Raw genomic sequence first — 55,746 nt, 5'->3', positions numbered from 1 at the left:
CCGCACGTCCAGGACCAGTTCCCCGCTCGCCCCGTAGGACCGCGCCTCCAAAGCCCGTACGACGTCCAGGATCCGCACCCACAGGAGGTCGGCCTGCGTCACGATGCGGGCGGCGCGCGGGTCCGGCAGCAGATGCGGCAGCAGGTCGTCGGGGGCGCGGTCGTCGGACCTGACCGCGGTGACCCAGTCGACCGAGCAGAGGTAGTGCCACAGCGCCCGCTCGGCGGCCGGGGTCACCCCGGTCAGCTTCAGCACGGTCGCCGTGTTCCCCGGCATCTTGGCGTCGCCCCAGTGGCCGTCGGACCGGTAGGCGACCAGCCCCTCGACCTCGCCGCGCGCGTTGCGGTACACCGCGTAGAAGGGCTCGGTCCAGGGGTCCTCGGGCGTCGGCCACAGGCCCGTCTCGTACTCCCACCAGAAGTCGTCCCGGGAGACGACACCGGCGACGCGGGCGCGCAGCCGCTCGTGCAGCGCGGGCCCGATCGCGCGCACCTCGGCGGCGTCGGCGGGGTCGATCCGCCCGCCGTCCCCGGGGCCGGACCAGCGCGGGTCGAGGCCGGCCCGCGCCACGTCGATCTCCCACCGCGTGGTGGTGGCCGCGGGCCCGAACCCGTAGCGCCCGTAGATCCGGTACTCGGCGGCGATCAGCGTCGCCGCGACGTCCCCGCGCTCCTTCGCCTCGGCGAGGTCGGCGGCCATCATGCGGCTGAGCAGGCCGCGGCGGCGGTGGGTGGGCGTGACGGTGACGTTGGTGATGGCGTCGGTGGGGACGGTGGCGCCACCGGGGACACTGAGGTCCTGCGCGAACGAGCGGAAGGTGGCGACCTGCCGTGTGCCGTCCCCACCGCCCGCCGGGGCGAAGGCGGCGCGGGTGCGGGCGAGGTCGAAGAACGCGAGCCGCTTGGCGACCGTCTCCGGCGACGCGATGGGAGGCCGCAGGAAACCGGTGTTGAGGGCACGGCACCACGCGGGCAGCTCGTCCTTGGTGATGGGCCGTACGTCGATGTCTTCGGTGGCACGGGAGATCATGCCGCCACGCTAAGCCGGGCCAGGCCGCGATGTCGCCCGGTTTGTCACCGCGGCCCGCGGCCCACGGCCCAGGCGCTCAGCCTCGGCCCACCAACAGGTCCTCGATCTGTGCCTCGCCCTCCCGGTACCGGCGCGCGATCTCCGCGCTGCAGTCGTCCGCCGTGCGCTGGAGGAGCTGGCGGCGCCGCGAGACCTGCTGCTCGTAGCGGACCAGGCGGCCCATCGCCGCGCGCAGTTCGTCGTCGGTGCGGGCCGCGAGGTCGGAGAGCTCGACCTCGGCCAGCATCTCGGCGGCCAGGCGCCGGAACTCCTCGCTGTGCGGGGTGCCGAGCGTGACGTGCCGGGCCGAGGAGCGCTGCTGTGTCGGCTGGTCGCGCAGGATCTCCGAGAGCCGGTCCACGACGGGCGACTCGGGATCGCGGCGCCGGCCCAGCTCGGCCCGCAGGATGTCGATACGCCCCTGGAGCAGCCGCCGTACGTAACTCAGGTCCGCCTCGTCCTGCTGCGACTCGCGGCGCACCCGGCGCAGCTCGGGCAGGCGCAGGCCCGACAGGTCGTGCTCGGGGACGGCCGGCAGTGCGGGGCTGTCGACGCGCTGCACGGGCGGCCGGGCCGGCGGGGCGACCCTGCCGGTGTGCGTCAGGGAGACAGGGCCCCCGGGCGGGCTCGTACTCGACGCGTGGCTCATGGCATGAGCATCCATGGTGTGCTTACCGTCCCCTCGACCGGACCGACGCCGCGCGCCACCGGCGCACCACGTGTGAGCATGGTGCCACTCCTGATGCCCGCTCTGTGCGCGAGTACCCCATATCGGCCCCGGATGGGGGGTTCGGGAGCACGGCATGATGGCCGTATGCGAGCAGTGGTACAGCGAGTGGACGGCGCGAGCGTCGTCGTGGACGAGGACGGCGAGCAGCGGACCGTCGGCGAGATCAAGGGCGAGGGCCTGTGCGTCCTCGTCGGCGTCACGCACGAGGACACCAAGGAGAAGGCGGCCCGACTGGCTCGCAAACTCTGGACGGTCCGGATGCTCACCGACGAGAGGTCGTGCAGCGACATCGACGCGCCGCTGCTCGTCGTCAGCCAGTTCACCCTCTACGGCGACGCCCGCAAGGGACGGCGCCCCACCTGGAACGCGGCGGCGCCCGGTGAGGTCGCCGAACCGCTGGTCGACGAGGTCGTGGCGCAGCTCCGCGCGCTCGGGGCGACCGTGGCGACGGGCCGGTTCGGGGCGCGGATGCGGGTGTCCCTGACGAACGACGGCCCGTTCACGGTGCTGCTGGAGATGTAGCCGCGAGGGCTACGGCTCGACGACGACCTCCTGCGCCGCCGCCGTGGACTCCGCCATCAGCTCGGCGTCGAGGGGCACGTTCCGCTTCACCAGGGCGAGGGCGATCGGCCCGAGCTCGTGGTGGCGTACGGAGGTCGTCACGAACCCGATCTTGCGGCCCTCGGGGCCGTCCGCCGCGAGCCGCACATCGGCGCCGTGCGGCGGCAGATGGACCTCGCTGCCGTCCAGGTGCAGGAAGACCAGGCGGCGCGGCGGCTTGCCCAGGTTCTGCACGCGGGCGACGGTCTCCTGCCCCCGGTAGCAGCCCTTCTGGAGGTGGACGGCCGTGTCGAGCCAGCCCAGCTCGTGCGGGATGGTGCGGTGGTCGGTCTCGAAGCCGAGGCGTGGCCGGTGCTGCTCCACCCGCAGGGCCTCCAGGGCGAGGAGCCCGATCGCCGGCCCGTTCTCCTTCGCGTACGCCTCCAGGTCGGCGCGCGGCAGGAACAGGTCGCGGCCGTACGCCGTCTCGCGCACGGCCACCCCGTCGGGCACCGGCGCGATCGACCCGGCCGGCAGGTGCACGACGGCGAACTCGCCCGTGCTGTCGGCCACTTCGACCCGGTAGAAGAACTTCATCGACTCCAGGTACGCGAGGAGGGCGCCCTGCGTGCCGGGCTCCACGTGCGCCCACGTCGTCGTGCCGTCGTCGACGAGGTACAGGGCGTGCTCGATGTGGCCGTTGGCGGAGAGGATCAGCGCCTCGGTCGCCTGCCCCGGGGGCAGCTCGGAGACGTGCTGGGTCAGCAGCAGGTGCAGCCAGCTCAGCCGGTCGTCGCCGGTGACCGTGATCACGCCGCGGTGCGACAGGTCCACGATGCCCGTCCCGTCGGCGAGGGAGCGCTGTTCTCGGAACAGGTCGCCGTAGTGCGCGGCGACGCCTTCGTCCACGCCTTCGCCGGGGACGGCACCGGGCAGGGTCAGCAGAGGGCTGCTCGTTGAATGTCGCTGCATGTTCACCAAGGTTACGACGAGCGGCCGGACCCGCTTATTCCTGCTGCTCGCGGGCGGCTTCGCGATCCTTGGTGCAGTTCTCGCAGCGGCCGAAGATCGCGAAGTGCTTCAGGTCGGTGTCGAAGCCGAAGCGCTCGCGCAGCTTGGCGGTGAACTCGGCGGCCACGTCGACATCGGCCTCGATCACGTTCGTGCAGTCCCTGCACACCATGTGGATGTGGTGGTGCCGGTCGGCGAGGTGGTACGTGGGCGCCCCGTGGCCGAGATGCGCGTGGCTGACGAGCCCGAGCTCCTCCAGGAGTTCGAGCGTGCGGTACACCGTGGAGATGTTGATCCCCGACGCCGTCCTGCGCACTTCGCTCAGGATGTCGTCGGGGGTCGCGTGCTCCAGGGTGTCCACGGCTTCGAGAACAAGCTGGCGCTGCGGCGTCAGCCGGTAGCCGCGCTGCCGCAGGTCGCTCTTCCAGTCGGTGTTCACCACACCGGCCAGTGTAGAAGCCATACCGCTCTCTCAAGGGCTCATGGGTAGACGCCCGGTCATCAAAAGGTCCGAGAGGGTCTCCCGCAGCTCGGCGGTCGCCCGCACGATCTCCGCGTGTGCCCTGATCTTCTCGTCGACCGCCTTGAGCGCGGCTCCGATCTCCCGTTGCCGGTCGAGCGGCGGCAGCGCCACAGGAAGCTCCAGCAGGGTACGCAGGGTGATCGACCGCATGCCGGTGGTCCCGGCCGCACGACGCACCAGCCATTCGGCGACCCGGCGGCTGGAAAGGAAGGCGCACAGATAGGGGGCGTCCGCCGGATCATGGGCCCGCACGCGCAGGAGATGGGTGTTGTACAACCAACCGCTCTCGTCGGCGGTGACAAGCGCCACCCGCCCCACCGTTCCCGTGCGGGACACCAGGATGTCGTGCGTGGCGATCCGGTATTTGCGCATGTCCCGCGCTTGGTCCGGACCGATGTGCACCATCGCGGACCCGGCCGAGATCCTCTGGTGACGCAGGTCAGCGGGGCGCACCAGCGGAACGCCCCTTTCCACGTGATCATTCCTGCGCACGGAAGGGCCGCCCGCCTGGACTTCACAGAGGTCACCGAGCGGGGCACGCCGCCAGTCCCTCGGCTGTCCGTCGATCTCCTCGTCGCTCACAGTCCGTACCTCCCCAGCAGCTCCGCCACCGCGGCATCCGCCTCCCGGGCCCGCTCGTCCAGCTCGGTGAGCTGTCCGGCCAGGGCCATCAGGTCAGCGGGGTCCGCGGCCCGGTTCTCGGACGGTTCTCCGCTCGGCACATAGAAGGCCGGGCTGAGGACGTAGTCCTTCTCCCTGATGGCCTCGACAGGAACCGCCCTGCTCAGACCCTCGGCCCCGGCGAACACACGGCCGGCCGCACGGGCAGCGGTCCAGGCGCGGTATGCGTCGAGGACACGCCGGGTCTCGTCCGGAGTCAGTTCCCGGCGAGTACGGGAGACGAGCGAGCCGAGACGACTGGCGTCGACGAAGAGGATGTCGTCGCACGCCCCTGTCGGATGCCGTAGCAGCCAGACCGACACACGGATGCCCGTCGTCGTGAACAACTGGGCGGGCAGCGCGATCACCGCTTCCACGGCGCCGTCCTCCACCATGGCCGCTCTGATCCTCCGCTCCGAGGGGTTCGCGGAGAACGCTGCGATGTCGGGCATGAGGACGGCCGCACGGCCGCCCTCCCGCAGCCGGGTCACCGCGTACTGGAGCCAGTCGAAATTCGCGTTGTGCAGCGGGGGTGAGCCGTATCGCCAGTGTCCTTCTTCGACGGGACGTTCGAGCCTCACGTTGAACGGGGGGTTCGTCACGATGCGGTCGAAGCTCTGCCGCTCCTGGTCGGTCCCGGCCGAGGGCGTCGTGCCTCCCGGCACGAGGTGGGCCGCGGACACACCGTGCAGGGCGAGGTTCATGGCGGCCAGCGCCAGCGGATGCTCGCCCACCCCCGCGCCACTCGCTCGCGGGGCAGTCCCTTGCGCCTGGGCCACGGCACCCCACGCGGCCGACAACAACTCACCTGCCCGGACGAAGGGGTCGTGCACGCTTGCGACGTCGTCACTGCCGTCGGCGACAAGCGTGGCGAGCACGTCGACGGCGGCCCGAGGCGTGAAGAAGTCACCCGCTCTTCTGCCCACGAGATCGCTGTACCGGCTCAGCAGTCTCTCGCCGGCCTGAGCGTGTTCCGCCCGGTCCACCGGTCCTGTGTCGTCCAGCAGTCGGACGATGTCACACACACGGGAGTCACCGAGGTTCTGGGAGAGAGCGAGAAGCAGGCGCTCGTGCGCGTCCCCCAGCTCTCGACCGACCGACCGCGCCAGTATCCGCACCAGCAGTTGGCCGGAGTGGGGAAACTGCGGCCGACGGGACTCGCTCAGGATCCTCTTCCACTCCTCGGGCAGGCAGGCGCGGACGTAGACGAGCGTGAGCAGCACGGTGAGGTAGTCGGCGTGGGACAGTCCTCCACGCCATCGCTCCGTCTGCGCGTCGCTCAGCCGGTCCACGGCCTTGAGCAGGGCACCGGTACTTGTTCCCCCGAGGGAGATCCGAAGCCGGTCACCGTAGGTGGTTCCCGCGGGCTCCTCGGCCCGTCTGGCGTTCGCCGGGACGACGCGCCGGTCGAGCCAGGCCAGCACCTCAGCCGCTGAGAAGACCTCCGGGTCCGCGGATCCTCCGGAGCGCGTACCGACAGGCCGGGGGAAGTCCGCGTGCCGACGCTCCCAGTTCGTCACCGCGGGCCGTTTCACTCCGGCCCCCCGGGCGATGTCCGCCCTTGCGACGAAGACTCCCTCGAATTCCCGCATCGTTCGCCCGCCCATCAGAATCGCGCGGGACGGGAACCACGCAGGGCTTCCCGCCTGCCGTCGAGAACGGCCGGGAATCGGTCCATGGCCTGGGCCTCCTTGGCCAGTTCGGCATTGACGTACCCGAGCACGCGGTAGACCTTGGCATGGTCCGCGGCGAGGTCACGGTGGTGGATCGGCTCGTGATGCATGATCCGGTTGCGCAGCAGCACCAGCGACCACAACTGGTCGTACAGCACGTCGCGACGGCCTGAGTAGTGCGGAAACGCCTTGTGCACGGCCGGCACCCAGAACAGGCGGTCGTAACCCGATCCCCCACTGACCAACGATGCCCAGAAACCGAAGGACAGCTCGGCCACCATGCTGTCGGCCGGCGCCGGCCGAAGGCCACGGCGCTCGCACTTGCCGCGTGCCTTGGCCACGAGCCGCTGCCCGTTCTGGTTGAGAGGGGCCGTTGCCCACCAGTCGTCCCGGCCGCCGTGGAGAGCGAGCTGATCGTGGATCGCGTTGCGCGCCGCGAGTTCCAGGCAGTGCAGAGAGCCGTAGAGCGCAGCCGAGGCCTCGACGTTCCACCAGTACAGTCGCTGCGCCACCGCGGCATCGCCGCGCGCCGCACGGACGTAGGGCGCCAGGCGCAGCGTCGAGAACGCTCGCCGCGCCCATTCCGGCACCATGTCGTTCATCAGGATCCCCCCCTCGTCCGGGCATGCGAGGGCCCGGCAGCACCTCGGTACAGGAACGAGCACCGGTGATACGGTGAGTAGTGAACGCCTTGGGCTCGCCTCTGCGTAGCACGCCACCCAAGGCACGGATGTACAGGCCCCCGGCGCCCTTCAGGGAATGCCGGGGGTTCCTGTTTTCTCGCGTCTCATTGCCGCACAGTGGCGGCACATCGGCGCCGCACCGTTGCCCCGACCGTAGCGACAGCCACCACCGCGGTGCAAGCGCAGTGCACTGCGCAAGCGATCTGTTAACCCCTACGAGGCTGCCGCTGATACGCGGAGTCGCCCGAAACGGCTGATGGCCCCGGCGCAATGCGCGGGGCCATCGGTGTGCCGTCCGTCCGTCCGTCCGTCCGAACGGTAGGGGCTACTTGAAGAAGGCGATGCCGTCGTCGGGCATGTCCGGGAGGTTGCGTGCCATCTCGGCGACCTCCTCCGGGGTGACGACCTTCTTGAGCTGGGCCGACATGTAGGGGCGCAGCGGGACCTCGGGGGTCTGCTTCTCGCCGACCCACATGAGGTCGCCCTTCACATAGCCGTAGAGACGCTTGCCGCCGCTGTACGGGCCGGAGGCCGCGGTGCGGGCGACCGCGTCGGTGGCCAGGTCGATCTGCGGCTTCTTGTCGGCCAGCTCGCCGTACCAGACCTCGACGACGCCGTCGTCGCGGGCCATGACGATCTCGACCTTGCGGTCCTTGTCGATCCGCCAGTAGCCGGACTCGGACTCCAGCGGCCGGACCTTGTTGCCGTCGCTGTCGAGGATCCAGCTGTGGGAGTGGTACTCCAGGAAGTCCCGCCCGTCATGGGTGAAGGAGATTTCCTGACCGAAGTTGGCCTTCTCGGCGCCCGGGAAGTCGGTGACGCCGGCGCCCGCCCAGTCGCCCAGGAGGAACGCGAGCGGGACGAGATCGGGGTGCAGGTCGGACGGAATCTGGATCATGAGCGGTTCAGACGTCTCTCGGTGGACTGTCGTACGGGGAGTACGGGGGTCAGCGCTGGCCCTGGTACAGCTTCTTCACGGTCAGACCGGCGAAGGCGAGGACGCCGACGCAGACCAGGACAAGGAGAGCGGAGAAGAAGGCCTCAAGCACGGGGTGCTCCTCGGTGCGCGGAAAACGTTTCGGGTTACATACAGAGCCGGACCCCACTCTAGTCGGGTGGGGCCCGGCCCTCTCGGTGAGGTCCGCCGCACGGGCGGCGGGGCTCAGCCGAGGAGCTGGTTCTGGAGGGCGACCGTCTGCCGGAAGGGTGTGCTCGGCGTGGCGCCCTTGCCGGACTGCACGACGAGGGCGACCAGGTCACCGGCCTGGATGTAGGCCTGCCGGACCTGCTCGGCGCCGTAGGGGCGCGTCTCCTCGTAGACGTTCAGCTTCGTGAACTGCACGGGGGTGCCGACCTCTCCGGTCCAGGAGAAGTCCTCCTCGGTGAGGGGGGCGCCGGTCAGCGCGGCGGCGTTGCCCGCCACGTGCGCGGCGTACTCGCGCGCGAAGGCTCCCGTCCCGAAACGCAGCACATAAATACGGGTGTGCGTGCCGTCCGGCATGGTCCAGCCGCGGGCCGCCACATGCCGCAGGCCGCCCTCGTCGAGGAACTGCGCGAGGTCGCCCCGCGCGTCCTTCTCGTAGGCCTTCAGGTAGGTCGCGGTGGGCAGCCAGCCGTCCTTGCCCGCGAGCCGCTTGTCCTCGCTCGCGCCCTTCGGCGCGGGCAGGACCAGCTTGCGCAGGTCGGCGAAGTGCTCCTCGCGGGTGTTCCGCTCGGCGAACGCGGCCGGAGCCCCCTTTGGCAGCGGCGGCTTCTCGAGCGCCGGGTACTCCCAGCGGCCGTCGCTCTCGGTGGCGAGACCCGGCAGGTCGCCGCGGGTCTGCTGCGTGACGCCGTACGCCGCCCCGGCGCCGAAGGCCGCGAACACGACGACGGCGGCGGTCCAGCGCAGCGCGGCCCGCAGCACGCGGCGGTCCTTCGATGCCCTGGCGGGCGCGGGCTCGGTCGCGGGCGGCAGCTCGGGCACCGGCCCGGGCTGCTCGGTCAACTGGGTCATACGAGTTCTCCCCGCGACGAGATGTGGTCGAGCTGTTGGCCGAGGAGCGTGGCGACGGCCTTGGCGTCGATCGCCTTGGTGCCGTACGCGGTCACGGTGACCAGGACGTCGTCCTCGTACGCGCTGCACAGCAGCAGGTCGAGCTTCGTCTCCTTGCCACGGGGCGCCAGGAAGCAGTCCGCGTTCTTGTGGCCCTTGATCTTCGGGCCCTTGGTGAAGCCGCCGAACGAGTGCAGGAACTCCGAGCGGAACGACTTGAGCTCGCGGCCCACCCGCCGGTTCTGCAACTCGGCGAGCTGGATCTCGACGACGGCGTAACCGGCGTCGTCATCGGCCCAGGAGTGGGAGAAGTCGCCTGCGGCGTAGCTGCGCACCGCCAGGCCCTTGAGCTTCAGCTTGTCGATGGCCTTGCGCTGGGCGTCGCGCTGGCGGGCGGGCAGATCGTCGGCGCCCCGCTTGAGACGGGCCACGGCCTCCGGACCGGTGATCGCCTTGTCGTTGCCGTATTCGTCGATGTCGGGCCCGGGGATGTATCCCTCGGGCATCGGCAGCAGGCGTCCCATGAGGTCGCCCTTCGCACCGGTCTCCCCGCCGGCCCGCTGCTCCTGCTGTTTCGGCGTGCCCCACACCGCGGTGGGTACGGTGCGGTCGGCGTCGTCGACCTTCGTCGCGGTGTAGCCGGTGCCGCCCGCGACGGCGAGCAGGACGGCGCAGGTGACCGCCACGGCGGGCCACCGTCTCCTCTTCGGCGCCGGGGGTGCCTCCGGGGCGTCCTCCGGAGCCGGGAACTGGTCGCTCACAGACGCTCCAACTGCTGTTCGGCGAGGTCCATCGCGGACTTCCTCGGGATGGGCTTGGTGTCGTAGAGCCAGATGTCCATGACGATGTCGCCGCGCGCGGCGAGCGCCCTCGCCTCGTACAGCGGCAGGTAGCCGGGTTCGGTGCGGGGGTGGTCGAAGACGTAGACGCGGCCCTCGGAGCTGCCGGGGAGCGGCTCGCCGTCGTTACCCGCCCACTTCGCCTCGCTCATGTAGTCCTGCTGGCCGGAGAGGAAGGTCCGGGAGCCGAGCTGTTCGGCGTCGCGGAACTGGATGAGGTGCACCTCGGTGGAGGCCTGGCCCTTCTTCCACGCGGTCACCGCGGCCCGGCGGAAGGAGCCGATGGACAGCTCGCGGAACATGTAGTCCGGCGACTTGTAGTCGTTCGCGTAGCCGTACAGGTTGCGCCAGCCCTGCGTGGAGTCCGCCTTCTGGGTGCCCGCGGGGCGCCGGACGAGGAGCTTGCGCAGATCCCCGTCGGTGCGGACCCGGGGGTCCCCGGTGGTGGCGAACGCCTGCGCCGCCGAGCCCTTGGCCTGCGCCACGGTCTGCGCGGCGAGCGGCGGCAGCGAGTCGGGGTCGCGTCCGGCCTGGACGACGTAGCCGGTGCAGACGCCCGCGACGACGCCGAGGGCCGCGGCGCAGGCGATCAGCAGGGTGGTGCGGCCACGTCCGCGGCGCTCGGGCCGGGACGGAGTTCGTGCGTGATCCAACAGGTCCCCCCACGGAACGAGAGGCGCGGATTCCGTATCCGCGCGCACAGGAGACCCACAGCGGCCGGTGCAGGTTGCACGGAGATCGATAACGAAAGGGCGACGCCGGTGCGGCTACGGCTCGCGGCGTCGTTTCTTGCCGTCCAGTTCGTCCCACCACTCGTCGGACCGGGCGTCACCGGAGGGGTCGTCCCACCAGCGGTCGTCGGGGCCGCGGCGGTTGGCGACGATGGCGGCGACCGGCGGGATCACCATGGCGACGACGCACATGGCGACGGCGGCGGGCACGGACCAGAGGCGCACCACGGCCCAGGCGAGGACGAAGAGCCCGACGCACAGGCCCATCATGGCGAAGTACAGATGCTTCCGCCGTGCGTACATGCCTCCAGCGTAGGCCCGCCCGAACGGCTCCGCGCAGACCGAAGGGCCGCACCCCGTACCAGTGGCGTCCAACCCCCGGGGGTGCGGCCCTTCAGCCGTTCGAAGCGCGTCGCGGCGCCGCCGTCACACGGCGATCGCGACCTCCGCGAGTCCGCCGGTCTGCGCGACGACCGTACGGTCCGCCGTGCCGCCCGGGACGAGCGCGCGCAGCGTCCACGTGCCCTCGGCCGCGTAGAAGCGGAACTGGCCCGTGGCCGAGGTGGGGACCTCGGCGGTGAACTCGCCGGTCGAGTCCAGGAGGCGGACGTAGCCCGTCACCGGCTCGCCGTCGCGGGTCACCTGGCCCTGGATCGTGGTCTCACCGGGCTTGATCGTCGAGGCGTCCGGACCGCCGGCCTTCGCTCCACACATACGTCACTCCTAGGCAGGAAAGGTCAGTTGGTTACTTGTTGGCGCCGAGCTCGATCGGCACGCCGACGAGGGAGCCGTACTCGGTCCACGAGCCGTCGTAGTTCTTGACGTTCTCGACACCGAGCAGCTCGTGGAGCACGAACCAGGTCAGCGCGGAACGCTCACCGATGCGGCAGTACGCGATGGAGTCCTTGGCGAGGTCGACCTGCTCGTCGGCGTACAGCTTCTTCAGCTCGTCGTCCGACTTGAAGGTGCCGTCGTCGTTGGCGTTCTTCGACCACGGGATGTTGCGCGCGGACGGGACGTGGCCCGGGCGCTGCGACTGCTCCTGCGGCAGGTGGGCCGGGGCGAGCAGCTTGCCGGAGAACTCGTCGGGCGAGCGCACGTCGACGAGGTTCTGGCTGCCGATCGCGTTCACGACGTCGTCGCGGAAGGCGCGGATCGAGGTGTCCTGCGGCTTGGCCTTGTACTGCGTGGCCGGGCGGCTGGGGACCTGGGAGCCGTCGACCAGGTCGCGGGAGTCCAGCTCCCACTTCTTGCGGCCACCGTCGAGGAGCTTCACGTCCTGGTGGCCGTAGAGCTTGAAGTACCAGTAGGCGTAGGAGGCGAACCAGTTGTTGTTGCCGCCGTAGAGGACGACGGTCGTGTCGTTGGCGATGCCCTTCTTCGACAGCAGCTCCTCGAAGCCGGCCTGGTCGATGAAGTCACGGCGGACCGGGTCCTGGAGGTCCTTGGTCCAGTCGATGCGGATCGCGTTCTTGATGTGGTTCTTGTCGTACGCCGACGTGTCCTCGTCGACCTCGACGATCGCCACGTTCTCGTTGTCGAGGTTGGCCTCGACCCAGTCGGCATCGACCAGGACGTCGCTGCGGCTCATGCTGTCTTCCTCCGGGGCAGTTGCGGCGGGGCATGCGGAAATCGGGTGCGCACGAAGAGCGCGGGGTGACCCCGAGTCGAGCTCAAGGGGTCCGGGGAAGGCGGGCGGTGGCCCGGTGGCCGGCTCCCGCTAGACCGTGCGACAGAGCATGGCGGCGACGCGGCACAGGTCTACTGCCCGCCGCTTCGTGAGGTCCGCCTGTCGCTTCATGCCCCCGATCGTAAGGACGCATCGGCGGCCGTGTCACCGCCATGTCGAATACTGAGACGTATTCATCCATATGCTGAGAACGATCGACGTTTCGAGTCGCGTCCGCCGGGCTCCCGGGCCGCGTACGGCCCGCCTGCCTCTGCTCTACGGACAACGCCGTCTCGCAGTGCGGACACTCGGGCGCGGGCCGGGCGTCCGGTCCGCCGCTGCGTCCCTACCCGACGAGGTCGAGCTTCGAACCCTTCACCGTGATCTCGACGCCGTCCCGCACGGCCTGGACCTTGTCCAGCTCGATGCCCGCGGGCAGGTCGTCGATCGCCTGCTGGAAGTCGGTGACGGCACGGATCCGGCCCTCGGCCAGGTCGAGCGCGCCGGTCTTCGGCAGATTGTCGGCGCGGGCCGAGACCTTGCCGTCGGTGACCTCGACCGAGCTGAGCACGGTCGGATGCAGGGTGACCACCGGCGTCTTCACGGTGACCGCCACCTTGACCTTGTCGCCACCGCCGTACGAGAGTCCGACGATCTCGGCGGTCACCCCCGGGGCAACCTGGGCGACATCCTGCTTCTTGACGGCCTTGAGCAGCTCGTCGTAGGAGATCCGGGCGGTGCCGGTGGCCGTGTCGGCGGTGGCGGAGCTGAAGCTGCTGTCGAACTTCACGCTGTGCATCTCGGCGTCCAGGTCGGCGATGCGGACGCTGTCGCCGCCGCTCTTGGCCTCGTAGTCCTTGATGCCGATCTCGACGTCGTCCAGGCTGCCGCCCGCGACCTGGGTCAGGAACGGGAAGCCCTTGATGTTCACGTCGGGCGTGGCGGAAAGGCCCTCGCTGGTGCGCAGCTTGTCGGCGGCCTTGTCCTCGGCGAAGTTGACCGCGACCCGGTCGGCGATCACGAAGAGGCCGCCCACGATGACGACGAAGATCAGCAGTATTCGCAGTGCGCGCATGGCCTTGAGGCTCCCCCACGTCCGACGTCCCCGGCGCCTCGTGTCCCCCGGCCGGGAATGATTTCTGCGGCCGAGCGTACGTGGCCGCGCCCGGGGGAGGCGGCGGAGGGCCGAGTTGTTCCCAAGTTGTCGATCAACGCGGGGAACCGGCGCGTCCGGCCCCCGCGGTCAGATCAGCGCGCGGCCCAGCAGGTAGACGGCCGGGGCAGCCGCGGCGAGCGGGAGCGCGACGCCCGCCGTCATGTGGACGAAGCGGGACGGGTAGTCGTACGAGGCGACGCGGTGGCCGATCAGCGCGCAGACACCCGCGCCGAGACCGAGCAGCGCACCGTCCGTCCCCAGGTCGGTCACGCCACCGGCCGCGATCCCCGCGCCGGCGGCCGCGACCAGCGCGACCACCACGGAGACGGGCGTCGGCAGCGGCAGGGCGCGGGCGACGACCGTGACGGCCACGGCGACCGCGCCGACGGTGACCGCGTCCGGCTCGGCCGCCAGGTGACCGGTGGCCACGATGGCGAGCGCCGCCGAGGTGACGGTCGCCATGAGGCCGTACATCCGCTCGTCCGGCGAGGCGTGCGAGCGGAGCTGGAGGACGAGCGTGAGCAGGACCCAGACGCCGAGTGTGCCGAGGATCGCGGCGGGCCCGTGCTCGCGCCCGGCCGTGAGCAGCGCGATGTCGGCGACGACGCCGCCGAGGAAGGCCAGCGCGATGCCCTGCCGGGCGGGCCACATGCCGTTGAGCCGGAACCAGCCCGCGGCCGTGACCGCCTGGAGGAGCAGCAGCGGCACGAGCAGCGCGTACGGGCCGAGGGCGGCGCCGCCCGCGAGCAGCAGGCCGAGGACCGCGGTGAGCGCGGCGGGCTGGATGCCGGGCTCGATGACCGGCGAGCGGCCTTCGGCGCGGGCGCGCTGGGCGTCGGTGACGCGGGGGTTGCCGGTGGTGGTGGCGGGGCCGTACGACGGACCTGCCGACCCGGCGGCGGGGGCCGGGGCGGGGGCCGGCTCGGGCCGGGGCGCGGGCTCGGGCGTCGGCGTCGCGTCGCGGGCCGCCCACTCCTGTTGCTGGGGTGGCAGGTACGGCTGCTGGGCGGGTTGCACCTGGGTGTCCCAGGTCTGGCCCTGCCACTGCTGCGTCTGCGGACCGTCGTCGTACGGCTGCTGCCCGAACTGCGGTTGCCCGTACTGCGGTTGCTGTCCGTACGACTGTTGCTGTCCGTACGACTGCTGCTGGCCGTACGACTGTTGCTGGCCGTACGACTGCGGGGAGTAGTACTGCTGGGACTGCTGCTGTTGCCCGTACTGGTCGTACTGCCCGGACGGGTCCTGCCGGCCGTACGGGTCGTACGTGTCGTGGCGGGGCTGCTGCGGATACTGCGGGTCGTTGGTCATCGGGGTCACCCTCCTGCGAACGGCGGGAGCACCTCGACCGTGCCGCCCTCGGCAAGCCGTACCGTCTCATGGCCGCGGGTCCCCACGGGGTCCCCGTCGATCAGGAACGAGGAACGCTCCAGCACCCGCACCAGCTCACCGGGGTGCCGCGAGCGGACCGCTGTCAGGGCCGCGGCCAGGGTCTCCGCGTCGTACGGTTCCTCCGCGACGCCGGCGGCCGCTTTGGCCGCCGCCCAGTAGCGGATCGTGCCCTGAGCCATGGCAGCGGCTCCTCTCCTCGTGTGCGGTCGGCGTCCTATTGTGCGGCACCCGCGGTGGCGACCCACGCCCCGATCCGGTCGAGCAGGGCGTCGCTCGCCGCGTTCTCCGCGTGCCCCATGCCCGGCTCAAGCCACAACTCGGCGCCGCCGTCCGCCGCCTCGGCCAGCATCCGGGGATGGTCGAGCGGAAAGTACGGGTCGCGGTCGCCGTGCACCACGAGCAGCGGTGTCGGCGCGATCAGCGGCACCGACTCGACGGGCGACAGCGGCACGGGGTCCCAGACGCCCGCCGACCACGGCTGGATGCGTGTCCGCAGCCCGAGCCGGCCGACCATCCTGCCCGTCGGCCGGCTCACCACCCAGTGCAGCCGCCGCATCGGGGCCGTACCCCGGTAGAACCACCGCGCCGGGGCGCTGACGGAGACGACCGCGTCCGTCCGCGCTTCCGTGCGCCCCCTGTGCGACGCCGCGTGCCGCAGCACCACGGAGCCGCCCATCGAGAACCCGACCGTCGCCACGCGCGCGTGGCCGAGCGAACGCGCCCACTCGACGGCCGCCGCGAGATCCAGCACCTCCCGGTCGCCGACCGTCGAACGCCCGCCGGAGCGCCCGTGGCCCCTGAACGAGAACGTCACCACCGCCGCACGCTGCGCGAACACGCCCGCGGCGCGGCGGACGTGCGGTCGCTCCAGATCACCGGTGAAGCCGTGCGCGAGCACGATCACGAGGCCGTCACCGGGCGCGGGACCGGGGTCGTACGACGCGTCGATGGCGATGCCGTCCTGTGCACGAAGCATCACGCGCAGTCGTCGTTCAGTGATCGGCCGCACAGAAGATCCGCTCTCTTCATCTGCCGGACCCCAAGTCATGTGGGCTATTGTGCTGGGCAGAGGACTCGGGCAAAGCAGCCCCCGGGTCCTTTTGTGCTTTCAAGAGCGTTGTATACGAAGGCGCGGGGTCCGGGGCGCGGACCCACGCAAAGCACAACAGAGCACCACCGAGCAACACCAAGCACCACGAAGCAGTGCCGCAAACGTCCTCGCAGGGACCGAGGAGGAACCAGACGTTATGGGCGAGCGAACCGTGCACGAACGTATGACGACCCGGGCAGGTGGGGCGCGATGAGCTCTCTGCTGCTCCTCACCAACGCCCTCCAGCCGTCGACGGAGGTGCTCCCCGCCCTCGGTCTGCTCCTGCACACCGTGCGGGTGGCTCCCGCCGAGGGCCCCGCTCTCGTCGACACCCCCGGTGCCGACGTCATCCTCATCGACGGGCGCCGCGACCTCCCGCAGGTCCGCAGTCTCTGTCAGCTTCTCCGCTCCACCGGACCCGGCTGTCCGCTGGTCCTCGTCGTCACGGAGGGCGGCCTCGCCGCCGTCACCGCCGACTGGGGCATCGACGACGTACTCCTCGACACGGCGGGGCCGGCCGAGGTCGAGGCGCGCCTGCGCCTCGCGATGGGCCGTCAGCAGATCGTCGCCGACGACTCCCCCATGGAGATCCGCAACGGTGACCTCTCCGTGGACGAGGCGACGTACAGCGCGAAGCTCAAGGGCCGGGTCCTCGACCTGACCTTCAAGGAGTTCGAGCTCCTGAAGTACCTGGCACAGCACCCCGGCCGCGTCTTCACGCGCGCGCAGCTCCTCCAGGAGGTCTGGGGCTACGACTACTTCGGCGGCACCCGGACCGTGGACGTCCACGTGCGACGGCTGCGCGCCAAGCTCGGCCCCGAGCACGAGTCGCTCATCGGCACCGTGCGCAACGTGGGCTACCGCTTCGTGACGCCGGAGAAGCCGGAGAAGAGCGCGGAGAAGGCGGAGAAGGACGACAAGGGTGCCGGTGAGGGCGAGAAGACGGCGCACTCCGCCGCCAAGGCGGACGAAGCGGACAGCCCCGCCGCGGTGAGCGCCCGGGCGGTCACGGCGGAGCCTTAGGAAGGGTCCTCACGCCCTGCCCAGGAGCAGGTCCATCCGCGTAGACTCCGCGCGTGGCCAAGGTGACTCGGGACGACGTTGCGCGACTGGCGGGTACTTCGACCGCCGTCGTGTCCTACGTGATCAACAACGGACCCCGGCCGGTCGCCCCGGCCACGCGTGAGCGCGTGCTCGCCGCGATCAAGGAGCTGGGGTACCGGCCCGACCGGGTCGCCCAGGCGATGGCGTCGCGCCGTACCGACCTCATAGGCATGATCGTGCCGGACGCGCGCCAGCCGTTCTTCGCGGAGATGGCGCACGCGGTGGAACAGGCGGCGTCCGAGCGCGGGAAGATGGTCCTCGTCGGCAACTCCGACTACGTCGGCGACCGCGAGGTCCACTATCTGCGCGCCTTCCTCGGCATGCGGGTCTCCGGGCTGATCCTCGTCTCCCACGGCTTCAACGACCTGGCCGCCGCCGAGATCGAGGCGTGGGACGCCCGCGTCGTCCTCCTGCACGAGCGGCCCGAGTCGATCGACGACGTCGCCGTCGTCACCGACGACGTGGGCGGCGCCCAGCTCGCCACCCGCCACCTCCTGGAACACGGCAACGCGTACGTGGCCTGCCTCGGCGGCACCGCCGAGACCCCGTCCGTCGGCGACCCGGTCTCCGACCACGTCGAGGGCTGGCGGCGCGCGATGCAGGAGGCGGGCATCCCCACCGAGGGCCGGCTGTTCGAGGCGCCGTACAACCGCTACGACGCGTACCAGGTGGCGCTCGGGCTGCTGGCCGGGCCCGACCGGCCGCCCGCGATCTTCTGCTCCACCGACGACCAGGCCATCGGCGTGCTGCGGGCCGCGCGCGAGCTGCGCATCGACGTGCCGGGCGAGCTGGCCGTGGCCGGGTTCGACGACGTGAAGGAGGCGGGTCTGACGGATCCGCCGATGACCACCGTCGCCTCGGACCGCTCGGCGATGGCGCGGGCCGCGGTGGACCTCGTCCTCGACGACTCCCTGCGCGTCGCGGGCTCCCGGCGCGAGCGCCTGAAACTGTTCCCGTCGCGGCTCGTCGTCCGTCAGTCCTGCGGCTGCGCGTAGCGCCCGCACTCTTTATTTCGGGCAAACAGGGTTCTGCCGGGACTCTCAGGGCACGCTCAGGCAGCTCTCATGTACGCGCCACACGCTTGGCTCCATGACCGAGAGCTTCCGCCACAGCGGCGAGTCCCCCCAGTACGGCACCGACGGCACGGGCGGCGCCGCCCCGCAGCAGCGCCCGTACGCCGGGGGCGCCTACCCGCCTCCGCCGTCGTACGAGCCCGAGCAGCCCGGCGCGCCGAGGAAGAGGAAGCGGCTGCGCGGCCCGGCCGGACTGCTCGCGGCCGTGGCGGTCGCCGCGGCGGCCGTCGGCGGCGGCACCGCCTACGCCTTCCAGGAGCTGAGCGGCCCGGACACCACGGCCTCCAGTGCCACCAGCACCACCGTCGTGCCCAGCAGCCAGAAGGGCACCGTCTCCGGTGTCGCCACGGCCGTCAGCCCCTCGATCGTCGAGGTCAAGGCGGCCCTGTCCTCTGGCTCCTCGACCGGCTCGGGCGTCATCACCACCAGCGACGGCGAGATCCTCACCAACAACCACGTCATCTCCGGCGCCTCGTCCATCAAGGTGCGGACGAGCGACGGCAAGTCCTACACCGCCGACGTCGTCGGCACCGACGCCAAGAAGGACCTGGCGCTCATCAAGCTCCGCGGCGCCTCAGGGCTGAAGGCCGCGACGCTCGGCGACTCCGACGGCGTCAAGGTCGGCGACCAGGTCGTCGCCATCGGCTCCCCCGAGGGCCTGACCGGCACCGTCACCAGCGGCATCGTCTCCGCGCTCGACCGCGACGTCACCGTCTCCACCGACGAGGGCCAGCAGCAACAGCAGGACGACAGCGGCCAGTGGCCCTTCGAGTTCGGCGGCCGGGAGTTCAACGGCGACACCGGCTCGTCCACGACCACGTACAAGGCGCTCCAGACCGACGCCTCCCTCAACCCCGGCAACTCCGGCGGCGCCCTCATCGACATGAACGGCAACATCATCGGCATCAACTCCGCGATGTACTCCGCCGGTTCCGGCTCCTCGGGTTCGTCGGGGGACTCGTCGAGCGCGGGCAGCGTCGGCCTCGGCTTCGCCATCCCCATCAACACCGTCAAGGCCGACCTCGACACGCTGCGCGCCGGAGGCGCCGACAACTGACGCCTGCCGGGGAGAAGCACGAGCTCGGCGCCGCCGGTGACGCGCCGTACCGCCCGTGGCCGTCGCACCGCCGTGCGAGGCTGAGAGCCTGTCCCTCGCACGGCCCGCCCGCACACATCGTTAAGGAAGCGCAGCCCATGAGCCCCGCCGAAGGCGACCGCGACCCGCAGCACCGCATCCTCATCGTCGACGACGAGCCGGCGGTGCGGGAGGCACTTCAGCGTTCCCTCGCCTTCGAGGGCTACGGTACCGAGGTCGCCGTCGACGGCGCCGACGCGCTGGAGAAGGCGGACGCCTACCAGCCGGACCTCGTCGTCCTGGACATCCAGATGCCGCGCATGGACGGTCTGACGGCCGCGCGACGCCTGCGCTCGGCCGGGTCCACGACCCCGATCCTCATGCTCACCGCCCGCGACACCGTCGGCGACCGGGTCACCGGACTCGACGCGGGCGCCGACGACTACCTGGTCAAACCCTTCGAACTGGACGAGCTGTTCGCCCGGGTCCGCGCGCTGCTGCGGCGCAGCGGGTACGCCTCCGCGGCCGTGGGGGCCGCCGACGACTCCGACGTGCTGTCCTTCGCCGACCTGCGGATGGACCTGGCGACCCGGGAGGTCACGCGGGGCGCGCGCACGGTCGAGCTGACCCGCACCGAGTTCACCCTCCTGGAGATGTTCCTGGCCCACCCGCGCCAGGTCCTCACGCGCGAGCAGATCCTCAAGGCGGTGTGGGGCTTCGACTTCGAACCGTCGTCGAACTCGCTGGACGTGTACGTGATGTACCTGCGGCGCAAGACCGAGGCCGGCGGCGAGCCGCGGCTCGTCCACACGGTGCGGGGCGTGGGGTACGTGCTGCGCTCCGGTGGGGCCGAGTGAGCGGGGGGCTCCGCCGGTTGCGCGGGTTGCCGTTGCGGTCGCGGCTCGCGCTGCTCGTCGCGGTGGCGGTGGCGGCGGCGGTCGCGGCGGTGGCGGTGACGTGCTGGTTCATCACGCGGGATCAGTTGTACGGCCAGATGGACAACAACCTGCGGACCGAGGCGACGTCCGTCAAGCCGCAGCAACTGCAGTTCATCCTGGCCACGTGCCACTCCGAGACGTCGCCGGGCAGCCAGGGCTTTCCGGGCCCGACGGTCCAGATCATCCAGTCCGACGGCACCGCCTGCACCTCGCCGACCGACTCCAAGATCCCCGTGCAGAGCTCCGACGTGGCCGTGGCGAACGGCACGAGCGACTCGGCGGCCCACACCACAGAGGCCGAGGACGGCACGGCGATGCGCGTCGTGACGCTCCCGGCCGTGGACGGGGACCGCAACCGGCTGCCGCAGGCCGTGTCGATCGCCAGCCCCCTCCACGAGGTCACCAAACCCCTCACCACCCTGGCCTGGGTCCTCCTCCTCGTAGGCGGCATCGGCGTGCTCGGGGCCACCGCCGCCGGGCTGTGGATCGCCCGCGCGGGGTTGCGGCCCGTCGACAAGCTCACCGAGGCCGTCGAGCACGTGGCCAGGACCGAGGACCTGACGGTCCGCATCCCCGTCGAGGGCGACGACGAGATCGCCCGGCTGTCCGCGTCGTTCAACTCGATGACCGCCTCCCTCGCCTCCTCCCGCGAACTGCAGCAACAACTGATCGCCGACGCCGGGCACGAGCTGCGCACCCCCCTCACCTCGATGCGGACCAACATCGAACTGCTCACCCGCAGCGAGGAGACGGGCCGCGCCATCCCCCCGGACGACCGCAAGGCGCTGATGGCGTCGGTGAAGGCGCAGATGATCGAACTGGCCGCGCTCATCGGGGACCTGCAAGAGCTGTCGCGTACCGGGCTGAACGGGAGCGACGGCCCGCTCAAGGTCGTCTCGCTGCACGACGCCGTCCGTACCGCCATCGAACGCGCCCGGCTGCGCGGCCCCGAGCTGACGATCGAGGCCGAGCTGGCCCCCTGGTACGTGCGGGCGGAACCGGCGGCGCTGGAGCGGGCCATCGTGAACCTGCTGGACAACGCGGTGAAGTTCAGCCCGGACAAGGGCACCGTCGAGGTGCGGCTCATGCGCGGCACGCTCACCGTGCGGGACCACGGTCCCGGCATCCCCGCCGACGAACTCCCCTACGTCTTCGACCGGTTCTGGCGCTCCCCGAGCGCCCGCGCGCTGCCGGGCTCGGGGCTCGGCCTGTCGATCGTGGCCCGTACGGTCCAGGCGTGCGGCGGCGAGGTGGCGCTCGCCGCAGCGGACGGCGGCGGCACGGTCGCGACGATGCGGCTGCCCGGCGCCCCGACCCCGCCGCCGGAGATCCCCTGACTCACGTGCCGACGGAGAGGCCCGCCCCCGACAGGTCCACGCGGATGCCGTCCTTCTCCACGGTCACGTCGCGCAGGCGTACGTAGCCGTGGTCGCCCGGCAGCTTCGGCAGCCGGAAGGCGAGGGAGAGGCGGTCGGCGAGTTCGGGGCGGGTGAGCCGGGTGAGGCCGTCGAGCAGGGACGGGTCGAGGCCGAGCTTCTCCAGGAGCCAGGGGTGGTCGAGCGCGATGTCGACCAGGTTCATCCCCATCAGGCTCTTGACGAAGCGGGGCGAACCGGTCACCTCGCTCACCTTCTTGTCGCCGTGCAGCGCCTGGCGCACGACCGAGTCCGGGACGCCTGCGCGGTGCACGACGGCGGGGATCGCCAGGAGCCGCCTCGCCTTGTCGGTCTCCTCGGTGATCCGGCGCACCGACGCGGCCGTCAGGTGCAGTCCTTCGGACGGGCCGGTGCCGGGCCGGTAGGTGGCGAGGTCGCCGATGTCCAGGCGCATCCCGTCGATGTCGGTGGAGATGCCGGACGCGCCGAGGCGGCGGATCGTGGCGTCGGCCCGCACCCTCAGCTCGTGCCCGGCGACGGGCAGGGTGCCGCGGGCCAGCACCCGGTCGTGGCCGTGGCCGCTGAACGTGACCTGGGACGCGCCCAGTTCACGGTTCATGTCGGCGAAGCTGAGCAGGACCTCGCCGTGCAGGGCGTCGACGTACGCGCCGCTGATGTCGGTGGGGCCCGAGCCCTCGATCCGTACGTCGTGCGCGGTCGCCGAGACCTCGGCGAGGGTGACGCGGTCGGCGGCGACGTCGGGGACGGTCACCTTCATCTCGTCCACACGGCGGTCGGCGAGCTGGGTCAGGAAGGGGAAGCCCTTGATCTCGACCTCGGGGGCCGCGGTCAGCTTCAGCTCCTTCTTGAGCTGCTGCGCGGCGCGGTGTTCCGCGTAGAGAACGGCCCAGCGGTCGGCGAGGGCGAGGAACGCGGTGAGGACGACGACCGCCACCACACCCTTGGCGGCGATCGACACACCCGCGAAGCGGTGGCGGCGACGGCGCCCGCGCCGCCGGTGGCCGGGCGGCGGCCAGGGGTCGTCGGGCCGGTCCGGGGCGGAGGGCTCCGCGTACGGGTCGGCCCGGCGTATCGGTTCCGGTGGAACCGATACGCCGGGCCAATCATCGGACGGGGTACGGTCGTTGATCATGCGGTGGGGGGTACGCATCGGGTGATTGCACCACATACCCCCAGCTCAACCGCAAGCCTTACTCGCAGTAGTGGCGTCAACGTGTCGTTTCCCACCCGGCCACCAGGGCATGGTGATCACTTCACAATGGTGATCCGGTCGGCCTTCGGCGGCGCGATCGGCCGCGACGCCGAGGAGTTGGCGGTCAGGTAGTCGTTGAGCGCCTTCAGGTCGTCCGCGCCGACCAGCGGGTTCTTGCCCTGGCCGAGCGCCGCGAAGCCGTCGCCGCCGCCCGCGAGGAAGGAGTTCATCGCGACGCGGTAGGTGGCGGCCGGGTCGATCGCCGCCCCGTTCAGCCGGATCGAGTCGACGACCACGCGGGCCGCGCCGGTCTTCGTCATGTCGAGCGTGTACGTGAGCCCGGCCGACGGCTGGAGGATCTTCGGCGACGCCTCGTTGACCCCGCTGACCTGCTGCTGGAGCGCCGCGACGAGCTGGGCGCCGGTCAGGTCGGTCAGGTTGACCGTGTTGCTGAAGGGCTGCACGGTGAACGCCTCGCCGTACGTGACGACCCCGTCGCCCTCGCCGCCGCTCGCCTTGAACACCAGGTCGGAGCGGACGCCGCCCGGGTTCATCAGCGCCAGCGACGCCTTCGGGTCCAGCGACTTGGCGTGCGCGAGCTGCGCGTCCGCGATCAGGTCACCGAGCGGCTCCTCGGGCGTACCGGCACCACGGCCCGCGATGTCACCCGCTATGTAACCGACGGCCTGGTTCGAGACGGGCGCGGCGAGCTTGTTCCACCGGCCGATCAGCGCGGTCATGTCGGGCGCCTTGGCCTGCGTGCGCGTCACGACGTGGTTGGCCGACTTCACGGAGGTCCGCACGATGTCCTTGGTGCGGCGGTCGTACGTGAGCGCCGTGTCCGTGTAGAGCTTCCCGTAGGAGGAGGCCGAGGTGACCATGCGCGGCTTGCCGGACGGGTCCGGGATCGTGCAGACGTACGCGTTGTGCGTGTGGCCGGTGACCAGCGCGTCGACCTTCGGCGTGATGCCCTTGGCGATGTCGACGATCGGACCCGAGACACCGGAGCCCGCGGCCGGGGAGTCGCAGTCGTAGTTGTACGAGGAGGAGGCCGGCACCCCGCCCTCGTGGATGAGGGCGACGATCGACTTCACACCCTGCTTGTCGAGGATCTTCGCGTACTTGTTGACCGTCTCGACCTCGTCGTGGAACTTCAGGCCCTTGACGCCGTCCGCGGACACGATGTTCGGCGTGCCCTCCAGCGTGACGCCGATGAAACCGACCTTCACGCCCTTGTGCTTCCACACCCAGTACGGCTTGAGGATCGGCTTGCCGGTCTTCTCGTCCGTCACGTTCGCCGCGAGGTACGGATAGTCCGCGCCCTCGAAGGTGCGGTCCTTCTCGAAGCAGCCGTCCTTGGGGTGGCAGCCGCCGTTCTGGATGCGGGCCAGCTCGGTGGCGCCCTCGTCGAACTCGTGGTTGCCGACGCCGGTGACGTCCAGGTCGAGCTTGTTCATCGCCTCGACGGTCGGCTCGTCGTGGAAGAGACCCGACAGCAGCGGGCTCGCCCCGATGAGGTCACCGGCGGCCGCCGTGACGCTGTACGGGTGCCCCTTGCGGGCGGTGCGCAGCGACGTGGCGAGGTACTCCGCGCCGCCCGCTTCGACCTGCTTCGTGGTGCCGTCGGCCTGCTTCTCGGTGACCTGTCCCGACGAGCCGGCGGGCGGCTCCAGGTTGCCGTGGAAGTCGTTGAACGACAGCAGTTGTACGTCCTGGTAGCGGCCCTGGTCCTGGTGCCCGCCGCCGTGCTGTCCGCCGTGAGCGGCGCTCGCGGGCAGCGCGGCGATCAGCGCACCGGCGGTGGCGAGGGTGGCGACGGCGCCGAGCGCCGCCTTGGTGCGGCGGCGGAGCGGCCGGGGTCCTGTTCTGAATCCGTGCGGCGTGGCGGGCATGCGTCCCCTCGAAACCGGAAGTGTGGCGGCAACGGGTGCCGGGTGTGGTGCTGTGGCTGGCGGAAGCCTATGGTCAACGCGCGTAGCGCAACAGGGGTTTGCCGGTTACGAGCTGGTTGCCGCCACCTGGCCGGGGGTGCGCCGTACCCTCGTCCCCATGACGACCGATCCCGCCCCCGCCAGCGATCCGGCCCTTCTGGGACGCCGGATCGACACCCTCTCCGCCCTCTCCGACACGCAGTCCGCCGCCGTGCTCGCGCTGCTCGCCGAGGCCGCCCGCGCCGACGGCCGGCAGGCCGTCTCCGAGCAGGGGCGGCTCCAACTGCGCGGCGGGGAGCGCGACGGCGTGCACCACCTGCTCCTGGAGGTGGACGGGGAACTGCTCGGGTACGCGCAGTTGGAGGACACCGACCCGATCGAGGCACCGGCCGCCGAGCTGGTCGTGCACCCCGCGCACCGTGGCCGCGGACACGGGCGCGCCCTCGGCACGGCGCTGCTGGCCGCCTCCGGGAAGCGGCTGCGGGTGTGGGCGCACGGCGGGCACGGCGCGGCGCGCCACCTCGCGCAGGTGCTCGGCCTGTCCCTGTTCCGGGAGCTGCGCCAGATGCGGCGCCCGCTGACCGGCCTGGACCTGCCCGAGCCCGTCCTGCCCGCCGGTGTCCGCGTCCGCACCTTCGTGCCCGGTCAGGACGACGCTGCCTGGCTCGCGGTCAACGCGGCGGCGTTCGCGCACCACCCGGAGCAGGGCTCCCTCACCCAGCGCGACCTGGACGACCGCGAGGCCGAGCCGTGGTTCGACCCGGCGGGGTTCTTCCTCGCGTTCAAGAACGACGAGCTGGTCGGCTTCCACTGGACGAAGGTGCACGCCGAGGAGGGGCTCGGCGAGGTGTACGTGGTGGGCGTCGCCCCCGGCAACCAGGGCGGCGGCCTCGGCAAGGCGCTGACCACGATCGGGCTGCGCCACCTGGCGGCGGCCGGGCTGCCGACGGCGATGCTGTACGTCGACGCCGACAACACGGCGGCGGTCAGCGTGTACGAGCGGCTGGGCTTCACGACGCACGAGACGGACCTGATGTACCGCACGGAGTCCTGACCAGCGCCTTGACCAGGAGGGGGTGACGTCACTTGACGTCACCCCCTCTCTTGCATCACCCTTTCACTACTTGATTAGTGAAAGGGGGGTACGCCGGTGGCCGAGGACAAGACGGAGCGCGAGTACGTGATCGAATTCCGGATCGACCGCCACAGCGGCGTCGCCACCTACCTCCAGATCGTCCACCAGACCGAGCAGGCCCTGCGCATGGGCATGCTCGAACCCGGCGACAAGCTGCCCACCGCCCGCGAGGTGGTCGAGGCGACGGCCATCAATCCGAACACGGTGCTCAAGGCGTACCGCGAGCTGGAGCGGGCGGGGCTCGTCGAGGCCCGCCGCGGTCTCGGCACGTTCGTGCGCAGATCCCTCGGATCCGCACCGGCCGACTCGCCCCTGCGGGCGGAGCTCGACGACTGGACGAGACGGGCGAAGGAGGCGGGGCTCGACCGCGAGGACGTGGCGGCCCTGTTCGGCCACGCGTTGGAAGCACGTTTCAGCACCACCAGCACTACCGGCACCACCGACACCGCCCGGACCACCGGCACCACTGACACCGCCGGGACCACCAGCACCACCAGCACTTCCGGCACCACCGGCGAGGGGACAACATGAGCACGGCCATCGAGGCGACCGGCCTCGTCAAGCGGTACGGGCGGCACGGCGAAGCCGCCCTCGACGACTGTTCCTTCCGCCTTCCCACGGGCCGGATCAGCGCGCTCGTCGGACCCAACGGGGCGGGCAAGTCCACCCTGCTGTCGATCGCCGCGGGCCTGCTGCGCCAGACCTCCGGCCGGATCGAGGTCCTGGGCGCCACCCCCGGCGACCACCGCGCGAAGGTCTCCTACCTCGCGCAGGACAAGCCCCTGCACCCCCAGCTCTCCATCGCCGACACACTGCGCATGGGCGCCGAGCTGAACCCGGGCCGCTGGGACGCGGCCTACGCGGCGCGGATCGTCGAACAGGGCGCCCTGGACCCGAAGGCCCGGGTCCGCTCCCTCTCCGGCGGCCAGCGCACCCGCGTCGCGCTCGCCCTGGCCCTCGGCAAGCGGCCCGAGCTGCTGCTCCTCGACGAGCCGATGGCCGACCTCGACCCACTCGCCCGGCACGAGCTGATGGGCACCCTGCTCGCCGACGCCGCCGAGCACGGCACGACCGTGCTGATGTCCTCGCACATCGTGGCCGAGCTGGCCGACGCCTGCGACCACCTGCTGCTCCTCGGCGGCGGCCGGATCCGGCTCGGCGGCGGCCTGGACGACCTCATCGGCGCGCACAGCCTGGTCACCGGGCGCGGCGACCTGAGCGGGCACACGGTGATCGAGTCCCGCGCCTCGGGCCGCGGCATCACCGCCCTGATCCGCCGCGACGGGCCCCTGGGCGACGACTGGCAGATCCAGGAACCCTCCCTGGAGGAGCTGCTCCTGGCCCACCTGCGCTCCCCCGACGCCCCGCCCCTGCTCAGCCCGGGCACCACCGCCCGCACGAGCGGTCCGGCGGTGTCCGCATGAGCACGCCGACCCTGAACAGGCCCACCCCCGAGAGCGGTGTCCGGCGCACGACCCCCGGCCCCGACGGCCTGGTGTGGACCGTGCTGCGGCTGCACCGCACCGCCCTGTGGGTGTGGGCCGCCTACGTCGCGATCAGCGCCGGCCTGCTGTTGTGGCTGTGGGGGCCGGGGGCGTCGGCGGCCCAGAAGGCGTTCGACACCTTCGGCTACGCCGGGGCGCAGGAGAACGGGTGGGCGGGCCGGTCCGTCCTCGTTCCCAGCCTCGGCCACTCCTTCGACACGCTCTTCTACGACCCCCTGACGCTGACCCGGATCGCCGCGGTCGCCGTCGCCGTCTTCGCGGCGGGCCCGCTGATCGCGCGCGAGCTGGAGTCGGGCACCGCCCGGCTGGCCTGGACCCAGTCGAAGTCCCCCGCCCGCTGGCTCGCCACCAAGCTGGCCGTGCCCGCCCTGCTCATCACCGTCGGCACCGGCCTGGTCGTCATCCTGTACCGCCTCGTGTGGGACGCCCACAACCACCTCCTGATCGCCGGTATCGGCCCGCGCGACCTCGCCTTCTCCATCGGCCCCGCCACGGTGGCGAACGCCCTGTTCGGCCTCGCGCTCGGCGTGCTCGCCGCCCTGCTGCTGCGCCGCACCCTGCCCGCGATGGCGGTCGCGGGCATCGGCCAGTACCTGGCCGGCGCGCTGCGCGGCAACTCCTGGCCGTTCCAGGGCGCGTACCAGCAGCCCGAACTGCCGGTGCACAGCAAGGCCCTCACCTCCGGCGGCACCGAGGTCACGGACCCCGGCTGCTACCTGGACCGCGCCTGCCTCGCCCAGCACCACATCACCGGCTTCACCCGCCACTACCTGCCCTCCCCGGACTACTGGCCCCGCCAGCTCACCGAGACGGGCATCCTGCTCGGCCTCACCGCGCTCGCCGTCGCCGCCGCGTTCCTCGTGCTGCGCCACCACCAGCCCAGGCGTCAGAGGCCCACCACGAAGAGGACCACCGCATGAGCATCGCGTTCGCCCGCCCGACGGGCCTCACCTGGACGGTGCTGCGCCTGCACCGGGTCGCCCTGTGGCTGTGGGTCGGCTACGTCACCGTGGCGGCGGGCATGCTGCTGTGGCTGTGGGGGCCGGGCACGGACGGGCTGAGGACCAGCGCGCATTGCGTGACCGGCTGCACCGCCGAAGGACCGACCGCGTCCACCTACCGCCAGGCCCTCGCCCTCGTGGACATGACCCTGGGCACCGCGCCGCTGGCCGTCGCGGTGTTCGCGGGAGGCGTCCTCATCGGACGCGAACTGGAGCGCGGCACGGCCCGGTTGGCGTGGACGCAGTCGGTCTCCCCGGCCCGCTGGCTCGCCGCCAAGCTGGCCGTGCCCGCGCTGTTCCTCACCGTCGGCACCGGCCTGCTGGTGGTCCTGCGCCACGCGGTGGCCGCGCGGACACATGGCCTGAACGAGAACGAGTGGTTCTCCGGCGGCTACAACCTGCTGGGACCGACCGCGGTGGCACTGCCCCTGCTGGGCCTGGCCTGTGGCGCGCTCGCCGCCCTGCTCCAGCGGAAGATCCTGCCCTCGGCGGTCTTCGCCGCGGTGCTCACGCTCCTCCTCGCCCTGTGCGTGAGCGTGCTGCACCCCCACCTCTGGGCCACCCGCACCGTCATCGGCTCGACCACGCAGGGCTACCGGGGCTACGCGGGCGAGTCCGTGTCCGAGGGTGCCGTCACGTCCACGGGCGCGCACATCTCCGACCCGATCTGTGTCGACGACAAGCGGTGCCTGACCGACCACGACGTGGTCGGCTACTACAGCACCTTCCACCCGGCCTCCCACTTCTGGCCGCTCCAACTGGTCGAGACAGGCGTGCTGTTGGCGCTCATCGCCCTCGTCACCCTCCTCGCGTTCCGCCTCCTGAAGAAAAGACACGCCGCATGAACCCGACGCCCCGCACCCGCTTTCTCGCAAGGCCGGCCACCCGACTGATGTCACTGGCCCACACCGTCGCCCAGGCGGTCCAACTGTGGACCCAAGGCACGACCCAACCGCCCTCGTCCCCCCGCTCCGCGCGAACCGACGGGAAGAGCACCGCCTCATGACCTGTGCGCTCGGGGGCCGCCCGGGTCGGCCACCCGCCCCGGAACCGGAAAACGCCCCGGAGCCGTCTGCCCATAGCCCGGACGTCATGTCGCCGTAACCGGTGATTCAGAAGGGCTTGCGAGGCTCGCGGGATGCAGCCCCCCGCGTCCGAACCGTCGAAGGCCCCGCCGGAACCGGCGGCCGGGCCCGCTCCCCAGGGCCGGCTCCGCCTCGCGCCCGCGGTCTCCGATCTGCCCAGCGGGCCCGAAACGGCCCGCGCGCGGAAGAATGGGGCCATGAGCCAGCCGAAGCCCGCACAGGACACGAACGCGACCGCCGCCGCCTCCGGGGCCCAGCCCCAGCCGTCCGTGGGTTCGCTCGCCGCGCACCGCCCCCAGCCCGTGGCGGGGGGTGAGTACGACCGGGCGGCCGCGAAGCTCGCCGGGATCGTCGCCGACATCGACGCCGACCCCGACGACTACGAGGGCGAGTACGCGGGCCCGGACGGCGCCGAGCTGCCGCAGGGCCGCTTCCTGGACCGGGAGCGTAGCTGGCTGGCGTTCAACGAGCGGGTGCTCGAACTGGCGGAGGACCCGAGCACCCCGCTTCTGGAGCGGGCCAACTTCCTGGCGATCTTCGCCTCGAACCTCGACGAGTTCTTCATGGTCCGCGTGGCGGGACTCAAGCGCCGTATCGCGACCGGCGTCGCCACCCGCTCCGCCTCCGGTCTCCAGCCCCGGGAGGTCCTGGAGCTGATCTGGAACCGGTCCCGCGAGCTCATGGCCCGGCACGCCGCCTGCTACCAGGACGAGGTCGCTCCGTCGCTGGCCGACGAGGGCATCCACATCGTGCGCTGGAACGAGCTGACCGAGAAGGAGCAGGCCCGGCTCTACACGCTGTTCATGCAGCAGATCTTCCCGGTGCTGACGCCGCTGGCCGTCGACCCCGCGCATCCGTTCCCGTACATCTCGGGGCTCTCCCTCAACCTCGCGGCGGTCGTCAGCAACCCCGTCTCCGGCCACCGCCACTTCGCCCGCGTCAAGGTCCCGCCCCTCCTCTCCCGCTTCCTGGAGGCGTCGCCGCACCGCTACGTCCCCATCGAGGACGTCATCGCCGCGCCCCGGCACCTGGGCGAGCTGTTCCCCGGCATGACGATCGAGGAGCACCACATGTTCCGCGTCACGCGGAACGAGGACCTGGAGGTCGAGGAGGACGACACCGAGAACCTCCTCAAGGCGCTGGAGAAGGAGCTGATGCGGCGCCGCTTCGGGCCGCCGGTGCGCCTGGAGGTCGAGGAGACCATCGACTCCGAGGTACTGAGCCTGCTCGTACGGGAGTTGAAGATCAGCGAGGCCGAGGTGTACCCGCTGCCGGGCCCCCTCGACCTGACGGGCCTCTTCTCGATAGCAGGCCTGGACCGGCCCGAGCTGAAGTACCCGAAGTTCGTGGCGGGCACCCACCGCGACCTGGCCGAGGTCGAGTCGGCCTCGGCGCCCGACGTCTTCGCCGCCCTGCGCACCCACGACGTCCTGCTGCACCACCCGTACGACAGCTTCTCCACCTCCGTACAGGCGTTCCTGGAGCAGGCGGCCAACGACCCGGACGTCCTCGCCATCAAGCAGACGCTGTACCGGACGTCGGGCGACTCCCCGATCGTGGACGCGCTGATAGACGCGGCGGAGTCCGGCAAGCAGGTCCTCGTCCTGGTCGAGATCAAGGCGCGCTTCGACGAGCAGGCCAACATCAAGTGGGCGCGGAAGCTGGAGGAGGCGGGCTGCCATGTCGTCTACGGCCTCGTCGGCCTGAAGACGCACTGCAAGCTGTCGCTTGTCGTGCGCCAGGAGGGCGACCAGCTCGTCCGCTACTCGCATGTCGGCACCGGCAACTACCACCCCAAGACGGCCCGCCTCTACGAGGACCTGGGCCTCCTGACGGCCAATCAGAAGGTCGGGGCCGACCTCTCCGACCTCTTCAACCGGCTGTCCGGCTACTCGCGCCGTGAGACCTACCGCCGCCTCCTCGTCGCCCCCAAGTCCCTGCGCACGGGTTTGATCACGCGGATCGACAAGGAGGTCCAGCACCACCGCGCGGGCCGCCCCGCGTACGTCCGCATCAAGGTCAACTCGATGGTCGACGAGGCCGTCATCGACGCGCTGTACCGGGCCTCGCAGGCGGGCGTCCCGGTCGACGTGTGGGTGCGCGGGATCTGCGCGGTCCGGCCCGGCGTCCCCGGCCTGTCGGAGAACATCCGGGTCCGCTCGGTGCTCGGCCGCTTCCTGGAGCACTCCCGCGTCTTCGCCTTCGGCAACGGCGGCGAACCCGAGGTCTGGTTCGGCAGCGCCGACATGATGCACCGCAATCTCGACCGCCGCATAGAGGCCCTGGTCCGCGTCGAGGACCCGGCGCACCGCGCGGCCCTCAGCCGGCTCCTCGAAACGGGCATGTCGGACACCACCGCCTCCTGGCACCTGGGCCCGGACGGGAACTGGACCCGGCACGCGCTCGACACCGACGGGCGCCCGCTGCGCAACGTACAGGAGATGCTCATAGACGCCCGGAGGCGCCGGCGTGGCACAGCGACACCTTGATTCCGGCCCGGCCCGCACCGCGGACTCCGTCCTCGCGTGCTACCTGCGGGCGCAGGCGACCGAGTTCCTGCGCGCGCTACGGCAGCACCGCGAGAGCGGCGCGGCCGAGGAGACGGCGGGCGCGGCCCGCGCCCTGCGCCGCGCGGCCCGCCGCATCAGCGGCACCCTGCACACCTTCCGCCCGCTCCTCGACGCCGACTGGTCCGACGGCCTGCGTCCCGAACTGGCGTGGCTGTCCGGCACGTTGGCGCAGGAGCACGCGTACGCGGACCGGCTGCTGCGGCTGAACGAGGCGCTGCACCGGCTCGCCGCCGTGCAGGGCGGTCGGGCAGGAACCCCGGCGCCGCGCGCGCAGGAGGCGGCACCGCCCGCCCGGGAGACGCTCACCCTCGGCGCCGCCAAGGCCGCGGCCCTCCTCGACCGCCAGCTCACCCTCGCCAAGACGCGAGCCCACAGCTCCGCGCTCGGCGCCCTCGGCTCGTCCCGGTTCCACGCCGTGGCGGACAGCGTCGCCGTGCTCGCCAGCGAGGTCCCGCTGCGCGGCGCGGACACGGAACTGAAAAAGCTCGCCCTGGCCGCCGAGACCCGGCTCACCGAGGCGATCGCCGCCCTGCACCACACCGGCCACCCCTACAACCCGGACGCCGACACGCCCTGGCACCACGTACGCCTGCTGCTGCGCCTGCACCGCTACGCCCAGGAGGTCGTCGCGGACGGCCTGCCCGGCGGCGTGCACCGCGACGAGATCGAGGCGGCGCGCGCCCTGGACGCGCACCGGGACGCCGCCGAGGCGGCCGGTGCCGCGGCGCACGCGGCCCGCACCCCGCGCATCGCCCCGGCCACGGCGTACGCCCTCGGCGTGCTCCATGCCGACCAGCGCCATCAGGTGGAGGCCGCGAGGACCACGTTCCGGCAGGCATGGCACCGGGAGGCGGTGGGCACCCCGTGAGCGTGCACCCCACCGAGAACGCCGCCTCGAACACCGTCCGCGCGGCGGGCTGCGTCCTGTGGCGCCGCTCCCCGGTCGACGGCGGCCTGGAGATCTGCCTCGTGCACCGGCCCAAGTACGACGACTGGTCGCACCCGAAGGGCAAGCTGAAGCGCGGGGAGAGCGCGCTGAGCGGCGCGCTGCGCGAGGTACGGGAGGAAACCGGCCAGAGCTGTGTCCCGGGAGCCACACTGCCCACCGTCCGTTACCTCGCGAACGGCCGTCCCAAGCAGGTCGACTACTGGGCGGCGCAGGCCACGTCGGGCTCGTTCACGCCGAACGACGAGGTCGACCGCGTGGTGTGGCTCCCGCCGACGGCGGCCCGCGACCGCCTGACGCAGAGCCGCGACCGCCTGCTCGTCGACGCCCTCCTGGCCGCTCTGCGCACGAACCTGACGTAATCGCTCCGTGACCTAACCACACCGCCTGCTGAGGTTCACCCTCCGTTCACTCATGGCCATCAGCCGCTTCACCTGTTCTGCCTAATTTCGGCCGTGGACGGTGAGCCCCCGCGACACGGGACCGCTTCACCGTTCAAAGACAGGCTTGGAAACATCCGCAGACCTCGCACGCCGCCACGGACGACAAGCGGCCGGCGGCTCCTGGAAGGAACATCCGAAGGTGAAGCTTCAGCGCAAGAACCGGCTCCGCGCCCTCTCTCTCGGCGCTCTCGCCGTCTCCGGCGCCCTGGCCCTCACGGCGTGCGGCTCCGACGACACCAACAGCACGGGCGGTGGCGGCTCCAGCTCCTCGGCCAAGGCCGGCAACATCAAGTGCGACGACGCCAAGGGCCAGCTCCTGGGCATCGGCTCCTCCGCCCAGGCCAACGCGATCGACGCCTGGCGCCAGGCCTACTCGCAGACCTGCTCGGGCGTGCAGATCAACTACAAGCCCGACGGTTCCGGCGCCGGTGTCACCGCGTTCAACCAGGGCCAGGTCGCCTTCGCCGGTTCCGACTCCGCGCTCAAGCCCGAAGAGGTCACCGCCTCCAAGAAGGTCTGCAAGAGCGGCCAGGGCATCGACCTGCCGATGGTCGGCGGCCCGATCGCCGTCGCGTACAACGTCTCGGGCGTCGACAACCTCGTCCTGGACGCGAAGACCCTGGCGCAGATCTTCGACTCGAAGATCACGAAGTGGAACGACCCCGCGATCGCCAAGCTCAACCCCGACGCGAAGCTGCCGTCCACCAAGATCCAGGCGTACCACCGCTCGGACGAGTCCGGCACCACGGACAACTTCACCAAGTACCTGAAGGCCACCGCCCCCGGCGACTGGAAGTACGAGGGCGGCAAGGCGTGGCAGGCCAAGGGCGGCCAGTCCGCGCAGGGCTCCTCCGGCCTGGCCCAGCAGGTCAAGCAGACCGACGGCGCCATCTCCTACTTCGAGCTGTCCTACGCCAAGGACGGCGTGAAGACCGTCGACATCGACACGGGCGCCTCCGCCCCGGTCAAGGCCACCACGGAGAACGCCTCCAAGGCGATCGCCGACGCCAAGATCATCGGCACCGGCAAGGACCTCGCCCTGGAGCTGAACTACGCGACCAAGGCCGACGGCGCCTACCCGATCACCCTGGTCACCTACGAGATCGTCTGCGACAAGGGCAACAAGGCGGACACCCTGGCCGCCACCAAGTCCTTCCTGACCTACACGTCCTCCGAGGAGGGCCAGGCGGCCCTGGCCGACCTGGGCTACGCCCCGATCCCCACGGAGATCAACACCAAGGTCCGCGAGACCGTCGCCGGCCTCAGCTGACCCGCGTGCGGGCCGCCCGGGCCACGAGCCCGGCGGCCCGCACCGTCCGGTGCACCGCCGCCAGAAGTCCCCGCGCCCCATCCCCTGACGCGGCCCGGGACTTCGCAGACCGGAGAACTCATGGACATCGCCACACAGCCATCCGCGCCACCCGCGCCCGCCGATCGCCCCACCCCGGCCCAGCAGAAGCGCGCCGCCCGCGGCGCCACCCGCCCCGGCGACCGGATCTTCCTCGGTCTCTCGCGCGGCTCGGGCATCCTGCTTCTCGTGATCATGGCCGCCATCGCGGTCTTCCTCACCTACCGCGCCTCGCTGGTCCTCTCCGAGAACGAGGGCAACTTCCTCACCACCTTCGAGTGGAACGCGACCGCGACCCCACCCGTCTTCGGCATAGCCGTCCTCGCCTTCGGCACGATCGTCACCTCGATCATCGCCATGCTGATCGCGGTCCCCGTGGCCGTCGGCATCGCGCTCTTCCTGACGCACTACGCGCCGAAGAAGCTGAGCGGACTCATCGCCTACGTCATCGACCTGCTGGCCGCCGTGCCGTCCATCGTGTACGGCCTGTGGGGCGCCCTCTTCCTGGTGCCGCACATGACCGGCCTGTTCAGTTGGCTCGACGACTACCTCGGCTGGACCGGCGTCTTCTCCTGGCAGGACGGCCCCCCGCGCGCCCTGTTCACCGTCGGCGTCCTCCTCGCGGTCATGATCCTGCCGATCATCACCAACGTCTCCCGCGAGGTCTTCCGGCAGGCCCCCCTGATGCACCAGGAGGCGGCCCTCGCCCTCGGCGCCACCCGCTGGGAGGTCATCCGCATGTCGGTGATCCCCTTCGGCCGCTCCGGAGTGATCTCGGCGTCGATGCTCGGCCTCGGCCGCGCGCTCGGCGAGACGATGGCCGTCGCCACGGTCCTCTCCCCCGACTTCCTGATCCACCTCAGCCTGCTCGACGCGGGCGGCGGCACCTTCGCGCAGAACATCGCCGCGAAGTTCTCCGAGGCCAACGACCAGGGCCGCGACGCCCTCATCGCCTCCGGCCTCGTCCTGTTCGTCATCACCCTGCTGGTCAACGGCGCGGCCCGGTACATCATCGCCCGCCGCAAGGAGTACTCGGGGGCCAACGCATGAGCCACGCCACCGCACCCGCCCCCGCGCCCGCCAAGCGCCCCTCCTCCCTCAGCGCCGCGCGCCTGCCCCGCTGGTCCCCCTGGGCCATCGCGCTCGGCTCGATCGTCGCGGGCTGCGGGATCGGCCTGGCCGCGGGTCTCGACAGCCGCATCCAGTGGGGGCTGCTCGCCGCCCTGCTGTTCGTCCTCGTCACCTACGGCCTCGCCGCCAAGATCGAGGGCACCCGCCAGGCCAAGGACAGGACCGCGACCAGCGTCGTCTGGGTCGCCTTCCTGCTGGCCGTGCTCCCCCTCGCCTCCCTCGTCCTGGAGACGGTCAAGCGCGGCGTCAAGGTCCTCGACCCGTACTTCCTGACGCACTCGATGGGCTTCGTCACCGCCTACCAGCCCGGCGGCGGCATCTACCACGCGATCCTCGGCACCCTGGAACAGGTCGGCCTCGCCACCCTGATCTCGGTCCCGATCGGCCTGCTGACGGCGATCTACCTGGTCGAGTACGGCCGCGGCAAGCTCGCCAAGGCCGTCACCTTCTTCGTCGACGTCATGACGGGCATCCCGTCGATCGTCGCGGGCCTGTTCGTGCTCTCCTTCTGGATCCTCATTCTCGGCTTCGGCTACTCCGGCTTCGCCGGCTCGATGGCGCTGTCCATCCTGATGATCCCGGTCGTGGTCCGCTCCACCGAGGAGATGCTCAAGCTCGTACCCAACGAGCTGCGCGAGGCCTCCCTCGCACTCGGCGTCCCGAAGTGGCGCACCATCCTGAAGGTCGTCCTGCCGACGTCGCTCGGCGGCATCCTGACCGGCGTGATGCTGGCGGTCGCCCGTATCGCGGGCGAGACGGCCCCGGTGCTCCTGCTGGTCTTCGGCAACCCGCTGATCAACACGAACCCCTTCGACGGGCCGCAGGCCTCGCTGCCGCTGTACATCTACCAGCAGTACGCGAGCAGCGGCGGCAACGAGGCGGCGTACGACCGCGCCTGGGCCGCGGCCCTGGTCCTCATCGCCTTCATCATGATCCTCAACCTCGTGGCCCGCGGCGTAGCCCGCTGGAAGGCCCCGAAGACGGGCCGCTGACGCGGCACCTGTGTCCTCAGCGACCCGAACACCGGAAGTGAACCCACCATGGCCAAGCGAATCGACGTCAGCGGACTTACCGCCTTCTACGGCTCCCACAAGGCGATCGAGGACATCTCGATGACGGTCGAGCCCCGTTCGGTGACGGCCTTCATCGGCCCCTCCGGCTGCGGCAAGTCGACCTTCCTGCGCACTCTCAACCGGATGCACGAGGTCACCCCCGGCGGTCGCGTCGAGGGCAAGGTGCTCCTGGACGACGAGGACCTGTACGGCTCCCACGTCGACCCGGTCGCCGTGCGCCGCACCGTCGGCATGGTCTTCCAGCGCCCCAACCCCTTCCCCACCATGTCGATCTTCGACAACGTGGCGGCGGGCCTGAAACTGAACGGCCAGTACAAGAAGTCCGAACTGAGCGACGTCGTCGAGAAGTCCCTCAAGGGCGCCAACCTCTGGAACGAGGTCAAGGACCGCCTCAACAAGCCCGGCTCGGGCCTCTCCGGCGGTCAGCAGCAGCGTCTGTGCATCGCCCGCGCCATCGCGGTCGAGCCCGACGTCCTCCTCATGGACGAGCCCTGCTCGGCCCTCGACCCGATCTCCACCCTCGCCATCGAGGACCTGATCGGGGAGCTGAAGGAGCGCTTCACGATCGTCATCGTGACGCACAACATGCAGCAGGCGGCCCGCGTCTCGGACCGCACCGCGTTCTTCAACCTCGCGGCGGTCGGCCAGCCCGGCAAGCTCGTGGAGATCGACGAGACGGAACGCATCTTCTCCAACCCGTCGGTCCAGGCCACGGAGGACTACATCTCCGGCCGCTTCGGATAGCCCACCCGCCCCATCGACTCCTCGTGGCGCTGCATGGCGGTGCCGCCACGAGGCACGAGAGCCCGCCCCCGGTAGGGGGGCGGGCTCTCACTTGTCCAAGGGGCCTGGGCAGCGCTTAAGCGAAGGCCAGCCAGACGATCCCGTAGCTCGCGGCGGCGACGAGCGCCGCGGCCGGCATCGTGATGAACCAGCCCACCACGATGTTCTTCGCGACACCCCAGCGCACGGCGTTGACCCGCTTCGTGGCGCCCACGCCCATGATCGCGGAGGTGATGACGTGCGTGGTCGAGATCGGCGCGTGGAACAGGAAGGCCGACCCGAACATGATCGAGGCCCCCGTCGTCTCCGCGGCGAACCCCTGCGGCGGGTCCAGCTCGATGATCTTGCGACCGAGGGTCCGCATGATCCGCCAGCCACCGGCATAGGTGCCGAGCGACAGCATGACGGCGCACACGATCTTGACCCAGACCGGGATCGGGTCCTCGTAGGTCTCATGACCGCCGATGACCAGCGCCATGACGACGATGCCCATGGTCTTCTGCGCGTCCTGGAGGCCGTGGCCCAGCGCCATACCGGCCGCCGAGACGGTCTGCGCGATCCGGAACCCGCGCTTGGCCTTGTGCGGGTTGGAGCGCCGGAACAGCCACATGATGAGGGTCATCACCAGGTAACCGACGACGAGACCGATCACCGGCGACGTGAACATCGGAATGACGATCTTGTCGAGCACCCCGGACCAGTAGACGGTCGTGCCCCCGGCCGTCGCCGCGCCGACCATGCCGCCGAACAAGGCGTGCGAGGACGACGAGGGCAGCCCGAAGTACCAGGTGATGAGGTTCCACACGATCGCGCCGGCCAGCGCCGCGAAGAGGATGCCCATCCCCTTCTGCCCCTCAGGGGTGGCGATGATCCCCTCGCTGACCGTCTTGGCGACGCCGCTGCCCAGGAAGGCACCGGCGAGGTTCATCACCGCGGCCATGGCGAGCGCCGCGCGGGGCGTCAGGGCACGGGTGGAGACGGAGGTGGCGATGGCGTTCGCGGAGTCGTGAAAGCCGTTCGTGTACGTGAATCCGAGCGCGACGGCGATCGTCACGATCAGCGTGAAGGTGTCCATGAGCCGGCCTCAGGACTCCTTCACGGCGATGGTCTCCACCGTGTTGGCCACGTGCTCGAAGGCGTCGGCCGCCTCTTCCAGCACATCGACGATCTGCTTGAGCTTCAGGACTTCCATGGCGTCGTACTTGCCGTTGAAGAGCTGGGCGAGCAGCTTGCGGTGGATCTGGTCGGCCTGGTTCTCGAGGCGGTTGACCTCGATCCAGTACTCGGTGAGGTTGGCCATGGTGCGCAGGTTCGGCATGGCCTCTGCGGTCAGCTCGGCAGCGCGCGCCAGGACCTCGATCTGCTGCTCCACACCCTTCGGAAGCTCCTCGACCTGGTAGAGGACGACCAGGTCGACGGCCTCCTCCATGAAGTCCATGATGTCGTCGAGGGACGAGGCGAGGTTGTAGATGTCCTCGCGGTCGAACGGCGTGATGAACGAGGAGTTGAGCTGGTGGAAGATCGCGTGGGTGGCGTCGTCACCGGCGTGTTCGGCTGCCCGCATCCGCTCCGCGATCTCGGCCCGGGCGGAGGAGTCCGCGCCGAGCAGTTCCATCAGGAGCTTCGAGCCCGTGACGATGTTGTCCGCGGATGCGGCGAACATGTCGTAGAAGCTCGTCTCCCTGGGGGTCAGACGAAAGCGCACGTGGGGTCCTCGGGGTGCTCTGGATTCGGTCAGGCTGATGCTAGGCGCATCATCCGGCCACGGCTAACCGGCGTTCCCCCAGTGTCGCCCATCGGGCACAGTGATCAGCACTGGGTCCCGGGAACCGGCCGGACCCGCCGAAAATTCGGTACCATATACCCACCGGGGGTATATGCATCCACAACGGGAGGTCGGACACGATGACCACGGACGCGAGCCAGACGGCGGCCGACGCCGCACAGCCGGTCTCGGCCGGCGCCGCCGAGATCGTGACCGACCACGACCGGGGCATCCACGGCTACCACCACCAGAAGGACGAGCACCTCAAGCGCCTGCGCCGCATCGAGGGCCAGATCCGCGGCCTCCAGCGCATGGTCGAGGAGGACGTCTACTGCATCGACATACTCACGCAGGTGTCCGCCTCCACCAAGGGCCTCCAGTCCTTCGCCCTCCAGCTCCTGGAGGAGCACCTGCGGCACTGCGTCGCCGACGCGGCGGTCAAGGGCGGCGACGAGATCGACGCCAAGGTCGAGGAGGCCACCAAGGCGATCGCCCGGCTGCTGCGCACCTGAGGAGTCCCGCGGGCGGGGTCCGGGCCCGGGTCCTTCCGCTCAGTCCCGGCCCTCGCCGTTCGACCCGCCGGGCAGCGCCTCGGCGACCCGCAGCACCTCGTCGATCCGGTCCACGCCCAGCCGCCCCTCGGGAACGGCCGACGCCGCGATGATCAACTCACCGCACAACTCGATCTCGGCGAGGGCGACGTGGTCCTGAACCGCCGTACCTACGGGAGCCACGCTCATCACCTCTTCCACCATGGTCGGTCGACTTCCCAGAGTAGGGAGCGCCCTACGGACCGCGCATGGCACGGAAGAACCATTTCCGGCCCCTCCAGAACCCCTATTTCCGGTACCCCTCGGCGACCTCGCCCGCGAAGATGTCCGCCTTGCGCGGCAGCCGGACGCTCGCGGGCGCCCCGAACCCGGACAGCAGGGTCGTCGACGCCACCGCGACGCCCTTCTTCTCCTGCGCGTTGGCGAAGCTGAACCGGTGCCGCAGCTTACGGACGAGCCCGTCGCCGTCCAGGTACACGTCGAACGGCACCGGCCCCTTGCCGAACCCTTTCGCCGCCGCGGCGATCGCACCCCGGCTCCCCGCCGACGCGGCCCTGGCGGCGGCGCCGAGATCGACGACCCCCTTGTAGTGCCGGGTCCGCACACCCGCGACGTCACTCTCCCCCTCGTACGTCACCTCGCGTGCGCCGCGCAGCAGCTCGGCCGCGACGAGCGGGTCGGTGGCGCCGCCCGTGACCAGGTTGCCGTCCGTCAGCGACGCGGTCTCCACCCGCACCCACTTGTCGGCGGGCACCCCCGCGCCCCGGTTCTTCATGAACAGGGCGCCAGGAGCGAGGAGTTCGGTGATGGGCCGGTGCTCCTGCGCGCCCGCCGCGTCCTGCGGCAGCCGCACCTTCAGCTCTCCGAGCCCCTTGCGGTAGTCGTAGACGCCCTCGCCCCGGACGGTGACCCGGGTGCCGCCACTGGCCATCTCCATCGACGTACGCGCCTGGGAACTGCCCTCGCGGACCAGCCGGTCGGCGGCCTGGCGCACGGCCCGGGCCGCATCCGCGTCCCGGTCACCCGCCTTCGCTCCGCCGCCGCACCCGGCGGCACCCGCCATGAGGGCCGCCGCGGCCACGGCCGCCGCCGCTCTGCCGGCCGGGCGCCTGTGCTGCACCACCATCGCTTGTCTACCCCCAAGCCCGTCCGTGCGTATGCGGCCCCGCTATGCCCGGTTAACGACGAGTAGGGACGCCCGTCACGCGGCCGGGGAGTTCACGTGGGCCCGCTACCGTGGCCGGGTGGCACAGCAGCGGCACGAGCACGAGCACACGACGACGGTCACGGAACAGGGGCGGTTCTGTCTCGCCCGGTGCACCTGCGGCTGGCGCGGCCCCGCCAGAAGGGCGCGCAGCAAGGCCCGCTCGGACGCGGCGGACCACGTCGAGGGGAACCCTCCGCTCCCGGATCTCGTCTCGTAACCCGGAAGGCATCCGGTGGCCGAGGGAGACACGGCATGCAGCGGCGTACGTTCATATCGGCCACGACGGCCGCGCTCACCGCGGGTCTGACCTCCGCCTGCACCTCGGGCGGCGGCGCCCCGTCGGCGCCCGCGTCGTCAGCGGCATCGGCGCCGCTCCGCTCCAGGAGCGCGAGCGCCTCCACGACGACCCGCGCCGCCGCCGACCTGGCCGGACTGGCCAAGGACCTCGACGGCACCCTGACCCGCCCCGGCGAGTCGGCGTGGGCGGCGGCGCGCCAGCTCTACAACACGCGCTTCGACACGCTGCGGCCGAGCGCGGTCGCGTACGTCGCCGGACCCGACGACCTGCGGACGAGCCTCGCGTACGCCCGCGCCCACCACATACCCGTCGCGATCCGCAACGGCGGCCACTCGTACGCGGGCTGGTCCTCGGGCGACGGGCGGCTGATCCTCGACGTGTCCCGCATGAAGACGGTCCGCGTCTTCGGGAACGAGGCCGTGGTCGGCGCGGGCGCCAAGCTCATCGACGTCTACCGGGCGCTCGCCGCCAAGGGCGTCACGATACCGGCGGGCTCCTGCCCCACGGTCGGCATCTCCGGCCTCACCCTCGGCGGCGGCCACGGAGTGGTGTCCCGCGCCTACGGCCTGACCTGCGACAGCCTCACCCGGGCCACACTGATCACGGCGGACGGCACCCAGCTCACCGCCGACCGCACCACGAACAAGGACCTGTTCTGGGCGCTGCGCGGCGCGGGCAACGGCCAGTTCGGCGTGGTCACCGAGCTGCGCTTCAAGACCCACCCCGCGCCGCAGGGCGTCTCCGCGTACATGACGTGGCCCTGGTCGAAGGCGGCCACCGTCCTCAAGGCGTGGCAGAAGTGGGGCCCGGACCAGCCCGACGAGATCTGGTCGTCGCTGCACGTGGCGAACGCGGCGAACGGCCGCCCCACCGTCTCGGTCGCCGCCTTCTCCCTCGGCACCTACACCGAACTCCAGAACGCGGTCGACCGCCTCGCCGACGGCCCCGGCGGTCCGGGCCCGGCCGCCTCGGTCTCGCTCAGGCGCCGCTCCTACGAGGAGTCGATGGAGGTCTACGCGGGCTGCTCGGCGTTCTCCTCCGACGCCCAGTGCCATCTGCCGGGCGCCACCCCCGGCCGCTCCCCGCAGGGCGCCCTGCAACGCGAGACGTACGCGGCGCACTCCGACTTCTTCGACCGCTCGCTGTCGGACGCGGGCGTGCGCGCCCTGCTCCGGCAGATGGAGACGGTGACGGCGGGCGCGGGCTCCGTCGCCCTCACCGCGCTCGGCGGCGCGATCAACCGGGTCGACCCGACGGCCACGGCGTTCGTCCACCGCCGCTCGCGGATGCTCGCGCAGTACATCGTGTCGTGGCGGGCCGGCACCTCCGGGACAGCCGCCCGCGACTGGCTGAAAAAGGCCCACACGGCCATGCGCCCCTACGCCTCCGGGGCCGCGTACCAGAACTACACCGATCCGACCCTGACGGACTGGAAGCGGGCCTACTACGGCGCCGCCGCCGACCGCCTGACGAAGGTGAAGCGCCAGTACGACCCGTCGGGCTTCTTCAGCTTCCCGCAGGCGCTGTAGCCGCCCGGATGGACCACCCGCCACTCCCCCGGGTGGCCCGGAGTCCGGCGCGGGGGTGCGCTGGACCCATGAACACTCCCCGAATAGTCGCGGCCACCGTCGCCGTCCTCACGCTGGGCGCCACCACGGCCGCCGTCCTCGACGACGGCGCGCCGCACTCCGCGGCCGGGCCCCTGGCGGCGGCCTCCGCCACCCTGGCCCTGGTCGCGGGAGCCACGGGCCTCGCCCTGCTCCGGACCACGAAGGACAGCTCCTACGACCGGCACGACAACGACAGGTACGACCGGTACGACCGGTACGACGACTAGGCGGCCAGGTCCCGCTCGGCGGCGGAGCCCGACGAACCCCGCGCCTCAGGGAACTCCACCGCGCCCCGCGCCGGTGCCGCGGCCCTGGGCGACCACACCAGCCAGGCCGCACGGGAGCGCCCGATCGCCCTGGCCACCGGCGTGAGCAGCGCCGACGCGAGCGGCGAGAGCAGCAGCGCGACAGCGGTGCCGAGCGCGAACCCGCCGATGACGTCGGTCGGGTAGTGCACGCCCATGAACACCCGGCAGAACCCCTCGATCAGGGCCAGCGCGATTCCGGCCAGACCGAGCTTGCGGTTGGCGACGAACAGCGCGGCGCCCATGGCCATCGCCAGCGTCGCGTGGTCACTGACGAACGAGAAGTCGTTCTTCCCGTCCACGAGGACGGTCAGGCCGTCATGGTCCTTGAAGGGCCGTGGCCGCTCGACGAAGGACCGGATCGGCACGTTCACCAGGACCGCGACGCCCGCCGCGAGCGGCGCCCACACCACGGCGGCCACCGACGAGGCGGCGTCGTCCAGGGCGCCTCGCTTGCGCGCGCCCCACCAGCACCACACCGCCACCAGCACGAGCCCGAGCAGGATCCCGTACTCGCCGACGAACTCCATGGCCCGGTCGAGCCAGCCCGGGGTGTCGTCCGTCAGCCCGTTGATGTCGTAGAGCAGCGAGACGTCAGGGTTGGATCCGGAACTCTCGAGCGCCTCGAGTCCAGCCATGGTTCAACGGCCCCTTCGTCCTCAGCCACCCCCGTGGTCTTTTTCCGGTTCAGCAAAAGGAACGCACGGTCCCACTCCCTACGTTCCACACTCCACCGAATGATCACGCAGACGTTACCGAAGAGAGATGCAAAGCCGCAGCTCAGGACCGGGCGTTAACGGAGAGTTCAAGCCACGTCACACTTCGGGCGACTCGCTCGGAAGTGCCCGCGCGCCGTCCTCGGTGACCCGGGTCGCGCCGAAGTAGTCCGGCGTGTCGACAGGGTCGAAACGGATGACCGCCCCGGACCGCGGCGCATCGATCATGTATCCGCCCCCGACGTAGATCCCGACATGCCGGATGGCGCGGCTGTTGCTCAGATCGTCCGAGAAGAACACCAGGTCCCCAGGGAGCAGTTCGTCCCGCTTGGGGTGCGGCCCCGCGTTGTACTGGTCGTTGGCGACGCGCGGCAGCCCGACCCCCACCGACGCGTACGCGGCCTTGGTCAGCCCGGAACAGTCGAACCGCCCGCCCTGGTCGGCCGTCCCGTTCCCACCCCACAGATACGGCGTCCCCAGCTTCTTCTGCGCGTAGTAGATCGCCGCCGCGGCCTGCTGCGACGGCTGCACCCGCCCCACCGGCCGGGCGAAACTCCGCTCCAGCGTCGTGATGGTCTTCACGTAGTTCTGCGTCTCGCGGTACGGCGGCACGCCCTTGTACTTGATGACGGCGTACGCCCCCGCGTTGTACGCGGCGAGCATGTTCTTCGTCGCGTCCCCGGGCGCGTCCTTCACGTACGAGGCGAGCTTGCAGTCGTAGGAGGCCGCCGACGGGATCGCGTCGTTCGGGTCCCAGATGTCGCGGTCCCCGTCCCCGTCCCCGTCCACGCCGTGCGCGGCCCAGGTCCCGATGATGAACTGCGCGATGCCGTACGCCTTCGCCGGCGACTTGGCCCGCGGGTTGAACCCGCTCTCCTGGTAGAGCTGCGCGGCGAGCAGCGCCGGATTGATGGCGGGACACAGATTGCCCCACTTCTGCACCAGTGGCTGATAGGCGGCGGGTACCGCCCCCTTGGCCAGCCCTACGGCCCCCTGCCCCACCCCGTTGGTCAGGCTTCCGGCCGCCATGTACGTACCGAGGACCAGAAGAGTTACGAACCCCGTCCCCCCGGCGACAGCCGATCCCGCGACGATCCAGGCCTTACGCACCGTCAACCGCCTCTCGCCGCACGGGAGTCCACCGCTCCACAGCATAGAACCGGTCCGTCCGCCTGACCGGCACTTCACCGAGCCACCCCCGACCGGAGCCCGACGGCGGACACCGCGGACCGTCATTGCCCGGCGTGACCAGGCGTGATACACAGAGTGACCATACATTCCCGCGTATACGGAACCGCCTCGCGAGACGGCCCGTCACATGCGGGAGCGTAGGAACTCGGCCAACGAATGGCGCCAAGTGTGCAGGCATCGGCGCCGATCTGGTCCAGAATGGGCCTGACCTCTGCGCTGCGGCGGGGGCGACAGAACTACCCACATGGGGCGGTGAGTTACACATGCTGCTGGCAGCCGAAAAAGGCGACATCACGACCATCATCGGCGGGATCGCCCCCGACTGGGGCCCGTTCGGGAGCCTGGGCAACGAGGCACGCGTAATGATCGAGGTGGTGATGGCGGTGGCCATCCTGCTCTGCCTCGGCATCGCGATCTGGGGCGCGGCCAAGCAACGAATCGGGGCGACGGCACTGCGCGACACCTTCAGCGCCGAACAAGGCAAGGGCCTGATCATCGCGGGCCTCACCGGGGTCTTCATCATCGGATCCCTGGGCACCCTCTTCACGATCGTGTACGGCATGGCCGTCTAGGGCACAACCATCTCCCCCACTCCCCCACTCCCCCACTCCCCCGGACACCCCACACCACCCGTCCCGTCGTGCCCACCGGCTGAGGTTGCGTCTCCCTGATGTCGAGTCACCACTCCGCGCCCGCGCGGGAACCAGCACGGCTACCGTCGTATACGGCGGTTCGGCACAAGGTTGAGGGGACGTGCGCACGATGAGTCTCGACGACCGGCATGACGACGACCTCTACGGCGGTTCCGGCCAGACCCGGACCCGGCTCCCCGAGGGTGGCGACGGCTACGGGGGCCCGCGCAGATCTGGCCGGTCGCCGTCCCGCTCCGTGGTCATGGTCGTCGGCGTCGTGGTGCTCCTCGTCGCGGCGATCGCCTTCGCCAACCGGGGCGGCGACGACCCTGCCTCCGGCGGCTCCGGCAACTCCGGCGCCAACCCGAAAGCCTCCCCGACGGCCCCGACCGGCACGAAGCCGGTGAGTTCGGGGTTCGCCCATGACGAGCAGGGGGTGCAGTCGGCTGCGGCGAATTATGCGGTGCAGTTGGGCGGGGACGGGATGTTCCGCGCGGATGAGCGCCGCAAGATCGTCCAGCAGTTGTCCGATCCCAGTGCCCGCGACCGCCTCCAGGCCGGTTTCGACGCCGACTACTCAACTTCGTTCCTCAAGTCTGTCGGTCTCGATGCGGACGGGCGTGCCCCAGCGGGCACCACGTTCGTGAACCGCACTTTGCCCGCCGGCACCAAGGTCACCGGGTACACCAGCAACCGGTCCACCGTCGAGGTCTGGTGCAATGGTCTGTTCGGCCTGACCGGCGCTTCTTCCAAGAACCCGGTGACGAGCAGTTGGTTCACGGTGACCCTGCAACTGCAGTGGAGCGACGGCGACTGGAAGATCCTCAAAACGAGCCAAAAGACCGGTCCCACACCGGTCAATGGTGACAACCCCATTTCCGGCTCCGACGAGATCGGCGACGCGGTCAAGGACTTCGGAGGGTTCACCTATGCCCGATAGCCCACGCCGCGCCCTCAAGTTCGTCGCCGCTTTCAGTGCCGTACAGACGGCGGCGTTCCTCCTGTCCGCCCGTGCCTTCGCGGCGCCCGAGGACGACCCGTGCAGTCTCATTGCGGGCCCTGCCAAGAAGTACTGCACCCGCGACGACAACGGCGGCGGCACCGGTGGGACCTCTGGCGGCGACATGCCCCCGGACACCACCAACCCCCTGGACCCCCTCGCCAGCCTGGCCAAGGGATGTGCCGAGGCCGCCTCGTGGACCGTCGACAAGCTCAGCGAAGCCGTCCGTGAGACCGCCGACGTCGATTTCACCAACCCGAAGTTCCTCCAGCAGTACGCCGTCGTCTTCGCCGCGTCAGCCGTCCTCACCCTCCTCCTGTGGCTGATGGCCGTCGCGAAGCGGGCCGTGCGCGGCGTGCCGCTGGGCACGGCGATCTCGGAGGCGGTCGGGTTTCTGTGGCTGACCGTCCTCGCCTCGGCGTTCACGCCCCTCATCCTGTACACCGTCGTGTCCGCCACCGACGGCGTCACCGACGTCCTGGCGAAGGCGACGGGGAACCAGACGGAGACGTTCTTCGGCACGTTCTCCGAGGCCCTGAAACAGGGCAACGACATCGGCGGCGGCCCGATCATGCTGATCGTCGTGTCGCTGGTGTCCATCGTCGCGGCCGGCGTGCTCTACCTGGAGCTGTATCTGCGCGCCGTGCTGCTGTACGTGGGCGCTCTGCTCGGCGTCGTCGTGTACTCGGGGCTCGTCGACAAGAACCTGTGGGGCCATGTCCGCCGCTGGGTCGGGATCATGGTCGCCATCATTCTCGTCAAGCCGGTCATCGTGATCGTGCTAGGCCTGGCGGGCGCGCTGTCGAGCAGCGACGAAGGCCCCGACTCGCTGGCCGCCATCGTCTCCGGCCTCGCCATCGTGCTGCTCGCCATCTTCGCTAGCTCCATGATCTACCGCTTCGTCCCGGGCTTCGGCGACGAGATGGCCAACGTCCGCAAGAACCGCATCATGCAGGGCGCCGAGGGCAAGGCCGCCGCCGCGTTCACCTCACCCGCCTCGCTCGTCTCGCAGGGCATCAAGACCCACAGTGCCCGTTCGGACAGCGGCGGCGGCAGCCAGGGCGGGTCGGCCCAGGCCCGCCCCGGCAACCCGCTGTCCGGCGGTGTCGCCGCGCACAGCACACGTCCGGCCGGTGGCGGCGGAGCTGTCCCCTCCGCCGCTCCGCCGCCGCGTACGAGCCCCACGAACACCCCCCACGCCGGTAACCGCGGCGGCGGGGGAGGCAATTCAGGTCCCACCAGCAATGGCAATCCGCAAGGAGGTGCAGGGCGTTGACGACCCAGTCCCATGTGTCCCCCCCGGTCACGCCCCGCCGTACATATCTGATCGGCCGGGCCCGGCCGAACGCGATCGTCGGCAGGAACCGCGAGTCCGGCGAGATCGCCCTGATCATCGGCGGGGCGTTCCTCGGCATGATGTGCGGGCTGCTCGTCCCCGTCCTGTCCCTGCGGATCGTGCTGCTGATGGGTTTCCCGCTCATCGCGCTCGCCGCGGTCTACGTCCCGTACAAGCACCGCACCTTCTACAAGTGGTTCGAGATCAACCGGAGTTACAAGCGCTCCCTCAAGCGCGGCACCACCTATCGCTCGCGGGCGATGGAGGCCGGGGTCCGGCTCGACGGGCGTGAGGTCGAGGTCGGGCCGCCGCCGGGGATCGGGCGCCTCACGTGGCTGGCCGCGCCGTTCGGCCCGGACGAGATCGCCGTCCTGCTGCACGCGGACCGGCGCACCGTGACCGCGGCCATCGAGATCGAGGGCCCCGGCGTCGGGCTGCGCGACTCCGAGGACCAGGAGGCGCTGGTCGACCGGTTCGGCACCCTGCTGAAGCACGTGGCCAACGGCGACGGGTTCGTCACCCGCCTCCAGATGCTCGCCCGCACCCTGCCCGCCGACCCGGACGCGCACGCCAAGGACGTGGCCGTACGCGGCGACGACCGCGCCCCGGGCTGGCTCCAGGAGTCGTACGACCAGCTCCAGTCCATGGTGTCGACCAGCAGTGAGCAGCACCGCGCCTACCTCGTGGCCTGCATGCACTTCACCCGCGAGCTGGCCGCCGAGGCCAACGCGATGGCGCGTGCCACCCGCCCCAAGGCCGGAAAGAAGATCGACCGGGACGCGGGTCTCGCCGTCGTCATGGCGCGCGAGCTGACCGACATCTGCTCGCGGCTCCAGGAAGCCGACATCCGCGTACGGCAGCCGCTGGGCCAGGGACGGCTCGCCTCCCTGATCCACTCCATGTACGACCCGGACCACCCCATCGACCACATCCAGGCAATGACGAAGCGCAACGCCTGGCCGGCCGAGCTCGACGCGATGGAGCCCACCTACCTCCAGGCGAAGACGCGGGAGTCGTCGACGCGCGCGCCCTGGTGCCACGCCACGGCCTGGGTGAAGGAGTGGCCGATGACGCCGGTCGGCGTCAACTTCCTCGCGCCGCTCCTCGTCCACACCCCGGACGTCATCAGGACCGTCGCCGTCACGATGGACCTGGAGCCGACGGAGGTCGCCATCGAGCGGATGCTGACGGAGAAGACCAACGACGAGGCGGAGGCGTCCCGCGCCGCCAAGATGAACCGGACCGTCGACCCCCGCGACATCGCCGCCCACGGCCGCCTCGACCAGCGCGGCGAGGACCTGGCCAGCGGAGCGGCGGGGGTCAACCTCGTCGGCTACATCACCGTCTCGTCCCGCAACCCGGACGCGCTCGCCCGCGACAAGCGGACCATCCGGGCGTCGGCCGGAAAGTCGTACCTGAAGCTGGAATGGTGCGACCGGGAGCACCACAGGGCGTTCGTGAACACCTTGCCGTTCGCCACCGGCATCCGACGGTAATCCCGTGTCCCCCAAGGCCAGAAGGTAGGCGCTGCACATGCGGGATCCGTTGTCCCTCCTCACGGATGCCTTCACCTCCTTCCTGTTCGGGAAGGTGGAGACGTCCCGGCTGCCGGTGCGTACGTCGACGGGCCAGGCCCAGGCCGTCTACCTGCCGACCGCCGCCCCCGGCCTCGGCGACTCCGGCGTGATCATCGGCCGCGAGGTGTACTCCGGCAAGGGCTACATCTACGACCCCTTCCAGCTCTACGGACAGCAGTTGCCCGCCCCGCACTGGCTGGTCCTCGGCGAGTCCGGCAACGGCAAGTCCGCGCTGGAGAAGACGTACGTCATGCGGCAGTTGCGGTTCCGCGACCGGCAGGTCGTCGTCCTCGACGCGCAGGGCGAGGACGGGGTCGGCGAATGGAACCTCATCGCGCAGGAGCTGGGGATAACTCCCATCCGGCTCGACCCGACCGCCGCCCTGGACATGGGCATCCGCCTCAACCCCCTCGACCCGGCGATCACGACGACCGGCCAGCTCGCGCTGCTCCGCACCATCATCGAGGTGGCCATGGGCCACGGTCTCGACGAGCGGTCCGGTTTCGCGCTGAAGGTGGCCCACGCGTACGTCAACGAGACGATCACCGAGCGCCAGCCCGTCCTGACCGACATCGTCGAGCAGCTCCGCCACCCCGAGCCGGAGTCGGCCGAGGCGATGAACGTCGCCATAGAGGACGTACGGGCCTGGGGCCTGGACGTCGCGCTGGTCCTCGACCGCCTTGTCGACGGTGACCTGCGGGGCATGTTCGACGGCCCGACCACGGTCGGCATCGATCTCGACGCCCCGCTGATCGTCTTCGACCTCTCCCACATCGACCGCAACTCGATCGCGATGCCGATCCTCATGGCGATCGTCGGCGTCTGGCTGGAACACACCTGGATCCGCCCGGACCGCAAGAAGCGCATCTTCCTGGTCGAGGAGGCCTGGCACATCATCAACTCGCCCTTCGTGGCGCAGTTGTTCCAGCGCCTGCTGAAGTTCGGGCGGCGCCTCGGCCTGTCCTTCGTGGCCGTCGTGCACCACTTGAGCGACGTGGTGGACGGGGCGGCGGCGAAGGAGGCGGCGGCGATCCTCAAGATGGCGTCGACCCGCACGATCTACGCCCAGAAGGCGGACGAGGCGCGGGCCACCGGCCGCGTCCTCGGCCTCCCCCGCTGGGCCGTGGAGATCATCCCCACCCTGACGCCCGGCATCGCGGTCTGGGACGTCAACGGCAACGTCCAGGTGGTCAAACACCTGATCACCGAGACGGAACGGCCCCTGGTCTTCACCGACCGCGCGATGACCGAGTCCTCCGACGCCACGCTCGCCGAGGACGCGCTGCACGCCGCGGAGCTGGAGGCCGAGGAACGGGCGGCGGCCTTCGTCGAGCAGCGGCTCAACGACACCTCCGAGTCCACGGTGGCATGACGATGCGGGACGAACGGCGCTATCGCGACGAGCAGCGCGGCCGGGGTGTTCCCGACGGGCTGCTGATCGGTGTCCTGGCGTTCCTGCTGGGCATGACGATCATGGTGTGGTCGGCGACGGGCCTCGCGGGCCTGTTCACCAAGGGCGCGTGGCCGAGCAATGTGACGTTCGGCCATACGCCGCTGGCCATGCGGTACCTGATCGCCAAGCCGCACGACATCCCGGGCGCCTGGCCGAACACCCCGAGGGCGGAACTCTCCGGGTACGGGCTCTTCTGGGGCCTGCTCATCGGACAGTTGATGATCCTGGTGGTGCTGGCCATCTTCGTGGCCGGGACCGTGGCGAGATGGCGCGCGGTACGGCGAGCGGACCGCACCCCGAAACCCGAGCCGACAGTGACATCGGCAACGACAACGACATCGACATCGACATCGACATCGACAGCGGCAACGACAGCGGGCCCGGTGCCACCGACCCCGGCGACCCCGGCGGTCACCGCGGTCACCGCGGTCACGGCCTCCACGGGTGCGGCGACGGCGCCGCCGCCCGACCCTCCCACCCCGTCCGCCGCGCCCGAACCGACGCCCCCGGTCGCGGTCGCCGCCCCCACCCCCGTCCCCGGCCCACGCAGTGCGAGAGGCCCGCTCCTCCTCGGTCCTCCCACCGATCGGCACCCCCTGGCCGTCCAGGCGATCCACGACGCCGAGGGCCCCGCCCTCGTCGTCACCTCGGCCCCCAGGGTCTGGGAGGAGACCAAGGACGCCCGGGCGAAACTCGGCCCGGTCCTCCTGTACGACCCGACCCACCGGTGCGACACCCCGGCCCGTATGCACTGGAACCCCGCCACGGGCTGCGAGGACAGAGCGACGGCCACCAGCCGGGCGGCAGCGCTCCTCGCCCCGACGAGACCGACGGCGAAACTGGACTCCGCGGTGGCCGAGACCGCCGAAACGCTGCTGCGCAGCTACCTCCACGCGGCGGCAGTCGACGGCAAACCGTTCCGGCACGTCCACCGCTGGGCCCAGGGCAACCAGATCCAGGACGCCGTACGCGTACTGCGCACCAGCCCCAAGGCAGCCGCGGGCGCGGCCGGCGAACTGGAGGCGGCTCTCACCTCGCACCCCGAACGCCGGGACATCGCGCAGGAGTTGACGGCCCGCGCCCTCTCCGCGCTGTCCTCCATCCACATCCGGGAAGCCTGCACCCCAAATCGAACCGATTCGCTCACCCTGGATTCTTTCGTGGACGAAGGGGGCACGCTTTATGTGGTGGGTGAAGCCATCGAGGACCCCAAGGCGAACCCGGGCGCGATGCCCCTGCTGACGGCCCTCGTCTCAAGCGTGGTCGAGCACGGCCGCCGGATGGCCGAACGGTCAACCGCCGGTCGGCTCGACCCACCAATGACGCTCGTCCTGGACGACGTCGCGGCAGTGGCCCCGCTCCCGCAGCTCCCGGAGCTGCTGGCCACCGGAGCGGACCGGGGCCTGCTGACCCTGGCCCTGCTCCGCTCCCGTGAGCAGGGCCGCAGCCGCTGGCCCGACGCCGACCTCCCGGCCACCCAGGGCTGAGGCACGAGCAGCCCGCCCCGGTCAGGGGGCGTACAGCCGAAGGAAGACGCGCACTCCGCTGTCCACCCGGGCCCCGACTTCCTCCGGGGGCATCGGCACGACCCCGAAAAACGTGTCCACGGTGACCGAACCCGCGGTCAGCAGGGTGAAATACCGCGCGGCCTCCAGCGCATTGGACTCGTCGACCGCCAACAGCCCCTGCCGGCCCAGCTCCACGAACCGTTCGCGCACCGCCTCCGTCACCGCGCGCGGCCCGATCCGCTGCCACTCCTCGACGACGTCGGCCGGAAGATGCGGGCCCTCCGAGATGATCTGCCGCACGAGCAGCATGTGCGGCGCGTGCTCGCCGCGCCGCCCCAGCCATTCGTGCGCGAGGGCGGCGATGTCCTGCTCGATGTCCGTGACCTTGCCCAAGTGCCGCTCGATCAGGGCGACATGGGCCGCGGTGACGCTCGCCGCACTGTCCAGCAGTACTTCGCGGAACAGGTTCTTCTTGCCGCCGAAGTGGTTGTAGAGCGTACGGGTCGAGACACCGGCCTCCGCCGCGATCTCGTCGATGCCCGCGCGCGTGTACCCCTCGCGCCCGAACACCGTACGCGCCCCACGAAGCAGCGCCTCCCGCTTCTCGGCCGTGCCCTTGCGAGCGCCGCGCCCGTCCTGATCCGCCATCCCGCTCTTCGTCTCCTTCGTCCCCGTCCGTCACCGCCCGCCCAGCCTAGGCACGGAGACCTAGGTACAACGACCGTTGCACTTATTACAACGACGGTTGTACTTTACTGCCATGGCAACCGAACCCCAGGCTTCGGCGGTCCCCGCCTCCCGCGGTCGCCGCCCGGCCGTCACGCTGTCCGTCGTCCTGCTCGGCATGCTGACACTGCCCATGGCCATGTCCGGCACCACAGTGGCCCTCCCGCGCATCGGCGCGGACCTCGGCGCGAGCGGCGCGGCACTCCAGTGGGTCGTCGTCGGCTACTTCCTCGCCGCGTCCTCCTTCATGCTGGTCGCGGGCTCGCTAGGCGACCTCTACGGCCGCCGCCGCATCCTCAGCGCCGGCGCCGCGCTCTACACGGCCGCGACCCTGGCCTCCGCCCTCGTCCGGCACATCCTGCTCCTGGACGCGGCCCGCGTCCTCGCCGGCGTCGGCGCCGCGGGTGTGATGGCCGCGGGCGGTTCCCTGCTCGCCGCGACCTTCACCGGCGCCGCCCGCACCCGCGTCTTCGCCTCGCTGGGCACCACGGCAGGGCTGGGACTCGCGTTCGGCCCGACGTTCTCCGGCTGGCTCGTCGACGCGCTCGGCTGGCGCGCCACCTTCCTGTCCTACGTCGCTGTCGGCCTGGTCATCCTCGCCGGAACCCGTCTGATGGCCGAGTCCCGCGCCGAGACGCGGCCCCGCGTGGACAAGGGGGGCGCGGCCACGTTCATCGCGGGCCTCGCTCTCGCCCTCTTCACCGTCACCCAGGGCTCCAAGTCCGGCTGGACTGCGCCAAAGACGCTGCTGCCGGCCCTCACCGCCCTCGCCCTGCTCATCGCCTTCGTCCGGATCGAGCAGCGCCTCACCCGCTCCGGCACCGGACGCCCCGTCCTCGATCTGGCCCTGGCCCGCAACCCGGCGTTCCTCGGCTGGGCGGTCGGGTCCTTCGGCCTCGGCGCGGGCACCACCGGCGTCCTCACCTTCCTGCCCACCTACCTCCAGGGCGTCAACGGCACCACGGCCCGCGCGGCAGGGCTGACGCTCCTGCTGATGACGGTGCCGATCCTCGCCCTGCCCCCGCTCGGCGCCCGCCTGGTCAACCGCGGCACACCGGCCCGCCGCCTCCTGGTCCTGTCCCTGCTCCTGATCGCCGCGGGCAACGCCTGGCTCACCACCCTGCACCCCGGTGTGTCCGTCGCCGCGCTCGCGGGCCCGCTGCTCACCATCGGCACCGGTCAGGGCCTGTCCCTCGGCATCATCGACGCGCAGGCCATGTCGATGGTCGCCCCGTCCGAGGTCGGCATGGCGTCGGGCTTCCTCAACACGGTCCGCGGCGGCACCGGCGCCGTCACGCTGACAGTCTTCGGCGCACTGCTGCTCGCCTCGGTCGAGTCGCGGGTCGGTTCCAGCTCGCTGGCGGCCCGGGTGACAGCAGGCGCGGGTGGCCATGCGGAGGAGTTCACGGCGGCGTGGCGCATGACCCTCTGGACAGTGACGGGCCTGCTGACAGCCTTGGCGGCCCTCACCCACTCCCTGCTCACCCGCAGAGTGGCCCGCACACCATCCGCCCCCCTCCAGACAAGGACCCCACCATGCCCCACACCGACACGGACACCGACACGAACACCGTCACGGGCACCGGCATCGGCACCCACGCCCCGCTCCGCGTAGCGATCGTCATCGGCTCCACCCGGGACGGCCGCCTCGCTCCGACGGTGGGCGCCTGGTTCACCGAACAGGCCCGCACGCACGCCCCCGGCACCCACTTCGACGTCATCGACCTGACCGACCTGAGCCTCCCCGACAACCACCCGGGCTGGGACCACGTCCACACTCCCGAGCAGGCGGAGCTGGCCGCCCGCGTGGACGCCGCCGACGCCTACGTGATCGTCACCCCTGAGTACAACCACAGCTTCCCGGCGCACCTGAAGCACTTCATCGATCTGCACCGCACGGAATGGCAGGCCAAGCCGGTGGGCTTCGTGTCGTACGGAGGTCTTGGCGGCGGCCTCCGCGCGGTGGAGCAACTGCGCCTGGTCTTCGCCGAGCTGCATGCCGTCACAGTCCGCGACGGCGTCAGTTTCCACCGTGTCACCGCCGACCATTTCACCGAGGACGGACCGCAGGGCGCAACCGAGGCCGCCAAGGTCCTGCTCGACCAACTCGACTGGTGGGCCCAGGCTCTGCGAACGGCCCGCTCGGCACGCCCGTACCACTAGGCGCGACTAGGCGGACCGCCTCGCCGGATCGAACACCATCTCATAGTCCACTGTGAACCTTACGGCCGTCTTGTTCGCAGGTGCCGTAAACGCAGAAAACCCCCGCCCGGTATCCCCGGACGGGGGTTCTCTGTTTATCAAAATTAGTTCGGCGGCGTCCTACTCTCCCACAGGGTCCCCC

The 55,746-nt window shown here is 71.0% G+C and carries 58 protein-coding genes (1 of these 58 only partly in view); 30 read left to right on the top strand and 28 right to left on the bottom strand.

What is annotated here, in order from left to right; genetic code table 11:
• On the bottom strand, window positions 1–1,029 hold the 5' portion of the coding sequence (locus ACIRF8_RS00290) for a GNAT family N-acetyltransferase (protein WP_404209322.1). The gene continues 252 nt to the left of window position 1, outside the view; 1,029 of the gene's 1,281 nt are visible here — the first part of the coding sequence; the start codon lies at window positions 1,027–1,029; its stop codon lies beyond the left edge, outside the window.
• Between the two features lie 76 nt (window positions 1,030–1,105).
• Entirely contained in the window at window positions 1,106–1,717 is a 612-nt protein-coding gene (locus ACIRF8_RS00285) for an ABC transporter substrate-binding protein (RefSeq protein WP_404209320.1), read from the bottom strand.
• A gap of 165 nt (window positions 1,718–1,882) precedes the next feature.
• Between ACIRF8_RS00285 and dtd the strand changes: the two genes are divergently transcribed.
• Entirely contained in the window at window positions 1,883–2,320 is a 438-nt protein-coding gene (gene dtd, locus ACIRF8_RS00280; protein WP_404209318.1) for a D-aminoacyl-tRNA deacylase, read from the top strand.
• A gap of 9 nt (window positions 2,321–2,329) precedes the next feature.
• Here dtd and ACIRF8_RS00275 read toward each other — a convergent pair whose 3' ends face one another.
• The 17 genes from ACIRF8_RS00275 to ACIRF8_RS00195 all read right to left on the bottom strand — a co-directional run bounded on the left by ACIRF8_RS00275 (window position 2,330) and on the right by ACIRF8_RS00195 (window position 15,755).
• Window positions 2,330–3,310, bottom strand: a complete 981-nt coding sequence (locus tag ACIRF8_RS00275; protein WP_404209316.1) for a YgfZ/GcvT domain-containing protein — start codon at window positions 3,308–3,310, stop codon at window positions 2,330–2,332.
• Window positions 3,311–3,344: 34 nt separating this feature from the next.
• Window positions 3,345–3,791 carry a Fur family transcriptional regulator gene (locus ACIRF8_RS00270; protein WP_404209314.1) on the bottom strand — a complete coding sequence of 149 codons (447 nt, stop codon included), beginning with the start codon at window positions 3,789–3,791 and terminating at the stop codon, window positions 3,345–3,347.
• Between the two features lie 30 nt (window positions 3,792–3,821).
• A complete protein-coding gene (locus tag ACIRF8_RS00265) occupies window positions 3,822–4,454 on the bottom strand; it encodes a restriction endonuclease subunit S (protein ID WP_404209312.1) in 633 nt (210 codons plus the stop codon).
• Window positions 4,451–5,956 (bottom strand): N-6 DNA methylase, encoded by a 1,506-nt coding sequence (locus ACIRF8_RS00260; protein ID WP_404209310.1) that lies wholly within the window; start codon window positions 5,954–5,956, stop codon window positions 4,451–4,453. The genes ACIRF8_RS00265 and ACIRF8_RS00260 overlap by 4 nt, the downstream gene beginning before the upstream one ends.
• Before the next feature lie 182 nt (window positions 5,957–6,138).
• Window positions 6,139–6,807: a hypothetical protein gene (locus ACIRF8_RS00255; RefSeq protein ID WP_404209308.1), complete on the bottom strand. Its 669-nt coding sequence runs from the start codon at window positions 6,805–6,807 to the stop codon at window positions 6,139–6,141.
• Window positions 6,808–7,213: 406 nt separating this feature from the next.
• Entirely contained in the window at window positions 7,214–7,786 is a 573-nt protein-coding gene (locus ACIRF8_RS00250; protein ID WP_404209306.1) for an FABP family protein, read from the bottom strand.
• 264 nt (window positions 7,787–8,050) lie between these two features.
• Complete coding sequence (locus tag ACIRF8_RS00245; protein WP_404209304.1) at window positions 8,051–8,884, bottom strand: hypothetical protein; 834 nt, start codon at window positions 8,882–8,884, stop codon at window positions 8,051–8,053.
• Complete coding sequence (locus tag ACIRF8_RS00240; protein ID WP_404209302.1) at window positions 8,881–9,609, bottom strand: hypothetical protein; 729 nt, start codon at window positions 9,607–9,609, stop codon at window positions 8,881–8,883. The genes ACIRF8_RS00245 and ACIRF8_RS00240 overlap by 4 nt, the downstream gene beginning before the upstream one ends.
• 71 nt (window positions 9,610–9,680) lie before the next feature.
• Window positions 9,681–10,415: a hypothetical protein gene (locus ACIRF8_RS00235; protein ID WP_404209300.1), complete on the bottom strand. Its 735-nt coding sequence runs from the start codon at window positions 10,413–10,415 to the stop codon at window positions 9,681–9,683.
• Between the two features lie 114 nt (window positions 10,416–10,529).
• Window positions 10,530–10,796 (bottom strand): DUF3099 domain-containing protein, encoded by a 267-nt coding sequence (locus ACIRF8_RS00230; protein WP_404209298.1) that lies wholly within the window; start codon window positions 10,794–10,796, stop codon window positions 10,530–10,532.
• A gap of 123 nt (window positions 10,797–10,919) precedes the next feature.
• Window positions 10,920–11,207 carry a DUF1416 domain-containing protein gene (locus tag ACIRF8_RS00225; RefSeq protein ID WP_127832476.1) on the bottom strand — a complete coding sequence of 96 codons (288 nt, stop codon included), beginning with the start codon at window positions 11,205–11,207 and terminating at the stop codon, window positions 10,920–10,922.
• Between the two features lie 31 nt (window positions 11,208–11,238).
• Window positions 11,239–12,084: a sulfurtransferase gene (locus ACIRF8_RS00220; protein ID WP_404209295.1), complete on the bottom strand. Its 846-nt coding sequence runs from the start codon at window positions 12,082–12,084 to the stop codon at window positions 11,239–11,241.
• A 129-nt stretch (window positions 12,085–12,213) separates the two neighbouring features.
• Complete coding sequence (locus ACIRF8_RS00215; RefSeq protein ID WP_350203226.1) at window positions 12,214–12,294, bottom strand: putative leader peptide; 81 nt, start codon at window positions 12,292–12,294, stop codon at window positions 12,214–12,216.
• A gap of 214 nt (window positions 12,295–12,508) precedes the next feature.
• Entirely contained in the window at window positions 12,509–13,237 is a 729-nt protein-coding gene (locus ACIRF8_RS00210; RefSeq protein WP_404209293.1) for a DUF2993 domain-containing protein, read from the bottom strand.
• A 168-nt stretch (window positions 13,238–13,405) separates the two neighbouring features.
• On the bottom strand, window positions 13,406–14,626 hold the full coding sequence (locus ACIRF8_RS00205) for a hypothetical protein (protein WP_404209291.1): 1,221 nt from the start codon (window positions 14,624–14,626) through the stop codon (window positions 13,406–13,408).
• A gap of 5 nt (window positions 14,627–14,631) precedes the next feature.
• Complete coding sequence (locus tag ACIRF8_RS00200; protein ID WP_404209289.1) at window positions 14,632–14,886, bottom strand: MoaD/ThiS family protein; 255 nt, start codon at window positions 14,884–14,886, stop codon at window positions 14,632–14,634.
• Window positions 14,887–14,921: 35 nt separating this feature from the next.
• Window positions 14,922–15,755 (bottom strand): alpha/beta hydrolase, encoded by an 834-nt coding sequence (locus ACIRF8_RS00195; protein WP_404209287.1) that lies wholly within the window; start codon window positions 15,753–15,755, stop codon window positions 14,922–14,924.
• Window positions 15,756–16,007: 252 nt separating this feature from the next.
• Here ACIRF8_RS00195 and ACIRF8_RS00190 point away from each other — a divergent pair, with 252 nt between their 5' ends.
• From ACIRF8_RS00190 to ACIRF8_RS00170, 5 genes are all read left to right on the top strand, one after another.
• The gene (locus ACIRF8_RS00190; RefSeq protein WP_404209285.1) at window positions 16,008–16,820 is read left to right on the top strand and encodes a winged-helix domain-containing protein; all 813 of its coding nucleotides are present in this window, start codon (window positions 16,008–16,010) and stop codon (window positions 16,818–16,820) included.
• Between the two features lie 53 nt (window positions 16,821–16,873).
• Window positions 16,874–17,896, top strand: a complete 1,023-nt coding sequence (locus tag ACIRF8_RS00185) for a LacI family DNA-binding transcriptional regulator (protein ID WP_404209283.1) — start codon at window positions 16,874–16,876, stop codon at window positions 17,894–17,896.
• A 94-nt stretch (window positions 17,897–17,990) separates the two neighbouring features.
• Window positions 17,991–19,031 carry a S1C family serine protease gene (locus ACIRF8_RS00180; RefSeq protein ID WP_404209281.1) on the top strand — a complete coding sequence of 347 codons (1,041 nt, stop codon included), beginning with the start codon at window positions 17,991–17,993 and terminating at the stop codon, window positions 19,029–19,031.
• Between the two features lie 137 nt (window positions 19,032–19,168).
• Complete coding sequence (locus tag ACIRF8_RS00175; protein ID WP_404209279.1) at window positions 19,169–19,906, top strand: response regulator transcription factor; 738 nt, start codon at window positions 19,169–19,171, stop codon at window positions 19,904–19,906.
• A complete protein-coding gene (locus ACIRF8_RS00170; RefSeq protein ID WP_404209277.1) occupies window positions 19,903–21,324 on the top strand; it encodes an ATP-binding protein in 1,422 nt (473 codons plus the stop codon). The genes ACIRF8_RS00175 and ACIRF8_RS00170 overlap by 4 nt, the downstream gene beginning before the upstream one ends.
• A gap of 1 nt (window position 21,325) precedes the next feature.
• On the opposite strand, the gene ACIRF8_RS00165 is transcribed toward ACIRF8_RS00170, so the two are convergent.
• Window positions 21,326–22,534: a DUF2993 domain-containing protein gene (locus ACIRF8_RS00165; RefSeq protein ID WP_404209276.1), complete on the bottom strand. Its 1,209-nt coding sequence runs from the start codon at window positions 22,532–22,534 to the stop codon at window positions 21,326–21,328.
• A 98-nt stretch (window positions 22,535–22,632) separates the two neighbouring features.
• The gene (locus tag ACIRF8_RS00160; protein WP_404209274.1) at window positions 22,633–24,468 is read right to left on the bottom strand and encodes a bifunctional metallophosphatase/5'-nucleotidase; all 1,836 of its coding nucleotides are present in this window, start codon (window positions 24,466–24,468) and stop codon (window positions 22,633–22,635) included.
• Window positions 24,469–24,625: 157 nt separating this feature from the next.
• Here ACIRF8_RS00160 and mshD point away from each other — a divergent pair, with 157 nt between their 5' ends.
• The 12 genes from mshD (at window position 24,626) to pstB (ending at window position 37,488) form a co-directional block, all read left to right on the top strand.
• A complete protein-coding gene (gene mshD, locus ACIRF8_RS00155; RefSeq protein WP_404209272.1) occupies window positions 24,626–25,561 on the top strand; it encodes a mycothiol synthase in 936 nt (311 codons plus the stop codon).
• A 126-nt stretch (window positions 25,562–25,687) separates the two neighbouring features.
• Window positions 25,688–26,173 (top strand): GntR family transcriptional regulator, encoded by a 486-nt coding sequence (locus tag ACIRF8_RS00150; RefSeq protein ID WP_404212184.1) that lies wholly within the window; start codon window positions 25,688–25,690, stop codon window positions 26,171–26,173.
• Entirely contained in the window at window positions 26,170–27,066 is an 897-nt protein-coding gene (locus tag ACIRF8_RS00145; RefSeq protein ID WP_404209270.1) for an ABC transporter ATP-binding protein, read from the top strand. The genes ACIRF8_RS00150 and ACIRF8_RS00145 overlap by 4 nt, the downstream gene beginning before the upstream one ends.
• Window positions 27,063–28,067 carry a hypothetical protein gene (locus tag ACIRF8_RS00140; RefSeq protein WP_404209268.1) on the top strand — a complete coding sequence of 335 codons (1,005 nt, stop codon included), beginning with the start codon at window positions 27,063–27,065 and terminating at the stop codon, window positions 28,065–28,067. Before ACIRF8_RS00145 ends, ACIRF8_RS00140 begins: the two co-directional genes overlap by 4 nt.
• Window positions 28,064–28,993: an ABC transporter permease gene (locus ACIRF8_RS00135; protein WP_404209266.1), complete on the top strand. Its 930-nt coding sequence runs from the start codon at window positions 28,064–28,066 to the stop codon at window positions 28,991–28,993. Before ACIRF8_RS00140 ends, ACIRF8_RS00135 begins: the two co-directional genes overlap by 4 nt.
• A 293-nt stretch (window positions 28,994–29,286) precedes the next feature.
• Complete coding sequence (locus ACIRF8_RS00130; RefSeq protein WP_404209264.1) at window positions 29,287–31,722, top strand: RNA degradosome polyphosphate kinase; 2,436 nt, start codon at window positions 29,287–29,289, stop codon at window positions 31,720–31,722.
• The gene (locus ACIRF8_RS00125; RefSeq protein WP_404209262.1) at window positions 31,703–32,671 is read left to right on the top strand and encodes a CHAD domain-containing protein; all 969 of its coding nucleotides are present in this window, start codon (window positions 31,703–31,705) and stop codon (window positions 32,669–32,671) included. Before ACIRF8_RS00130 ends, ACIRF8_RS00125 begins: the two co-directional genes overlap by 20 nt.
• Window positions 32,641–33,111 (top strand): NUDIX hydrolase, encoded by a 471-nt coding sequence (locus tag ACIRF8_RS00120; protein WP_404209260.1) that lies wholly within the window; start codon window positions 32,641–32,643, stop codon window positions 33,109–33,111. The genes ACIRF8_RS00125 and ACIRF8_RS00120 overlap by 31 nt, the downstream gene beginning before the upstream one ends.
• Before the next feature lie 220 nt (window positions 33,112–33,331).
• Complete coding sequence (gene pstS / locus ACIRF8_RS00115; RefSeq protein ID WP_404209258.1) at window positions 33,332–34,462, top strand: phosphate ABC transporter substrate-binding protein PstS; 1,131 nt, start codon at window positions 33,332–33,334, stop codon at window positions 34,460–34,462.
• 120 nt (window positions 34,463–34,582) lie between these two features.
• Entirely contained in the window at window positions 34,583–35,590 is a 1,008-nt protein-coding gene (pstC, locus tag ACIRF8_RS00110) for a phosphate ABC transporter permease subunit PstC (RefSeq protein ID WP_404209256.1), read from the top strand.
• Window positions 35,587–36,663 (top strand): phosphate ABC transporter permease PstA, encoded by a 1,077-nt coding sequence (gene pstA, locus ACIRF8_RS00105; protein WP_404209254.1) that lies wholly within the window; start codon window positions 35,587–35,589, stop codon window positions 36,661–36,663. Before pstC ends, pstA begins: the two co-directional genes overlap by 4 nt.
• 48 nt (window positions 36,664–36,711) lie before the next feature.
• Window positions 36,712–37,488: a phosphate ABC transporter ATP-binding protein PstB gene (gene pstB, locus ACIRF8_RS00100; protein ID WP_404209252.1), complete on the top strand. Its 777-nt coding sequence runs from the start codon at window positions 36,712–36,714 to the stop codon at window positions 37,486–37,488.
• A gap of 115 nt (window positions 37,489–37,603) precedes the next feature.
• Here pstB and ACIRF8_RS00095 read toward each other — a convergent pair whose 3' ends face one another.
• Window positions 37,604–38,602: an anion permease gene (locus tag ACIRF8_RS00095; protein WP_404209250.1), complete on the bottom strand. Its 999-nt coding sequence runs from the start codon at window positions 38,600–38,602 to the stop codon at window positions 37,604–37,606.
• A gap of 9 nt (window positions 38,603–38,611) precedes the next feature.
• A complete protein-coding gene (locus ACIRF8_RS00090; protein ID WP_268772062.1) occupies window positions 38,612–39,232 on the bottom strand; it encodes a DUF47 domain-containing protein in 621 nt (206 codons plus the stop codon).
• Between the two features lie 200 nt (window positions 39,233–39,432).
• Between ACIRF8_RS00090 and ACIRF8_RS00085 the strand changes: the two genes are divergently transcribed.
• The gene (locus ACIRF8_RS00085; RefSeq protein ID WP_404209247.1) at window positions 39,433–39,804 is read left to right on the top strand and encodes a metal-sensitive transcriptional regulator; all 372 of its coding nucleotides are present in this window, start codon (window positions 39,433–39,435) and stop codon (window positions 39,802–39,804) included.
• Window positions 39,805–39,843: 39 nt separating this feature from the next.
• On the opposite strand, the gene ACIRF8_RS00080 is transcribed toward ACIRF8_RS00085, so the two are convergent.
• The gene (locus ACIRF8_RS00080; protein ID WP_404209245.1) at window positions 39,844–40,032 is read right to left on the bottom strand and encodes a hypothetical protein; all 189 of its coding nucleotides are present in this window, start codon (window positions 40,030–40,032) and stop codon (window positions 39,844–39,846) included.
• 97 nt (window positions 40,033–40,129) lie between these two features.
• Window positions 40,130–40,969 (bottom strand): hypothetical protein, encoded by an 840-nt coding sequence (locus ACIRF8_RS00075; RefSeq protein WP_404209243.1) that lies wholly within the window; start codon window positions 40,967–40,969, stop codon window positions 40,130–40,132.
• Between the two features lie 118 nt (window positions 40,970–41,087).
• Here ACIRF8_RS00075 and ACIRF8_RS00070 point away from each other — a divergent pair, with 118 nt between their 5' ends.
• From ACIRF8_RS00070 to ACIRF8_RS00060, 3 genes are all read left to right on the top strand, one after another.
• Window positions 41,088–41,267, top strand: a complete 180-nt coding sequence (locus ACIRF8_RS00070) for a hypothetical protein (protein ID WP_404209241.1) — start codon at window positions 41,088–41,090, stop codon at window positions 41,265–41,267.
• A 35-nt stretch (window positions 41,268–41,302) separates the two neighbouring features.
• Window positions 41,303–42,877, top strand: coding sequence for an FAD-binding oxidoreductase (locus ACIRF8_RS00065; RefSeq protein WP_404209239.1), 1,575 nt, complete (start codon window positions 41,303–41,305; stop codon window positions 42,875–42,877).
• Between the two features lie 68 nt (window positions 42,878–42,945).
• Complete coding sequence (locus ACIRF8_RS00060; RefSeq protein WP_404209237.1) at window positions 42,946–43,185, top strand: hypothetical protein; 240 nt, start codon at window positions 42,946–42,948, stop codon at window positions 43,183–43,185.
• Here the strand turns inward: ACIRF8_RS00060 and ACIRF8_RS00055 are convergent.
• Complete coding sequence (locus ACIRF8_RS00055; protein ID WP_404209235.1) at window positions 43,182–43,901, bottom strand: phosphatase PAP2 family protein; 720 nt, start codon at window positions 43,899–43,901, stop codon at window positions 43,182–43,184. The genes ACIRF8_RS00060 and ACIRF8_RS00055 overlap by 4 nt on opposite strands.
• A 177-nt stretch (window positions 43,902–44,078) precedes the next feature.
• The gene (locus tag ACIRF8_RS00050; RefSeq protein ID WP_404209233.1) at window positions 44,079–45,089 is read right to left on the bottom strand and encodes an NlpC/P60 family protein; all 1,011 of its coding nucleotides are present in this window, start codon (window positions 45,087–45,089) and stop codon (window positions 44,079–44,081) included.
• Between the two features lie 344 nt (window positions 45,090–45,433).
• Between ACIRF8_RS00050 and ACIRF8_RS00045 the strand changes: the two genes are divergently transcribed.
• The 6 genes from ACIRF8_RS00045 (at window position 45,434) to ACIRF8_RS00020 (ending at window position 52,655) form a co-directional block, all read left to right on the top strand.
• Window positions 45,434–45,742, top strand: a complete 309-nt coding sequence (locus tag ACIRF8_RS00045; RefSeq protein WP_018527881.1) for a hypothetical protein — start codon at window positions 45,434–45,436, stop codon at window positions 45,740–45,742.
• A gap of 190 nt (window positions 45,743–45,932) precedes the next feature.
• Window positions 45,933–46,742, top strand: a complete 810-nt coding sequence (locus ACIRF8_RS00040; RefSeq protein WP_404212182.1) for a hypothetical protein — start codon at window positions 45,933–45,935, stop codon at window positions 46,740–46,742.
• Window positions 46,732–48,078, top strand: coding sequence for a hypothetical protein (locus tag ACIRF8_RS00035; RefSeq protein WP_404209231.1), 1,347 nt, complete (start codon window positions 46,732–46,734; stop codon window positions 48,076–48,078). The genes ACIRF8_RS00040 and ACIRF8_RS00035 overlap by 11 nt, the downstream gene beginning before the upstream one ends.
• Window positions 48,075–49,634: an SCO6880 family protein gene (locus ACIRF8_RS00030; protein ID WP_404209229.1), complete on the top strand. Its 1,560-nt coding sequence runs from the start codon at window positions 48,075–48,077 to the stop codon at window positions 49,632–49,634. Before ACIRF8_RS00035 ends, ACIRF8_RS00030 begins: the two co-directional genes overlap by 4 nt.
• 37 nt (window positions 49,635–49,671) lie before the next feature.
• Window positions 49,672–51,087, top strand: coding sequence for an ATP-binding protein (locus ACIRF8_RS00025; RefSeq protein ID WP_404209227.1), 1,416 nt, complete (start codon window positions 49,672–49,674; stop codon window positions 51,085–51,087).
• 2 nt (window positions 51,088–51,089) lie between these two features.
• Complete coding sequence (locus tag ACIRF8_RS00020) at window positions 51,090–52,655, top strand: type IV secretory system conjugative DNA transfer family protein (protein ID WP_404212180.1); 1,566 nt, start codon at window positions 51,090–51,092, stop codon at window positions 52,653–52,655.
• A gap of 21 nt (window positions 52,656–52,676) precedes the next feature.
• Here ACIRF8_RS00020 and ACIRF8_RS00015 read toward each other — a convergent pair whose 3' ends face one another.
• Entirely contained in the window at window positions 52,677–53,324 is a 648-nt protein-coding gene (locus ACIRF8_RS00015; protein WP_404209225.1) for a TetR/AcrR family transcriptional regulator, read from the bottom strand.
• A 112-nt stretch (window positions 53,325–53,436) separates the two neighbouring features.
• Between ACIRF8_RS00015 and ACIRF8_RS00010 the strand changes: the two genes are divergently transcribed.
• The gene (locus ACIRF8_RS00010) at window positions 53,437–55,017 is read left to right on the top strand and encodes an MFS transporter (RefSeq protein WP_404209223.1); all 1,581 of its coding nucleotides are present in this window, start codon (window positions 53,437–53,439) and stop codon (window positions 55,015–55,017) included.
• A complete protein-coding gene (locus ACIRF8_RS00005) occupies window positions 54,939–55,565 on the top strand; it encodes an NADPH-dependent FMN reductase (protein WP_404209221.1) in 627 nt (208 codons plus the stop codon). The genes ACIRF8_RS00010 and ACIRF8_RS00005 overlap by 79 nt, the downstream gene beginning before the upstream one ends.
• Window positions 55,566–55,746: the final 181 nt, after the last annotated feature.

Origin of the sequence: Streptomyces sp. NPDC102406, from assembly GCF_044765725.1 — a bacterium.
In the GTDB taxonomy this organism is placed as follows: domain Bacteria; phylum Actinomycetota; class Actinomycetes; order Streptomycetales; family Streptomycetaceae; genus Streptomyces.
Note: the sequence above shows the minus strand (reverse complement) of the source record. Positions and strands in the feature narration are given on the sequence as shown.

Bases quoted from the DNA above. Each gene is read 5' to 3' on its own strand.
- ACIRF8_RS00285 (WP_404209320.1), bottom strand. From the start codon at position 1,717: ATGAGCCACGCGTCGAGTACGAGCCCGCCCGGGGGCCCTGTCTCCCTG.
- dtd (WP_404209318.1), top strand. From the start codon at position 1,883: ATGCGAGCAGTGGTACAGCGAGTGGACGGCGCGAGCGTCGTCGTGGAC.
- ACIRF8_RS00275 (WP_404209316.1), bottom strand. From the start codon at position 3,310: ATGCAGCGACATTCAACGAGCAGCCCTCTGCTGACCCTGCCCGGTGCC.
- ACIRF8_RS00255 (WP_404209308.1), bottom strand. From the start codon at position 6,807: ATGAACGACATGGTGCCGGAATGGGCGCGGCGAGCGTTCTCGACGCTG.
- ACIRF8_RS00250 (WP_404209306.1), bottom strand. From the start codon at position 7,786: ATGATCCAGATTCCGTCCGACCTGCACCCCGATCTCGTCCCGCTCGCG.
- ACIRF8_RS00245 (WP_404209304.1), bottom strand. From the start codon at position 8,884: ATGACCCAGTTGACCGAGCAGCCCGGGCCGGTGCCCGAGCTGCCGCCC.
- ACIRF8_RS00230 (WP_404209298.1), bottom strand. From the start codon at position 10,796: ATGTACGCACGGCGGAAGCATCTGTACTTCGCCATGATGGGCCTGTGC.
- ACIRF8_RS00225 (WP_127832476.1), bottom strand. From the start codon at position 11,207: ATGTGTGGAGCGAAGGCCGGCGGTCCGGACGCCTCGACGATCAAGCCC.
- ACIRF8_RS00220 (WP_404209295.1), bottom strand. From the start codon at position 12,084: ATGAGCCGCAGCGACGTCCTGGTCGATGCCGACTGGGTCGAGGCCAAC.
- ACIRF8_RS00215 (WP_350203226.1), bottom strand. From the start codon at position 12,294: ATGAAGCGACAGGCGGACCTCACGAAGCGGCGGGCAGTAGACCTGTGC.
- ACIRF8_RS00210 (WP_404209293.1), bottom strand. From the start codon at position 13,237: ATGCGCGCACTGCGAATACTGCTGATCTTCGTCGTCATCGTGGGCGGC.
- ACIRF8_RS00205 (WP_404209291.1), bottom strand. From the start codon at position 14,626: ATGACCAACGACCCGCAGTATCCGCAGCAGCCCCGCCACGACACGTAC.
- ACIRF8_RS00200 (WP_404209289.1), bottom strand. From the start codon at position 14,886: ATGGCTCAGGGCACGATCCGCTACTGGGCGGCGGCCAAAGCGGCCGCC.
- ACIRF8_RS00195 (WP_404209287.1), bottom strand. From the start codon at position 15,755: ATGACTTGGGGTCCGGCAGATGAAGAGAGCGGATCTTCTGTGCGGCCG.
- ACIRF8_RS00190 (WP_404209285.1), top strand. From the start codon at position 16,008: ATGAGCTCTCTGCTGCTCCTCACCAACGCCCTCCAGCCGTCGACGGAG.
- ACIRF8_RS00180 (WP_404209281.1), top strand. From the start codon at position 17,991: ATGACCGAGAGCTTCCGCCACAGCGGCGAGTCCCCCCAGTACGGCACC.
- ACIRF8_RS00175 (WP_404209279.1), top strand. From the start codon at position 19,169: ATGAGCCCCGCCGAAGGCGACCGCGACCCGCAGCACCGCATCCTCATC.
- ACIRF8_RS00165 (WP_404209276.1), bottom strand. From the start codon at position 22,534: ATGCGTACCCCCCACCGCATGATCAACGACCGTACCCCGTCCGATGAT.
- ACIRF8_RS00160 (WP_404209274.1), bottom strand. From the start codon at position 24,468: ATGCCCGCCACGCCGCACGGATTCAGAACAGGACCCCGGCCGCTCCGC.
- mshD (WP_404209272.1), top strand. From the start codon at position 24,626: ATGACGACCGATCCCGCCCCCGCCAGCGATCCGGCCCTTCTGGGACGC.
- ACIRF8_RS00145 (WP_404209270.1), top strand. From the start codon at position 26,170: ATGAGCACGGCCATCGAGGCGACCGGCCTCGTCAAGCGGTACGGGCGG.
- ACIRF8_RS00140 (WP_404209268.1), top strand. From the start codon at position 27,063: ATGAGCACGCCGACCCTGAACAGGCCCACCCCCGAGAGCGGTGTCCGG.
- ACIRF8_RS00135 (WP_404209266.1), top strand. From the start codon at position 28,064: ATGAGCATCGCGTTCGCCCGCCCGACGGGCCTCACCTGGACGGTGCTG.
- ACIRF8_RS00130 (WP_404209264.1), top strand. From the start codon at position 29,287: ATGCAGCCCCCCGCGTCCGAACCGTCGAAGGCCCCGCCGGAACCGGCG.
- ACIRF8_RS00120 (WP_404209260.1), top strand. From the start codon at position 32,641: ATGGCACCGGGAGGCGGTGGGCACCCCGTGAGCGTGCACCCCACCGAG.
- pstC (WP_404209256.1), top strand. From the start codon at position 34,583: ATGGACATCGCCACACAGCCATCCGCGCCACCCGCGCCCGCCGATCGC.
- pstA (WP_404209254.1), top strand. From the start codon at position 35,587: ATGAGCCACGCCACCGCACCCGCCCCCGCGCCCGCCAAGCGCCCCTCC.
- pstB (WP_404209252.1), top strand. From the start codon at position 36,712: ATGGCCAAGCGAATCGACGTCAGCGGACTTACCGCCTTCTACGGCTCC.
- ACIRF8_RS00095 (WP_404209250.1), bottom strand. From the start codon at position 38,602: ATGGACACCTTCACGCTGATCGTGACGATCGCCGTCGCGCTCGGATTC.
- ACIRF8_RS00085 (WP_404209247.1), top strand. From the start codon at position 39,433: ATGACCACGGACGCGAGCCAGACGGCGGCCGACGCCGCACAGCCGGTC.
- ACIRF8_RS00080 (WP_404209245.1), bottom strand. From the start codon at position 40,032: ATGAGCGTGGCTCCCGTAGGTACGGCGGTTCAGGACCACGTCGCCCTC.
- ACIRF8_RS00075 (WP_404209243.1), bottom strand. From the start codon at position 40,969: ATGGTGGTGCAGCACAGGCGCCCGGCCGGCAGAGCGGCGGCGGCCGTG.
- ACIRF8_RS00065 (WP_404209239.1), top strand. From the start codon at position 41,303: ATGCAGCGGCGTACGTTCATATCGGCCACGACGGCCGCGCTCACCGCG.
- ACIRF8_RS00060 (WP_404209237.1), top strand. From the start codon at position 42,946: ATGAACACTCCCCGAATAGTCGCGGCCACCGTCGCCGTCCTCACGCTG.
- ACIRF8_RS00055 (WP_404209235.1), bottom strand. From the start codon at position 43,901: ATGGCTGGACTCGAGGCGCTCGAGAGTTCCGGATCCAACCCTGACGTC.
- ACIRF8_RS00045 (WP_018527881.1), top strand. From the start codon at position 45,434: ATGCTGCTGGCAGCCGAAAAAGGCGACATCACGACCATCATCGGCGGG.
- ACIRF8_RS00040 (WP_404212182.1), top strand. From the start codon at position 45,933: ATGAGTCTCGACGACCGGCATGACGACGACCTCTACGGCGGTTCCGGC.
- ACIRF8_RS00035 (WP_404209231.1), top strand. From the start codon at position 46,732: ATGCCCGATAGCCCACGCCGCGCCCTCAAGTTCGTCGCCGCTTTCAGT.
- ACIRF8_RS00025 (WP_404209227.1), top strand. From the start codon at position 49,672: ATGCGGGATCCGTTGTCCCTCCTCACGGATGCCTTCACCTCCTTCCTG.
- ACIRF8_RS00020 (WP_404212180.1), top strand. From the start codon at position 51,090: ATGCGGGACGAACGGCGCTATCGCGACGAGCAGCGCGGCCGGGGTGTT.
- ACIRF8_RS00015 (WP_404209225.1), bottom strand. From the start codon at position 53,324: ATGGCGGATCAGGACGGGCGCGGCGCTCGCAAGGGCACGGCCGAGAAG.
- ACIRF8_RS00010 (WP_404209223.1), top strand. From the start codon at position 53,437: ATGGCAACCGAACCCCAGGCTTCGGCGGTCCCCGCCTCCCGCGGTCGC.
- ACIRF8_RS00005 (WP_404209221.1), top strand. From the start codon at position 54,939: ATGCCCCACACCGACACGGACACCGACACGAACACCGTCACGGGCACC.